The sequence below is a fragment of the Bacillus sp. AFS073361 genome, from assembly GCF_002567005.1.
Classification (GTDB): domain Bacteria; phylum Bacillota; class Bacilli; order Bacillales; family Cytobacillaceae; genus Neobacillus.
In genome coordinates this window covers 1-57,671 of sequence record NZ_NUZU01000030.1, presented here as the reverse complement: position 1 = coordinate 57,671, position 57,671 = coordinate 1, and the positions used below count along the sequence as shown (strand labels likewise).

52 protein-coding genes, 2 pseudogenes, 1 riboswitch and 1 other annotated feature (1 of these 56 running past the window's edge) are annotated in these 57,671 nt (G+C 39.4%); of the genes and pseudogenes, 47 read left to right on the top strand and 7 right to left on the bottom strand.

What is annotated here, in order from left to right; translation table 11 throughout:
• From COJ96_RS14115 to COJ96_RS14090, 6 genes are all read left to right on the top strand, one after another.
• Window positions 1-273: the 3' portion of an enoyl-CoA hydratase gene (locus COJ96_RS14115; protein WP_098574302.1), read on the top strand. The gene continues 501 nt to the left of window position 1, outside the view; only the last 273 of its 774 coding nucleotides appear in the window; its start codon lies beyond the left edge, outside the window; it ends in the stop codon at window positions 271-273.
• 106 nt (window positions 274-379) lie between these two features.
• Entirely contained in the window at window positions 380-1,153 is a 774-nt protein-coding gene (locus COJ96_RS14110) for an electron transfer flavoprotein subunit beta/FixA family protein (RefSeq protein WP_098574300.1), read from the top strand.
• 39 nt (window positions 1,154-1,192) lie between these two features.
• Window positions 1,193-2,170 carry an electron transfer flavoprotein subunit alpha/FixB family protein gene (locus COJ96_RS14105; RefSeq protein ID WP_098574298.1) on the top strand — a complete coding sequence of 326 codons (978 nt, stop codon included), beginning with the start codon at window positions 1,193-1,195 and terminating at the stop codon, window positions 2,168-2,170.
• A 146-nt stretch (window positions 2,171-2,316) separates the two neighbouring features.
• On the top strand, window positions 2,317-2,631 hold the full coding sequence (gene trxA, locus COJ96_RS14100; protein WP_098574296.1) for a thioredoxin: 315 nt from the start codon (window positions 2,317-2,319) through the stop codon (window positions 2,629-2,631).
• A 141-nt stretch (window positions 2,632-2,772) separates the two neighbouring features.
• On the top strand, window positions 2,773-4,545 hold the full coding sequence (gene uvrC, locus COJ96_RS14095; RefSeq protein WP_098574294.1) for an excinuclease ABC subunit UvrC: 1,773 nt from the start codon (window positions 2,773-2,775) through the stop codon (window positions 4,543-4,545).
• Window positions 4,546-4,615: 70 nt separating this feature from the next.
• Window positions 4,616-4,793, top strand: a riboswitch (Lysine riboswitch).
• Window positions 4,794-4,905: 112 nt separating this feature from the next.
• On the top strand, window positions 4,906-6,123 hold the full coding sequence (locus COJ96_RS14090; RefSeq protein ID WP_098574292.1) for an aspartate kinase: 1,218 nt from the start codon (window positions 4,906-4,908) through the stop codon (window positions 6,121-6,123).
• Window positions 6,124-6,169: 46 nt separating this feature from the next.
• On the opposite strand, the gene COJ96_RS14085 is transcribed toward COJ96_RS14090, so the two are convergent.
• The gene (locus COJ96_RS14085) at window positions 6,170-6,613 is read right to left on the bottom strand and encodes a YslB family protein (RefSeq protein WP_251460311.1); all 444 of its coding nucleotides are present in this window, start codon (window positions 6,611-6,613) and stop codon (window positions 6,170-6,172) included.
• 443 nt (window positions 6,614-7,056) lie between these two features.
• Between COJ96_RS14085 and COJ96_RS14080 the strand changes: the two genes are divergently transcribed.
• From COJ96_RS14080 to gerE, 4 genes are all read left to right on the top strand, one after another.
• Window positions 7,057-7,665 (top strand): succinate dehydrogenase cytochrome b558 subunit, encoded by a 609-nt coding sequence (locus COJ96_RS14080; RefSeq protein ID WP_098574290.1) that lies wholly within the window; start codon window positions 7,057-7,059, stop codon window positions 7,663-7,665.
• 57 nt (window positions 7,666-7,722) lie between these two features.
• Window positions 7,723-9,471, top strand: a complete 1,749-nt coding sequence (sdhA, locus tag COJ96_RS14075; RefSeq protein ID WP_098574288.1) for a succinate dehydrogenase flavoprotein subunit — start codon at window positions 7,723-7,725, stop codon at window positions 9,469-9,471.
• A 15-nt stretch (window positions 9,472-9,486) separates the two neighbouring features.
• The gene (sdhB, locus tag COJ96_RS14070) at window positions 9,487-10,248 is read left to right on the top strand and encodes a succinate dehydrogenase iron-sulfur subunit (RefSeq protein ID WP_026563390.1); all 762 of its coding nucleotides are present in this window, start codon (window positions 9,487-9,489) and stop codon (window positions 10,246-10,248) included.
• A gap of 220 nt (window positions 10,249-10,468) precedes the next feature.
• Window positions 10,469-10,693, top strand: coding sequence for a spore germination transcription factor GerE (gene gerE, locus COJ96_RS14065; RefSeq protein WP_026563391.1), 225 nt, complete (start codon window positions 10,469-10,471; stop codon window positions 10,691-10,693).
• Window positions 10,694-11,115: 422 nt separating this feature from the next.
• Here gerE and COJ96_RS14060 read toward each other — a convergent pair whose 3' ends face one another.
• Window positions 11,116-11,418: a HesB/YadR/YfhF family protein gene (locus COJ96_RS14060; RefSeq protein WP_098574286.1), complete on the bottom strand. Its 303-nt coding sequence runs from the start codon at window positions 11,416-11,418 to the stop codon at window positions 11,116-11,118.
• A gap of 207 nt (window positions 11,419-11,625) precedes the next feature.
• Here COJ96_RS14060 and COJ96_RS14055 point away from each other — a divergent pair, with 207 nt between their 5' ends.
• The 13 genes and pseudogenes from COJ96_RS14055 (at window position 11,626) to yihA (ending at window position 26,547) form a co-directional block, all read left to right on the top strand.
• Window positions 11,626-12,075 carry a MarR family winged helix-turn-helix transcriptional regulator gene (locus COJ96_RS14055; RefSeq protein WP_098574284.1) on the top strand — a complete coding sequence of 150 codons (450 nt, stop codon included), beginning with the start codon at window positions 11,626-11,628 and terminating at the stop codon, window positions 12,073-12,075.
• A 15-nt stretch (window positions 12,076-12,090) separates the two neighbouring features.
• Window positions 12,091-12,885, top strand: coding sequence for a glutamate racemase (gene racE / locus COJ96_RS14050; protein WP_098574282.1), 795 nt, complete (start codon window positions 12,091-12,093; stop codon window positions 12,883-12,885).
• 149 nt (window positions 12,886-13,034) lie between these two features.
• Window positions 13,035-14,093: a GerMN domain-containing protein gene (locus tag COJ96_RS14045; protein ID WP_098574280.1), complete on the top strand. Its 1,059-nt coding sequence runs from the start codon at window positions 13,035-13,037 to the stop codon at window positions 14,091-14,093.
• A 123-nt stretch (window positions 14,094-14,216) separates the two neighbouring features.
• A complete protein-coding gene (rph, locus tag COJ96_RS14040) occupies window positions 14,217-14,972 on the top strand; it encodes a ribonuclease PH (RefSeq protein WP_098574602.1) in 756 nt (251 codons plus the stop codon).
• A 368-nt stretch (window positions 14,973-15,340) separates the two neighbouring features.
• Window positions 15,341-15,949 carry an XTP/dITP diphosphatase gene (locus COJ96_RS14030; protein WP_098574275.1) on the top strand — a complete coding sequence of 203 codons (609 nt, stop codon included), beginning with the start codon at window positions 15,341-15,343 and terminating at the stop codon, window positions 15,947-15,949.
• The gene (locus COJ96_RS14025) at window positions 15,949-16,464 is read left to right on the top strand and encodes a metallophosphoesterase family protein (RefSeq protein WP_098574271.1); all 516 of its coding nucleotides are present in this window, start codon (window positions 15,949-15,951) and stop codon (window positions 16,462-16,464) included. Before COJ96_RS14030 ends, COJ96_RS14025 begins: the two co-directional genes overlap by 1 nt.
• 560 nt (window positions 16,465-17,024) lie before the next feature.
• Window positions 17,025-17,129: pseudogene (locus COJ96_RS30115) on the top strand (group I intron-associated PD-(D/E)XK endonuclease); the annotation flags it as partial.
• 156 nt (window positions 17,130-17,285) lie between these two features.
• Window positions 17,286-18,311, top strand: a complete 1,026-nt coding sequence (locus COJ96_RS14020) for a tetratricopeptide repeat protein (RefSeq protein WP_098574269.1) — start codon at window positions 17,286-17,288, stop codon at window positions 18,309-18,311.
• 168 nt (window positions 18,312-18,479) lie between these two features.
• Window positions 18,480-19,757, top strand: coding sequence for a trigger factor (tig, locus tag COJ96_RS14015; protein ID WP_098574267.1), 1,278 nt, complete (start codon window positions 18,480-18,482; stop codon window positions 19,755-19,757).
• 454 nt (window positions 19,758-20,211) lie between these two features.
• Complete coding sequence (clpX, locus tag COJ96_RS14010) at window positions 20,212-21,471, top strand: ATP-dependent protease ATP-binding subunit ClpX (RefSeq protein WP_026563401.1); 1,260 nt, start codon at window positions 20,212-20,214, stop codon at window positions 21,469-21,471.
• A 269-nt stretch (window positions 21,472-21,740) separates the two neighbouring features.
• Window positions 21,741-23,408, top strand: coding sequence for an ATP-dependent protease LonB (gene lonB / locus COJ96_RS14005; protein ID WP_098574265.1), 1,668 nt, complete (start codon window positions 21,741-21,743; stop codon window positions 23,406-23,408).
• 233 nt (window positions 23,409-23,641) lie between these two features.
• The gene (gene lon / locus COJ96_RS14000) at window positions 23,642-25,966 is read left to right on the top strand and encodes an endopeptidase La (RefSeq protein WP_098574264.1); all 2,325 of its coding nucleotides are present in this window, start codon (window positions 23,642-23,644) and stop codon (window positions 25,964-25,966) included.
• Window positions 25,966-26,547, top strand: a complete 582-nt coding sequence (gene yihA / locus COJ96_RS13995) for a ribosome biogenesis GTP-binding protein YihA/YsxC (protein ID WP_098574262.1) — start codon at window positions 25,966-25,968, stop codon at window positions 26,545-26,547. The genes lon and yihA overlap by 1 nt, the downstream gene beginning before the upstream one ends.
• A gap of 30 nt (window positions 26,548-26,577) precedes the next feature.
• Here the strand turns inward: yihA and COJ96_RS13990 are convergent, their stop codons facing one another.
• Window positions 26,578-27,066, bottom strand: a complete 489-nt coding sequence (locus COJ96_RS13990) for a LiaF transmembrane domain-containing protein (RefSeq protein WP_098574260.1) — start codon at window positions 27,064-27,066, stop codon at window positions 26,578-26,580.
• Between the two features lie 275 nt (window positions 27,067-27,341).
• Between COJ96_RS13990 and hemA the strand changes: the two genes are divergently transcribed.
• The 8 genes from hemA (at window position 27,342) to ysxE (ending at window position 36,092) form a co-directional block, all read left to right on the top strand.
• Window positions 27,342-28,685 carry a glutamyl-tRNA reductase gene (gene hemA, locus COJ96_RS13985; protein WP_098574258.1) on the top strand — a complete coding sequence of 448 codons (1,344 nt, stop codon included), beginning with the start codon at window positions 27,342-27,344 and terminating at the stop codon, window positions 28,683-28,685.
• Window positions 28,686-28,697: 12 nt separating this feature from the next.
• Window positions 28,698-29,531 (top strand): cytochrome C assembly family protein, encoded by an 834-nt coding sequence (locus COJ96_RS13980; protein ID WP_098574256.1) that lies wholly within the window; start codon window positions 28,698-28,700, stop codon window positions 29,529-29,531.
• A gap of 27 nt (window positions 29,532-29,558) precedes the next feature.
• The gene (hemC, locus tag COJ96_RS13975) at window positions 29,559-30,494 is read left to right on the top strand and encodes a hydroxymethylbilane synthase (RefSeq protein WP_098574254.1); all 936 of its coding nucleotides are present in this window, start codon (window positions 29,559-29,561) and stop codon (window positions 30,492-30,494) included.
• Window positions 30,491-31,273: a uroporphyrinogen-III synthase gene (locus tag COJ96_RS13970; RefSeq protein ID WP_098574252.1), complete on the top strand. Its 783-nt coding sequence runs from the start codon at window positions 30,491-30,493 to the stop codon at window positions 31,271-31,273. The genes hemC and COJ96_RS13970 overlap by 4 nt, the downstream gene beginning before the upstream one ends.
• A gap of 3 nt (window positions 31,274-31,276) precedes the next feature.
• The gene (gene hemB, locus COJ96_RS13965) at window positions 31,277-32,257 is read left to right on the top strand and encodes a porphobilinogen synthase (RefSeq protein WP_098574250.1); all 981 of its coding nucleotides are present in this window, start codon (window positions 31,277-31,279) and stop codon (window positions 32,255-32,257) included.
• Between the two features lie 19 nt (window positions 32,258-32,276).
• Window positions 32,277-33,563, top strand: a complete 1,287-nt coding sequence (gene hemL, locus COJ96_RS13960; RefSeq protein ID WP_098574248.1) for a glutamate-1-semialdehyde 2,1-aminomutase — start codon at window positions 32,277-32,279, stop codon at window positions 33,561-33,563.
• Between the two features lie 103 nt (window positions 33,564-33,666).
• Window positions 33,667-34,944 carry a stage VI sporulation protein D gene (spoVID, locus tag COJ96_RS13955; RefSeq protein ID WP_257148523.1) on the top strand — a complete coding sequence of 426 codons (1,278 nt, stop codon included), beginning with the start codon at window positions 33,667-33,669 and terminating at the stop codon, window positions 34,942-34,944.
• Between the two features lie 113 nt (window positions 34,945-35,057).
• On the top strand, window positions 35,058-36,092 hold the full coding sequence (gene ysxE / locus COJ96_RS13950) for a spore coat protein YsxE (protein WP_098574601.1): 1,035 nt from the start codon (window positions 35,058-35,060) through the stop codon (window positions 36,090-36,092).
• Window positions 36,093-36,110: 18 nt separating this feature from the next.
• On the opposite strand, the gene COJ96_RS13945 is transcribed toward ysxE, so the two are convergent.
• Complete coding sequence (locus tag COJ96_RS13945) at window positions 36,111-36,302, bottom strand: hypothetical protein (protein WP_098574244.1); 192 nt, start codon at window positions 36,300-36,302, stop codon at window positions 36,111-36,113.
• Between the two features lie 152 nt (window positions 36,303-36,454).
• Window positions 36,455-36,692: a binding site (T-box leader), on the top strand.
• A gap of 50 nt (window positions 36,693-36,742) precedes the next feature.
• Here COJ96_RS13945 and COJ96_RS13940 point away from each other — a divergent pair.
• The 3 genes from COJ96_RS13940 to COJ96_RS13930 all read left to right on the top strand — a co-directional run bounded on the left by COJ96_RS13940 (window position 36,743) and on the right by COJ96_RS13930 (window position 42,565).
• Window positions 36,743-39,385: a valine--tRNA ligase gene (locus COJ96_RS13940; protein WP_098574600.1), complete on the top strand. Its 2,643-nt coding sequence runs from the start codon at window positions 36,743-36,745 to the stop codon at window positions 39,383-39,385.
• 75 nt (window positions 39,386-39,460) lie between these two features.
• Window positions 39,461-40,783 (top strand): bifunctional folylpolyglutamate synthase/dihydrofolate synthase, encoded by a 1,323-nt coding sequence (locus COJ96_RS13935; protein WP_098574242.1) that lies wholly within the window; start codon window positions 39,461-39,463, stop codon window positions 40,781-40,783.
• 63 nt (window positions 40,784-40,846) lie between these two features.
• On the top strand, window positions 40,847-42,565 hold the full coding sequence (locus tag COJ96_RS13930; RefSeq protein WP_098574240.1) for a sensor domain-containing diguanylate cyclase: 1,719 nt from the start codon (window positions 40,847-40,849) through the stop codon (window positions 42,563-42,565).
• Between the two features lie 53 nt (window positions 42,566-42,618).
• Here the strand turns inward: COJ96_RS13930 and COJ96_RS13925 are convergent, their stop codons facing one another.
• Genes COJ96_RS13925 through COJ96_RS13915 form a run of 3 tightly spaced genes read right to left on the bottom strand, consistent with a single transcriptional unit; the run spans window position 42,619 to window position 44,780 of the window.
• Window positions 42,619-43,833, bottom strand: coding sequence for a type II secretion system protein (locus COJ96_RS13925; RefSeq protein WP_098574238.1), 1,215 nt, complete (start codon window positions 43,831-43,833; stop codon window positions 42,619-42,621).
• Window positions 43,830-44,312, bottom strand: coding sequence for a prepilin-type N-terminal cleavage/methylation domain-containing protein (locus COJ96_RS13920; protein ID WP_180230118.1), 483 nt, complete (start codon window positions 44,310-44,312; stop codon window positions 43,830-43,832). Before COJ96_RS13920 ends, COJ96_RS13925 begins: the two co-directional genes overlap by 4 nt.
• A 12-nt stretch (window positions 44,313-44,324) precedes the next feature.
• Complete coding sequence (locus COJ96_RS13915) at window positions 44,325-44,780, bottom strand: type IV pilus modification PilV family protein (RefSeq protein ID WP_180230117.1); 456 nt, start codon at window positions 44,778-44,780, stop codon at window positions 44,325-44,327.
• A 232-nt stretch (window positions 44,781-45,012) separates the two neighbouring features.
• Between COJ96_RS13915 and COJ96_RS13910 the strand changes: the two genes are divergently transcribed.
• The 13 genes and pseudogenes from COJ96_RS13910 to COJ96_RS13850 all read left to right on the top strand — a co-directional run.
• On the top strand, window positions 45,013-45,648 hold the full coding sequence (locus COJ96_RS13910; RefSeq protein WP_098574231.1) for a hypothetical protein: 636 nt from the start codon (window positions 45,013-45,015) through the stop codon (window positions 45,646-45,648).
• A gap of 68 nt (window positions 45,649-45,716) precedes the next feature.
• Window positions 45,717-47,042 (top strand): G5 domain-containing protein, encoded by a 1,326-nt coding sequence (locus COJ96_RS13905; protein ID WP_098574229.1) that lies wholly within the window; start codon window positions 45,717-45,719, stop codon window positions 47,040-47,042.
• A gap of 15 nt (window positions 47,043-47,057) precedes the next feature.
• Window positions 47,058-48,719, top strand: coding sequence for a GspE/PulE family protein (locus COJ96_RS13900; protein ID WP_098574227.1), 1,662 nt, complete (start codon window positions 47,058-47,060; stop codon window positions 48,717-48,719).
• Between the two features lie 12 nt (window positions 48,720-48,731).
• A complete protein-coding gene (locus COJ96_RS13895) occupies window positions 48,732-49,781 on the top strand; it encodes a type IV pilus twitching motility protein PilT (RefSeq protein WP_098574225.1) in 1,050 nt (349 codons plus the stop codon).
• A complete protein-coding gene (locus COJ96_RS13890; RefSeq protein ID WP_098574223.1) occupies window positions 49,774-50,991 on the top strand; it encodes a type II secretion system F family protein in 1,218 nt (405 codons plus the stop codon). The genes COJ96_RS13895 and COJ96_RS13890 overlap by 8 nt, the downstream gene beginning before the upstream one ends.
• A 135-nt stretch (window positions 50,992-51,126) precedes the next feature.
• The gene (locus COJ96_RS29485) at window positions 51,127-51,642 is read left to right on the top strand and encodes a prepilin-type N-terminal cleavage/methylation domain-containing protein (RefSeq protein ID WP_373561698.1); all 516 of its coding nucleotides are present in this window, start codon (window positions 51,127-51,129) and stop codon (window positions 51,640-51,642) included.
• 2 nt (window positions 51,643-51,644) lie between these two features.
• Window positions 51,645-52,400 carry a prepilin peptidase gene (locus COJ96_RS13880; protein WP_098574221.1) on the top strand — a complete coding sequence of 252 codons (756 nt, stop codon included), beginning with the start codon at window positions 51,645-51,647 and terminating at the stop codon, window positions 52,398-52,400.
• 16 nt (window positions 52,401-52,416) lie between these two features.
• Window positions 52,417-53,412, top strand: coding sequence for a type IV pilus biogenesis protein PilM (gene pilM, locus COJ96_RS13875; protein ID WP_098574219.1), 996 nt, complete (start codon window positions 52,417-52,419; stop codon window positions 53,410-53,412).
• On the top strand, window positions 53,412-54,284 hold the full coding sequence (locus COJ96_RS13870) for a PilN domain-containing protein (RefSeq protein ID WP_098574217.1): 873 nt from the start codon (window positions 53,412-53,414) through the stop codon (window positions 54,282-54,284). Before pilM ends, COJ96_RS13870 begins: the two co-directional genes overlap by 1 nt.
• Window positions 54,281-55,057: a pilus assembly protein PilO gene (locus COJ96_RS13865; RefSeq protein ID WP_098574214.1), complete on the top strand. Its 777-nt coding sequence runs from the start codon at window positions 54,281-54,283 to the stop codon at window positions 55,055-55,057. The genes COJ96_RS13870 and COJ96_RS13865 overlap by 4 nt, the downstream gene beginning before the upstream one ends.
• 102 nt (window positions 55,058-55,159) lie before the next feature.
• On the top strand, window positions 55,160-56,281 hold the full coding sequence (locus tag COJ96_RS13860; protein WP_142333005.1) for a hypothetical protein: 1,122 nt from the start codon (window positions 55,160-55,162) through the stop codon (window positions 56,279-56,281).
• A gap of 268 nt (window positions 56,282-56,549) precedes the next feature.
• Entirely contained in the window at window positions 56,550-57,122 is a 573-nt protein-coding gene (locus COJ96_RS13855) for a Maf family protein (RefSeq protein ID WP_098574210.1), read from the top strand.
• Between the two features lie 61 nt (window positions 57,123-57,183).
• Window positions 57,184-57,657 (top strand): annotated as a pseudogene (locus COJ96_RS13850) (JAB domain-containing protein); the annotation flags it as partial.
• Between the last annotated feature and the right edge of the window lie 14 nt (window positions 57,658-57,671).

Sequence of the window (57,671 nt, the reverse complement as noted above, 5' to 3'; positions counted from 1 at the left end):
ATAGAAGCAGTCCAATTTGGTTTAGCAAATCGTGCTTTTCCCGACACAGAAGTAGTCCCGCAGGCACTTAAACTAGCAGCGAAAATTGCGAAAAAAAGCCCAGGGTCCATCAGTGCGGCAATTGAACTGCTAAATTATGCAAAAACAGACGAGTTCTACGAAGGTTCCAAAAGAGAATCTGAGTTATTTGGTCAAGTGTTTGTTTCTAACGATGGGAAAGAAGGCATCCAAGCCTTTATTGAAAAAAGAGAACCAAATTTTAAGGGTGAATAAACTTATCTTTGCAGGTATAATTGTAAAGGAAGCCCTTTTTTTTATAAAAAATTTTCTCAATCTTTCAAACTGAGCGAATGCTCGAAATTTTATTAGGAGGGAAATCATGAATATTTATGTATTAATGAAAAGAACCTTTGATACCGAGGAAAAAATTTCGATTGCTGCTGGAAAAATTAATGAGGATGGCGCTGAATTTATCATCAATCCTTATGATGAATATGCTATTGAAGAAGCAATCCAGGTTCGCGATGCTAAAGGTGGAGAAGTAACCGTTATTTCTGTTGGAACAGAAGAAGCAGAAAAGCAATTACGTACTGCACTGGCAATGGGTGCAGATAAAGCAGTCCTTATCAATACCGAGGATGATGTAGAAGGCGGAGATCAATTTACGACAGCAAAAATCCTTGCTGAATATTTAAAGGATAAAGATGCTGATTTAATTATTGGCGGAAATGTAGCGATTGACGGTGGAACAGGCCAAGTGGGCCCACGTGTTGCGGAATTGTTAAACATCCCTTATGTAACAACTATTACTAAATTAGAAATTGACGGAAAAAATGTAACCGTTACCAGAGACGTTGAAGGTGATTCTGAAATCATCGAAACTAGCCTTCCACTATTAGTTACAGCCCAACAAGGTCTAAACGAACCGCGCTACCCATCCTTACCTGGGATTATGAAAGCAAAGAAGAAGCCGCTTGAAGAATTAGAGTTAGATGACCTAGATCTTGAAGAAGACGATGTGGAAGCAAAAACAAAAACGATTGAAATTTATTTGCCGCCTAAGAAGGAAGCAGGCCGCGTTCTAGCTGGCGATTTGAATGATCAAGTAAAAGAACTTGTTCAGCTTCTTCATACCGAAGCAAAAGTAGTCTAACGGGTTTAATACAAATTTTGTTCTCAGGAGGTATATGGAATGTCAAGAAAAGTGGTAGTTTTAGGAGAAGTTCGTGACGGTTCATTACGTAATGTGTCATTCGAAGCAATTGCAGCAGCAAAAACAGTTGCTGAAGGCGGAGAAGTAGTTGGTGTTTTAGTGGGCGATTCTGTAAGTGCTCTATCGACTGAGTTAATCCAATTTGGTGCGGACCGTGTGGTTGTGGTTGAAGATGAGAAATTAAAACTTTATACATCAGATGGTTACGCTCAAGCTCTTTTAGCGGTGCTTGACCAAGAAAAACCAGAAGGGCTGATTTTGGGACATACCTCATTAGGTAAAGACCTTTCCCCAAGAATTGCCGGAAAATTAGCATCAGGTTTAATCTCAGACGCCACTGCTATTGAAGTAGCGGGTGGAAATGTCGTGTTCACAAGACCGATTTATTCCGGTAAAGCATTTGAAAAGAAAATTGTGACAGAGGGCTTGATTTTCGCAACGGTACGACCAAATAATATCGCCCCACTTGAGAAAGACGAAGGCAGAAGCGGAGATGTATCAGCCCTTTCTGTAGAAATCAAGGATCTTCGTGCAATCATTAAAGAGGTCGTTAGAAAAGCGAGTGAGGGTGTTGATTTAAGCGAGGCGAAAGTAGTTATTTCAGGAGGCCGCGGTGTAAAAAGTGCGGATGGGTTCCAACCGCTTAAAGAGTTAGCCACAGTCCTTGGCGGTGCAGTAGGTGCTTCTCGTGGTGCTTGTGATGCTGATTATTGTGATTACTCGCTGCAAATTGGCCAAACGGGCAAGGTTGTTACACCAGATCTTTATATTGCTTGCGGCATTTCCGGAGCTATTCAGCATTTAGCCGGGATGTCTAACTCAAAAGTAATCGTTGCTATTAACAAGGACCCAGAAGCAAACATTTTTAAAGTAGCTGATTACGGAATTGTCGGTGACTTGTTTGAAGTAGTTCCATTACTAACTGAGGAGTTTAAAAAGCTCAAAGTACACTCATAATAATAAGGGCGAGCGGAATGCTTCCGCTCGTTTTGTATTTTGTTTATTTTGGGGATAATAATTGATGAAGCAATTTATTAGCTTGATTTTTTAAACGATGTTATACTTTCGGTAGTAACTCAGTAATCATTAGGAGGGCAATATAAATGGCAATTTCACATTTAACTGATCAAAACTTTTCGGCTGAAACTGGTTCAGGCCTTGTTCTTGTAGATTTTTGGGCACCATGGTGCGGACCTTGTAAAATGATCGCTCCAGTTCTTGAAGAACTTGACTTAGAAATGGGCGATAAGGTAAAAATCACTAAACTTGATGTGGATGATAACCCGCAAACTGCAGCAAACTTTGGTGTAATGAGCATCCCAACTTTATTAGTGATGAAAAATGGAGAAGTCGTTGATAAAGTTGTCGGCTTCCAACCAAAAGATGCACTAGCAGGTGTTTTAGAAAAACACGTGTAAATAAAATGAAAATGCCTTAGCTTGGAAATAACCCAGCTAAGGTTTTTTTATTTTTCCAAGAGACTACTACTTTTAATTATGCGCCGTTTCCTTTAATATTTTAACAGTAGATTATATATAAGACGGGAGAGAGTGGCCGGAATGAATGAAACAATTAAGCAAAAACTGACGCTGCTGCCGGATCAACCTGGCTGCTACTTAATGAAAGACCGTCAGGGAACGATTATTTATGTGGGAAAAGCTAAGGTACTAAAGAATCGTGTCCGTTCCTATTTTACGGGGTCGCACGATGGGAAGACACTAAGACTTGTCAATGAAATTGAGGACTTTGAATATATCGTAACCTCTTCGAATATTGAAGCACTTTTGCTGGAACTGAATCTTATTAAAAAGTACGATCCAAAATACAATATCATGCTGAAGGATGATAAAACCTATCCGTTTATCAAGTTAACAGCGGAAAAGCATCCCAAACTTATTATCACAAGAAAAGTAAAAAAGGATAAAGGCAAATACTTTGGTCCGTATCCCAATGTGACAGCAGCAAATGAAACCAAAAAGCTTCTTGACCGAATCTACCCGCTCCGCAAATGCTCAACCCTGCCGGACCGAGTCTGTTTATACTATCATTTAGGACAGTGCCTGGCACCATGTGTGAATGAAGTTCAGGAAGAACAGTATAAACAGATGACGGATGAAATCACCCGCTTTTTAAATGGCGGGTATAAGGAAATAAAAAAAGAGCTGAAGGAGAAAATGGCTGCTGCCTCCGAAGAATTGGACTTTGAACGTGCAAAAGAATACCGTGACAAAATCATCCATATTGAAACGATTATGGAAAAACAAAAAATTACGATGACCGATTTTACCGACCGTGATGTTTTTGGCTATGCTGTCGATAAAGGCTGGATGTGTGTGCAAGTCTTTTTTGTCCGCCAAGGCAAACTAATTGAGCGGGACGTTTCTATGTTCCCCGTCTATAATGAGCCAGAGGAAGAGATCTTAACGTTCCTCGGTCAGTTTTATTCGAAAGCCAATCACTTTAAGCCGAAAGAAATTCTCATTCAAGATGATGTCGAGTTGAGTTTAGCAGAACAACTGTTGGAAGTTAAAGTGCTTCAGCCGCAACGAGGACAGAAAAAGGATCTTGTGCAATTAGCGATTAAAAATGCAAAAATTGCTTTAAACGAAAAATTTTCACTGATTGAAAAGGATGAAAATCGAACCATTAAGGCAGTGGAGAACCTGGGAGAATTACTGGGAATCTACACGCCGCACCGGATTGAAGCCTTTGATAATTCTAACATTCAAGGGACAGACCCTGTATCAGCAATGGTAGTGTTCATTGATGGCAAGGCGAACCATCGTGAATACCGTAAATACAAAATCAAAACGGTTCAAGGGCCGGATGATTATGAATCGATGCGAGAAGTAACGAGAAGAAGGTACTCACGCGCGCTAAAAGAGGAACTCCCTCTTCCTGATTTAATCATCATTGATGGGGGTAAAGGGCATGTTGAAGCCGTACGAGACGTATTGGAAAATGAATTAGGCTTAGATATTCCGCTCTCGGGGCTTGTAAAAGACGAAAAACACCGGACATCCCAATTGCTGTATGGCAATCCATTAGGAATTGTTCCGCTCGGGCGAAACAGCCAGGAGTTTTATTTACTGCAAAGGATTCAAGATGAAGTCCATCGTTTTGCGATCACCTTCCATCGCCAACTGCGCGGAAAAACTGCGTTTCAATCCTTGCTTGATGATATTCCGGGAATTGGGGAGAAACGGAAAAAGTTATTGTTAAAACAGTTCGGCTCGGTGAAAAAAATGAAAGAAGCAAGTAAAGAGGAATTCATAAATATCGGAATTCCCATGAATGTAGCCGAAGAATTAATCAAAAAACTTCAGTCTTAGTGATTGTCAGAAAAAAAGGAACATGCTATAATAAGTGAAAATTTAATTTACTATCACTTTTACGTATTAAAGTGAAGGTAGAGGTGCGAGCTTCAATAGTAGTGGTTCTGAGAAGGATGAGCTTCTGAGAAGAATCATGAAAGGGGATGTTCGCCGAAGAAAAGAAAGTCTCATAACTTTCTTTTCTGGTCCCGTATTGAATAAATGCTGGATTGTCAAGACTAATGTCTTGGAGAGCTATCTTACATTGTAGGTGCGAGAATTTTTTTCGTGTTTTAAGCAATGAGATGCCCTCTCATTGCTTTTTTGTGTTTATTTGGGGAAAAATATGAATTACATCTGGAGAAGGGGAAAACAAACATGGGGATTATTGTACAAAAGTTCGGAGGCACCTCCGTTGCAAATGTAGAAAGAATTTTAAATGTCGCATCATGTGTAAAAGGTGAGGTTGACCGCGGAAATAATGTGGTTGTTGTTGTTTCTGCAATGGGTAAATCTACGGATACACTCGTCGGTTTAGCAAAGGAGATTTCAACGCAGCCAAATAAACGGGAAATGGACATGCTGTTATCGACCGGGGAACAAGTAACGATTTCGTTACTGTCTATGGCTCTCAACCAGCAAGGTCTTGATGCTGTGTCCTTTACTGGGTGGCAGGCTGGTATTATGACCGAACCAGTCCATGGAAATGCCCGGATTTCTAATATTAAAACAGCAGCGATTGAATCACAGCTTGAATCCGGCAAGGTGGTTATTGTTGCGGGATTCCAAGGAATCACCGAAGAGGGTGAAATTACTACACTTGGCCGTGGCGGTTCCGATACCACAGCCGTTGCACTCGCAGCAGCCTTAAAGGCAGATAAATGCGACATATATACGGATGTAACGGGAGTTTTCACAACGGATCCAAGATATGTGAAGAGTGCTCGCAAGCTATTATCGGTATCGTACGATGAAATGCTGGAGTTAGCTAATTTAGGTGCAGGAGTACTTCATCCGCGAGCAGTGGAATTTGCTAAAAACTATCAAGTACGTCTCGAAGTTCGTTCGAGCATGGAGAAAATAGAAGGAACAGTTATTGAGGGGGAAGCAGCAATGGAACAAAACTTAGTTGTCCGCGGAGTTGCATTTGAGGACGAAATTACAAAAGTAACAGTATTAGGGTTGGCTAATTCATTAACAAGCCTATCAACCATTTTTACCACACTTGCTGAAAATCATCTGAATGTGGATATTATTATCCAAAGCACAACTGAGGGTGGATCTGCGAATTTGTCCTTCTCTATTCATACAAATGATCTATTAGAAACATTAAAGGTCCTAGAAGACAATAAAGCTGTTTTGAATTATGAGCAAATTGATGCTGAAAACAAATTAGCGAAGGTGTCGATTGTCGGATCAGGGATGATTTCCAATCCCGGTGTAGCAGCAAAGATGTTTGAGGTACTCGCTGCAAACAACATCCAAATCAAAATGGTCAGCACATCAGAAATAAAAGTGTCAGCCGTTGTAGAAGAAAAAAATATGTTAAAAGCAGTAGAAGCTTTACACGAAGCATTCGGACTTGCAGTTCAATAAAAAAGAATGGTGTCAGGCACTATTCGGTGCCTGACACCATTTTCAATTAGTTTTTTTCCCATTTCACTGTGAAAACAACTTTATTGGATTTTTTTATTGGATGTTCGAAGGTTTCGGCGTTGGCTTCTTTTTGCAATTCAATTTGTTGGGCAAGGAATCCTGCTTCAAGTTGGAAAAAATGTTCAGCCTTTGACTTAACTCGTGAAATAATGAGCGGACTAATTAATTCAAATTGGAACTCAGTTTTATTTTCTTTCACAAGTTCTAACTGGCCCCATGAGGCCTTGGCGAAGAAATCAATAATCTGTTCTAAATCCATTAATGGATATTTTCGTGCAAGTCGTTTTCCAGCCCAATATAAAATTTCAGGTGTGTCTTTCCCTAAAATCTCAGGCAAGAGAACTTCTCTGATTAGTTCATATCCGAAGATGGAAATAGTTCTAGGTTCATCAATATCGATCGTTTCATTCATAACTGTACTATTATTCACAAGCTTCCCCTCTTTCTATCATTCTATTATATACATTTTTGGTTAATTTTTAGTACAGTTTTTCTAGTTATAATGAATCAAATTTAGCTTATTTTTTTGTTATTTTGCAATATCTTACCTTGTTTTCCATGATAATTATCATTCCCGATAAAGAAATAATAACAACCGTTTTTTCTTGGTAATTAATTGAAGGAATTCAAGAAATGTTGAGAAAAGACCCATTTTTTTAGCGAGTATATATTAATTATTATAATATCAATATATTTAAAAAATTTTAGTTTTACCCGAGTAATGTGTATCCGTTTTCTTGACGCTCTTAGATGATGGGAGTAAAATGAACTTGTCACATTATTGTCACAGTGATGCGAAGTTTCGACAAAAGTGGATTTAATTTGATAGAAACTGAACATCATTTTTTTTAAACATTATAGGGGGGTAAATTTATGGCGGGTAATCGAGAGTTTGTTTATCGGAGATTGCATTCGTTGCTAGGTGTTATTCCAATCGGGATCTTTGTCATGCAGCATCTAATTGTGAATCACTATGCAACAGAAGGGGTAGAATCCTTCAACAAAGCAGCGAACTTTATGGGGAATCTTCCATTTCGCTATGTTTTAGAAACTGTAATTATTTATTTACCGATTTTATTCCATGCAATCTACGGGCTGTATATCGCTTTTACAGCTAAAAACAATGCAAGTCAATATGGTTTTTTTAGAAACTGGATGTTTATGCTACAACGTGTGTCTGGTGTAATTACACTAATTTTCATCACATGGCATGTGTGGGAAACTCGTATAGCTGCTGCTTTTGGAAATGAAGTTAACTTCCAAATGATGCAAGATATCCTATCATCCCCATTCATGTTTGGATTTTATGTTGTTGGTATCATTTCAGCAATTTTCCACTTTGCAAATGGCTTGTGGTCATTCTTGGTAAGCTGGGGCATCACAGTATCGCCTCGTTCTCAAGTGATTACTACATACGTGACAATCGTTATTTTCTTGGCTCTATCTTATGTTGGTGTAACGACATTACTAGCTTTTGTATAAAAAATGAACGATTGCTCGGAAAAATATTGGATTTTGGATTAAGGGAGTGAGTCACGAATGAGTAAAGGTAAGGTTATTGTAGTCGGCGGTGGTTTAGCTGGCTTAATGGCAACGATTAAGGTTGCAGAAACAGGAACACCAGTAGAATTATTTTCTTTAGTGCCTGTTAAACGCTCTCACTCTGTTTGTGCCCAGGGTGGTATTAATGGAGCAGTAAATACAAAAGGTGAAGGGGATTCCACATGGATTCACTTTGATGACACTGTATATGGCGGAGATTTCTTAGCTAACCAGCCGCCAGTAAAAGCAATGTGTGACGCAGCACCTGGAATTATTCACTTAATGGACCGTATGGGAGTTATGTTTAACCGTACTCCTGAAGGATTACTTGATTTCCGGCGCTTTGGTGGAACACAGCATCACCGTACTGCATTTGCTGGAGCAACCACTGGTCAACAGCTGCTTTATGCATTGGATGAACAAGTTCGCCGCGAGGAAGTAGCAGGCCTTGTAACGAAATATGAAGGCTGGGAATTCCTTGGTGCAGTTGTTGATGACGATGGTGTGTGCCGCGGGATTGTTGCTCAAAACTTAAAAACAATGGAAATTAAATCTTTCTCTGGCGATGCCGTTATTATGGCTACTGGAGGCCCTGGTATTATTTTTGGGAAATCAACTAACTCTGTTATTAATACAGGTTCTGCTGCATCAATCGTTTACCAGCAGGGCGCTTATTATGCGAATGGAGAAATGATTCAAATCCACCCGACTGCCATTCCTGGTGATGATAAACTTCGCTTAATGAGTGAATCAGCACGTGGTGAAGGCGGACGTGTTTGGACATATAAAGATGGAAAGCCTTGGTACTTCTTAGAGGAAAAATATCCTGCCTATGGAAATCTTGTACCACGTGATATTGCAACACGTGAGATTTTCGATGTATGTGTAAATCAAAAACTCGGAATCAATGGCGAGAACATGGTATACCTTGATCTTTCTCATAAAGATCCACATGAATTGGATGTTAAACTCGGCGGTATTATCGAGATTTATGAAAAGTTTATGGGTGATGACCCTCGTAAAGTTCCAATGAAAATCTTCCCGGCTGTTCACTATTCAATGGGTGGCCTTTGGGTTGATTATGATCAAATGACAAGCATTCCAGGGCTATTTGCAGCTGGTGAATGTGATTACTCACAACATGGTGCGAACCGCTTAGGTGCCAATTCCTTGCTTTCTGCCATTTACGGTGGAATGGTCGTTGGTCCAAATGCAGTGAAATATATCAAAGGTCTTGAAAAAAGTTCTGATGCTGTATCTTCTACCGTTTTTGACCGTCATGTCAAAGAACAAGAAGAAAAATGGAATGCTGTTATGTCCTTAAATGGAAATGAAAATGCATATATCCTTCATAAAGAGCTTGGCGAATGGATGACGGATAATGTAACCGTTGTTCGCCACAATGACAGACTATTAAAAACTGACGAGAAAATTCAAGAACTATTAGAACGTTACCAAAAAATTAACATTAATGATACATCTAAATGGAGCAACCAAGGGGCAGCCTTTACTCGTCAATTACAAAACATGCTTCAATTGGCTCGTGTTATTACGATTGGTGCATACAACCGGAATGAGAGCCGCGGTGCTCATTATAAGCCTGACTTCCCTACTCGTAATGATGAGGAATTCTTAAAAACAACAATGGCGAAATTTGTTGACAGTTCTTCCGCACCGGCCTTCCATTATGAAGATGTTGATGTCTCATTAATCAAGCCACGCGAACGCAATTACGCAAAAAGTTAAGGGGGAGTAGGAATAATGTCTGATACTAAAATGGTGAAATTTATTATTTCACGTCAAGATAGCGAAAATACTGCTCCTTATGAGGAGGAATTTGAGGTTCCCTATCGTCCGAATATGAATGTCATTTCGGCGTTAATGGAAATCCGTAAAAACCCTGTCAATGCAAAAGGACAAGCATCTACCCCAATTACTTGGGATATGAACTGTTTAGAGGAAGTCTGTGGTGCTTGTTCGATGGTCATCAACGGCAAACCGCGTCAATCTTGTTCAGCACTGATCGATCAATTGGAGCAGCCAATTCGATTAGCGCCGATGAAGACATTCCCGGTAGTGCGAGACCTTCAAGTTGATAGAAGCAGAATGTTTGACGCTTTAAAGAAAGTAAAAGCGTGGATCCCAATCGATGGTACCTATGATTTAGGACCAGGACCTCGTATGCCTGAGACAAAGCGTCAATGGGCGTATGAACTTTCTAAATGTATGACATGTGGTGTTTGCCTTGAGGCATGTCCAAATGTAAACAGTAAATCAAACTTCATTGGTGCACAGCCGCTTTCACAGGTTCGTCTTTTCAACGCACATCCAACGGGTGCTATGAATAAGGCAGAACGACTTGAAGCGATTATGGGCGATGGCGGACTTGCAAACTGTGGTAATTCACAAAACTGTGTGCAATCTTGTCCAAAAGGTATTCCATTGACAACCTCTATTGCTGCATTGAACCGTGATACAACTATTCAAGCGTTTAGAAGCTTCTTTGGAAGTGACCACGCGTAATTGAGCGAAACCTTCTTTTCTCATGGGGAAAAGAAGGTTTTTTGTCGTTTATTTACGCCGCAAACAAAATTTCATAGGTATGAGGTGCTTTTTTTGATAAAAATCATTCTTCTGTCAGTAAATATAGTCACTACATTTGTATCGTTCACATAAGATATGTTGACTAAATATATACCCACCCCGTGTTCATAACTGGCGAAGGCAAGGAGGGTTACAGTACTTGAAGGAGAATGTTTATAATCATAAACCGTTACTCACCAAACGTGAAAGAGAAGTATTCGAGTTATTAGTACAAGACAAAACAACGAAAGAAATCGCTGGTGAATTATTTATAAGCGAAAAAACGGTTCGGAATCACATTTCAAATGCCATGCAAAAGCTTGGTGTCAAGGGGCGTTCACAAGCAGTTGTAGAGCTCCTTCGAATGGGAGAACTAGAACTTTAACATTGACCGGCATCCTTCTTGGAGGCCGGTTTAATTTTGAATAGATTAAACATAAAAAAGGTAAGCATATTCGAATCGAAATGCTTACCTTTTTTGCCGAAAGGAATGTAAAACCTTCCTATCAGGCATGAGTGAAATTACGCCTCAGTCTTCAATGCGGATTAATGGTACTTAAACAAACTTCTCTGCTTAATTAAAAGCAGGTATTCTTACCATCCTTTGAAACCAAGAGGATAGATTACTTAATACGAATACCGCTCTAAAACCCAGTATAAGTAAGGTTGAGAATAAGCCGTAAATTATATTCAAAGTAACCCCTCCACACTGAAATTTAGTGTTAATAAGTAACACTAGGATTATTGTTAATCTGGAGACTAATTTTATTCGGTGAACTGTATTTTACCATGAACTTTTCCCTGAATTTACGACTTCGACTTGGTGTAACTATATTCTACTTCATCTTTTTCTTCATTATAGTCGACATGTAAATCATGTTGATTGAAAAACCACAAATCCCTTTCTTCAATATAAAATAACAAACCTTCTGCCTCAAATTTCACAATGATATCAAAAGGATCATTATCCACAGTGAAACCAAGTGAAAACCCTTCTTGGACGGGACTGTTTCCATATACCTTCGGATAAAACTTTACTTTATCCCCTTTTTTTAATTCGACTTCTTCCTTAAACCAGTTTAGTGCTGCCGTGCTAATTAAAATTTCCATTCTTTTCTCACCTTTGGCTTTCTATTCATTTTCCTACTTTATTATACTCCAAAGTGTGGCAAACTAATATTTTTCTAATAGTTTCAACTTGAATTTTTAGCAAAAAAGGTAGAAAATAAGAAGAAGCATAAAGTCTGACAACGAGAAACATTACTTTTAAATAGATGAATGTTTTGGAGTAGAGAAGCTTTTATAGGAGTGTATGAGATGAAACTCGAGAATTCACAAACGGCAAATGGGGACATTGTTGCAAATATTGAGAAGGATTTACGTTACATTTCTGGCATCATTAAGCAAAAGGGACGAGAAATGTTAAGCAATTATACGATTACACCTCCACAATTTATCGCCCTGCAATGGCTCTTTGAAGATGGTGATATGACAATTGGGGAACTTTCTACGAAAATGTACTTGGCATGCAGTACAACGACAGATCTTGTTGACCGGATGGAAAAAAATCTTCTCGTAGAACGGGTGAAAAATCCAAACGACCGTCGTGTGGTGAGAATACATTTGCTTGAAGAAGGCAAAAGGATTATTGATGAAGTAATTAAAAAGCGTCAAGTTTACTTAGAAGAAGTGTTAGTGGATTTCACCCCGGAAGAAATTCATGTTCTTCAAAAAAGCTTAACGAAATTGCATCAGGAAATGCGTTAAAAGAGGCGATACGTTTTGAAACAAGCTATTGGTGTGATGGATTCTGGCGTCGGCGGATTAACCGTTGCCAAAGAGGTGATGCGTCAGCTTCCAAATGAGAAAATCATTTATTTGGGAGATACGGCACGATGCCCATATGGTCCGAGAACAACAAAGGAAGTTAAGAGGTTCACATGGGAGATGACCTCTTTTTTATTAGAGAAGAAAGTTAAAATGCTCGTCATTGCGTGTAATACCGCTACAGCTGCGGCGTTAGACGAGATTCGCAAGGAATTGCCGATTCCAGTCTTAGGGGTAATTAATCCTGGAGCACGTGCGGCCATTAAGAAGACCAAGAATTATCGGGTCGGGATTATTGGCACTGAGGGTACTGTAAAAAGCGGGGCATACGAAAGAGCATTAAAATCATTAAATAGTCGGCTTTTTGTTAAAGCGCATGCCTGTCCTAAATTCGTTCCGCTTGTTGAGAGTAACGAGTTTGGAGGTCCGATTGCTGAAAAAATTGTCAACGAAGCCCTCAAACCGATGCTCAATGAAAAATTGGATACACTGATTTTAGGCTGTACCCATTATCCGTTGTTAGAGCCCGTGATAAAACATGTCATGGGTGAGTCTGTCAGCGTTATTAGTTCGGGTGACGAGACAGCACATGAAATAAGTGCAATTCTTCAGTACAATGGGTTATTAGATACATGCGAGGATGATCCAGTACATGAATTTTACACCACTGGTTCAAGAAGAATATTCTCAAAAATCGCCTCACAATGGCTGGGATATCCAATTATCGACGTCAAAAAAATTAAACTATAAAACAAAGGTGTCAGGCACCACTCGTGGACAAATGTCCACGAGCGGTGCCTGACACCTTTTAATTTTGTTCTATTTTTTTCCGTAAGTCGGTCTAATTTATTAGAAGGCTCGTATACATAGTAGTACAAACTGTCTTAGGGGGAATAGTTATGTCTAAAAATAAAGCAAAGATCCTTGTGTCGACTGTGCTTACATCATCAGTTCTACTCTCAGGTTGTGGTTTATTTGGGATAGAAACAGAAAAGAAAATCGATCCGCCGAAGAGTGTGACGATCAAGGATGATACAACAAGTAAGAAAACGACAACTAAAGAGACAAGTAAAGAAGCGCAGGCAAACACCGTCAAAACTGAACTATATCTAGTAGATAAAGACGGCTATGTCGTTCCGCAAACATTGGATCTGCCGAAAACCAGTTCGGTTGCTAAACAGGCACTTGAATATTTAGTGACGAATGGACCAGTAACTGATAAACTCCCAAATGATTTCCGGGCTGTTCTCCCAGAGGATACGGAGCTTTCTGTAAATATTGATAAAGAGGGCGTTGCAACGGTTAACTTTTCAAAAGAGTTTAAAAATTATCAAGCGGAAGATGAGATGAAAATACTCCAATCTGTCACTTGGACACTGACACAGTTTGATAATGTGAAAACTGTCAAGCTAAAAATGAATGGTCACGATTTAACTGAAATGCCTGTGAACGGAACACCCATTAGCGAAAATCTCTCCAGAGCAACCGGTATCAACCTGGATACTTCGAATGTGACGGATATTACTAATACCAAACCTATTACGGTTTACTATATTGGCGGTGAAGAAGGCTCTTATTATTATGTACCCGTCACACGCCGGGTCAGCAATAGCGAAAAAGATAACTATGTAGCGGTTGTTAATGAATTAATCAAAGGTCCAAGTGAAAAATCACCTCTAGTTTCTGAGTTTATGTCAGATGTTGAGCTCCTTGAGGCTCCGAAATATGAAGATGGAAAAGTCACTTTGAACTTTAATGAAAATATTTTTGGAAGCTTTAAGGAAAAAGAAGTTTCACAGCATTTATTAGATGCATTAGTGCTTTCCCTTACTGAACAAGAGGGCGTAGAAAAAGTAGCTATTCAAGTTAAGGGTAAGGCAGATCTTAAAAATGATAGCGGGAAGAAATTAACTGAACCTGTAACTCGACCAGAAAAAGTCAATACAGGTAGTTTTTAAAAAAAAATATTTGTTATACTATATAGGGACAATGAAAGAGGTTGGCTTAGATGCCGCCTCTTCTTTATTTGGTATTTAATGAATATGAATGTACCAATTCAAAAATAAAAGGAGGTAGTAATGGTGCGCGTTGATGGTAGAGAACCGTTACAACTAAGACCCATACATATTGAACCCAATTATTTAATGCACCCAGAGGGATCTGTCTTAATCTCTGTAGGGAATACGAAAGTGATCTGTGCAGCGAGCATCGAGGACAGAGTGCCTCACTTTATGAGAGGGGAAGGCAAAGGCTGGATAACGGCGGAGTATTCCATGCTGCCACGAGCAACAGAAACAAGGAACATTCGCGAATCTTCCAAAGGAAAGGTTTCCGGTCGAACGATGGAAATTCAGCGGCTAATCGGCCGCGCACTTAGAGCAATAGTCGATTTAAGTGCACTAGGTGAGAAAACAGTTTGGATTGATTGTGATGTCATCCAGGCAGATGGCGGAACCCGAACAGCCTCAATCACGGGGGCTTTTGTCGCAATGGCACTCGCATTAAATGCATTTTCTGAGAAAAAGTCCTTTGCAAAATTCCCGATTACAGATTATTTAGCGGCGACAAGTGTCGGAATCCTGCAAAATAATCAAACCGTCCTTGATTTAAACTATGCTGAGGATTCTAAGGCCCAGGTGGATATGAATGTAGTTATGACGGGCAATGGAGAATTTGTTGAACTGCAGGGGACAGGAGAGGAAGCGACATTCTCCTACGAACAGCTCCAAGGCCTGCTTAGTGCAGCCCAAGAAGGACTAATGGAACTATTTGAACATCAAAAATCAGTACTGGGTGAAGAAATTACCAAAAAGATTGAAAGTAGAAGGCAGAAATAAGTGATCTATGTTTCAGGGAGGTAAGAAGGAGGACGCGCTACTCTCGTATATGAGTGAAATACTCTCGGATAGGGTGGAGTTACTCTCGGATATGAGTGAAATACTCTCGGATAAGGTGGAGTTACTCTCGGATATGAGTGAAATACTCTCTGATAAGAATGATATACTCCCGTTTATCTATAATAATCTGATAAAACTTAATTTTTTTTGGCCGTGTTAAAGGTTAATGTTGANNAGGGGAGACCCCGCAGGAGTGCAGCGACGAGAAGGCTCCCTGGACCCGCCCGCGGAAAACGAAGTGCCTGGAGAGGAAATCAACAGACTAGTTTAACACAGCCTATTTATTAAAAAAATAAGAGGCGATTGAAATGAAGGAAGTTATTATTGCAACTAAAAATCCAGGAAAAGCGAGGGAATTTGAACATATCTTTTCGTCAAGAGGGATTACAGTTCGCACCTTGCTAGATTATCCTGATATTCCTGAAGTGGAGGAAACTGGCACAACCTTTGAAGAAAATGCGACTTTGAAGGCGGTTGCGGTCTCCAAAGCACTTGGACAAATGGTCATTGGCGACGATTCAGGCTTAATCGTGGACGCCCTAGAAGGGAGACCAGGGATTTATTCAGCACGATATGCGGGCGAACCGAAAAATGACCAGAACAATACCGATAAAGTATTGTCTGAATTAGAAGGTATTCCCGAGGAGAAGCGGACGGCAAGGTTCTACTGTGCCTTGGCAGTCGCAGTTCCAGGGCAAGAAACAGAAACGGTGTCAGGCACCTGTGAAGGACGAATTCTTGAAGCGAGAAGAGGTACAAATGGGTTTGGCTATGATCCGGTTTTTTATGTGCCTGAGAAGGGCTTATCGATGGCCGAGCTATCATCGGAAGAAAAAAACAAGATCAGCCATCGTGCGAATGCCTTGAAAAAGCTAGATGTGGTCTTGGATGAAATTTTAGAAAGAGCGGAGCAGTAATGAGTAAGGTTTTAATTGTTAGTGATAGCCATGGATTAACCAAGGAACTCCGTGTAATAAGAGAAAGACATTTAGATGAGGTCGATTTAATGATTCACTGCGGTGATTCGGAATTATCTCCAGATGACGCAGCAATTTCCGGCTATCTAACGGTAATGGGAAATTGTGATTTTGGTGGAGGATTCCCACTTGAGACAACTTCTGAAGTGGCGGGGCGCAAGTTTTTTATTACCCACGGCCACCGTTATTCCGTTAAGACCTCTTTGATGAATATAAAATATAAAGCACAGGAAGTAAATGCGAATATCGCCTGTTTCGGACACTCACATGTCCTTGGTGCGGAAGTGATTGATGGGATCTTATTTTTAAATCCAGGCAGCATCCGTCTGCCGAGGGAACGTTTTGAAAAGACTTATATCATTCTGGATTTGGAGAATGAAAAGATTAAAATGTCGGTTTTTGAAGTAAGTGGCCAGGAGGTTACGGAACTAGCCCGTGAGTTTGTCCTGTCATAATTAAGTGGGAGAATTCCTCTCCCTTTTTCTTTTTTTAAAAAAATAGTAGAAAGTGTGTTGACTTTTTGATCTTATGATAATATAATAAATCTTGTCTTAAACAACTTATATGTCCCAGTAGCTCAGCTGGATAGAGCAACGCCCTTCAAGAAAATAGGAGCCTTTATAGGGAAACAAGAACCTATAAAGTGGACGACACTATATCGGTGAAGCCTTAACAGATTATGCTGATGGTAATACCGAGGAAACTTACGCCTTGCATAAGGAAGAGAAATCTTGAATGACTGATATATCAGTGGTAGAGATTTTAAGAAATAATCATTTTGATTATCGTGAGGTTCCGTAGAGACTACACGTGTCGCACCTGAAATGGTGAAGATATAGTCCAGACCACAAACAGCTTTGTTTGGTGACGAAAGTCATAGTGGTAAGCTAAGGCGTGGGTCGGGAGTTCGAATCTCTCCTGGGACGCTATACTACATACTAGAGGAAAAAACTCACTTTTTATAAGTGGGTTTTTTTCTGTTTTATTATGCAAATTGTTGAAGGGTGGAAATAAAATGAAACATCATACTAAAAGTAAAGGAGACCTAGGTGTTCTAAAGGCTCAGGTTGATCTTTATGAAAAGGGCTATATGATTTTACTCCCCCATACAGAGCATGCACATGCTAAATGTAAAATTTGCAAAAAATTATCGAGAAGTTCCTTAACAAGAAATTAGTAACTGAACAATTGATACTTCTGAGCCGAATCATTATTTTTTTTTACCCTTTATTTATGCTAAACTAATTCCCATGACAATCCTAAGGACGGTTTTTTTATGAAAAAAAGGGAACGTGTGAAACGAATAGATAATATAGTCTTTTTTCCCGGCCTTGAAAAAAGATTAACCGACAAAGGTCTCGAAAACCTTGAGAAGAAAAAATTTAAAGAAGCGATCAATCTATTGGAAGAAGCAAGAGAATATGACCCTGACAATGACGAAATTTTGATTGGACTGGTTCTTGCTTATTTTGAAGCTTCTTCTTTTCAAAAAGCGAAAGCACTCGCCAAGGAAATGCTCCATAAGGGGATTGGTGATTACCTTCAGATGGTCGACCTCTATTTGACAGTATTGATCCAACTCCATGAATATCATGAAATTGTGTCAACCGTCGAAGCGCTTTTAGAAGAAAAAGAGATTCCGCCGGAAAAACATGATCATTTTCTAACGATCCTTCAGTTCAGCCGAAGGATGGCAGAGAACAGTCAACTAGATCTTGAAGAGAACGAGCCAGAGGAAACAACGGTCCAAGAGTTAAACCTATTTGCGAATGAGAATCTAAACGAACAAATGCTCCTCATCTCAAGCTTAGCCGAGAAAAATATTCGCCCCTACCTCCATGAAATTGCTGATTATTTAGAAGCGGAAGCAGGTCATCCATTTTTAAAAACGATTCTCTTAACTCTTTTAAAAGAGCAGGAAATTGATAGAGAACTTTTGATCAGGAAATTTGGCGTGGATAAGAAAGTTATTCCAACACAACTTCCTGAGGTTAGAGAAGAACCAAGAATGCGTGAGATAAAAGCTTTTCTAGAATCTCATCTGGAAAGCGAAAACCCTGGTCTTTTTGAAAATACGAGCGGAATGGTTGAGCGTAATTTTTTTATAAGCTATCCGTTCGAATTAGAGCCCGAAAGTACTCATGCGTGGGCCGCCGCCTTTCACTACTTGGCACAAGATTATATGGGGATAAATACAAGTATGGATGATCTTTCCAAGAAATACGGTGTATCTGTTCGGGAAATCGAAGAAGCTATCTCAAAAATTGAGGAAATTGAGAAAATTTCTTATCCTAATATATAGGCTCGCTGTTGAAAGAAATCAATCCTATGTTATAATGTAGTGGTTGCATTGTGTAAAAAACTATATTTTACATTTAAAAAAAGGAAATTAGCTTTGATAGAAAGTGATTTCCAAACTACTCAAATTCGTTACGAATGATATGAGAATAGATTGTTGGAGGGAAAATGTATGTCAGCAAAATGGGAAAAGTTAGAAGGAAACCGTGGCGTTCTTACTGTTGAAGTAAGTGCGGACAAAGTAAACGAAGGTTTAAACGCGGCATTCCAAAAGGTTGTAAAGCAAGTTAACGTTCCAGGTTTCCGTAAAGGAAAAATGCCACGTCAAATGTTCGAAAAGCGTTTTGGTGTAGAATCTCTATATCAAGATGCATTAGATATTCTTCTTCCTGAAGCATATGGAAGCGCAATTGACGAAACTGGAATCGAGCCAATCGACCGTCCAGACATCGACATCGAGCAAATGGAAAAAGGCAAAGAACTTATCTTCAAAGCTACTGTTCAAGTTAAGCCTGAAGTAACATTAGGCGAATACAAAGGTTTAGAAGTAGAAGCATTAGACACAAACGTGACTGATGAAGATGTTGCTAACGAATTAAAAACTCTTCAAGAGCGCCAAGCTGAACTTGTTGTTAAAGAAGAAGGTACAGTAGAAAACGGCGATACAGTTGTTCTAGATTTCGAAGGATTCGTTGATGGCGTTGCTTTCGAGGGCGGAAAAGCTGAAAATCATTCACTTGAAATCGGATCTGGATCATTCATCCCAGGTTTTGAAGAGCAATTAGTAGGACTAGCTGCTGGTGAATCTAAAGACGTGGAAGTAACATTCCCTGAAGAATATCATGCAGCTGAACTTGCTGGTAAGCCTGCAGTTTTCAAAGTAACTATTCATGAAATTAAAGGAAAAGAACTTCCTGAATTAGATGACGAGTTTGCTAAAGATGTGGATGATGAAGTTGAAACATTAGATGCGCTTAAAGAGAAAATCAAAACTCGTTTAGAAAACAGCAAGAAGCACGAAGCTGAGCACCATTTACGTGATACTGTTGTTGAAAAAGCTGCTGCAAATGCAGAAGTTGAAATTCCAGAAGTGATGGTTACTAACGAAGTAAACCGTATGCTTCAAGAATTCGAACAACGTTTACAAATGCAAGGTATGAACCTTGAATTATACTTCCAATTCTCAGGTCAAGATGAAAATGCTTTACGTGAGCAAATGAAAGAAGAAGCTGTAAACCGCGTACGTGTGAACTTAACACTAGAAGCGATTGCTAAGGCTGAAAACCTAGAAGTAACTGACGAAGAAGTTAATGCTGAACTTGAAAACATGGCTGGCATGTACAACATGACTGTTGATAGCATTAAACAAGCTCTAGGTGGACTTGAAGGTATCCAATCAGACCTTAAACTTAAAAAAGCAGTAGACTTTCTTGTTGAAAACAAGAAGTAATTAGAAAAGCTCCAGTGACCGTTTTGCGAAGTACACTAGTCGCAGGTCACTGGAGCTAGACAATTAACTTGTATAATGCAAGGCACGATATATATCGTGCCTTGTTTTATACATTTCTACAAATACATATTATAATAAGAAGTGGGAACATTTTTAACAATGGGCAGGAAATCATCTCGACCAAGGCGAATTAAAATATAAAATAATTTCCAGACAGCTTTAAGATTTATTTTTATCGTAATGGTTAAGATTAAAGAATACATAAGTGTTTTAAAATGAATTACACAAACAAACGGAAAACTATTTACCTTAAGCTTTTTATTTCCAGTCCATTGGCATTCTGTGTTACAATGCAACATACATACTATTTAATAATTAGAGAGAGACATGACTTTTGTTTGTGTAATTCGCTGCTTTGCATATGATACTAACATGTTTTAAGGGGTGAAAGGATTTGTTTAAATTTAATGATGAAAAAGGTCAATTAAAGTGTTCCTTCTGTGGTAAAACACAGGACCAAGTTCGTAAATTGGTTGCCGGGCCTGGAGTTTACATATGTGACGAATGTATTGAACTTTGTACCGAAATCGTTGAGGAAGAGCTTGGAACAGAAGAAGAAGTAGAATTTAAAGATGTACCAAAGCCGAAGGAAATTTGTGAAATTCTTGATGAATATGTTATTGGTCAAGATCAAGCAAAAAAATCACTTTCAGTGGCAGTATACAATCACTACAAGCGTATCAATTCGAATAGCAAAATTGATGATGTTGAACTTGCTAAGAGTAACATCTGTATGATTGGACCAACAGGAAGTGGTAAAACATTACTTGCCCAAACATTGGCTCGTATTTTGAATGTACCATTTGCTATTGCTGATGCTACTTCACTAACGGAAGCTGGATATGTTGGGGAAGATGTTGAGAACATTTTATTAAAATTAATCCAATCTGCTGATTATGATGTAGAAAAGGCAGAAAAAGGGATTATTTATATTGATGAGATTGATAAAATTGCCCGTAAATCAGAAAATCCATCGATTACAAGAGATGTTTCTGGTGAAGGCGTTCAACAAGCTTTATTAAAAATTCTTGAAGGTACGGTTGCAAGTGTTCCTCCACAAGGTGGAAGAAAACACCCGCATCAAGAATTTATCCAAATCGATACAACAAATATCCTCTTTATTTGCGGTGGAGCATTTGATGGCATTGAACCAATTATTAAACGCCGTTTAGGTCAAAAAGTAATTGGATTTGGATCCGATATTAAACAGCAGGAAGTTTCACAGAAAGAACTTCTATCAAAAGTACTACCAGAAGACTTACTTCGATTTGGATTAATTCCAGAATTTATCGGACGTCTTCCAGTAATTGCGAGCCTCGAGCAGTTAGATGAAGCAGCATTAATTGAAATTTTAACGAAGCCGAAAAATGCGCTTGTTAAACAATATCAAAAAATGCTTGAAATCGACGATGTTGAGCTTCAATTTGAAGAGGGTGCTTTGACTGAAATTGCCAAAAAGGCAATTGAGCGCAAAACTGGTGCACGTGGTCTACGTTCCATCATTGAAGGAATTATGTTGGATGTCATGTTCGACCTTCCTTCACGTGATGACATTACCAAGTGTGTCATTACCAAAGAAACAGTCATTAACAATGGTGTTCCAAAACTCTTATTAGAAGATGGAACCGTCGTTGCTGAAGAGAAATCTGCATAATTCAGCAAAAGGCCTGGCATTAGCCAGGTCTTTTTTTTTGCTTTTTATTGGTAATGAGCGAATTTTCAGGATGAATGGGCGAATTTTCTCTATTGATGAGCGAATCTCATAGTCCAATGAGCGAATTTCATCCTTCAATGAGCGAATCCAATTTCTCCGCCCTATCTCCCGAAACAGTTTCTTACGAATATGTGGTTTATTCCAACCCACTGCAGGAAATACTTATTAATATATATTTAGTAAAAAGTTGAAGTGCAGGAGGGAAATGTATGAGTTGGACGGGGATTGCCTTATTTATACAGCTATTCTTCGGAATCATTATTGGGCTGTATTTTTGGAATTTGCTTAGGAATCAGCGGACACAAAAAGTATCCATTGATCGGGAATCCCGAAAGGAAATGGAGCAGCTTCGCAAAATGAGATCTATTTCACTTTCAGAACCATTAGCTGAAAAAGTACGGCCTTCAAGCTTTCAAGATATTGTCGGCCAAGAAGATGGAATTAAATCATTAAAAGCAGCACTATGTGGACCAAATCCCCAGCATGTGATCATTTATGGACCGCCTGGAATTGGAAAAACAGCAGCTGCACGCCTTGTATTAGAAGAAGCGAAAAAAAATCGTAAATCACCTTTTAAACCTGAATCTGTATTTATTGAACTAGATGCAACGACCGCACGATTTGATGAAAGAGGAATTGCTGACCCGTTAATCGGTTCAGTCCATGATCCCATCTATCAAGGAGCAGGGGCCATGGGACAAGCCGGAATCCCGCAGCCAAAGCAAGGGGCAGTGACCAATGCACATGGCGGGGTCCTTTTTATCGATGAAATCGGAGAATTGCATCCGATTCAAATGAATAAGCTCTTAAAGGTATTAGAGGATCGGAAGGTTTTCCTTGAAAGTGCGTATTATCATGAGGAAAATAATCAAATTCCAACCCATATCCATGATATTTTTAAAAATGGCCTGCCAGCTGACTTTCGGTTAATTGGGGCAACGACAAGGACACCAAGTGAAATTCCCCCTGCGATACGGTCGCGATGTATGGAGGTATTCTTCCGGGATTTAACCCAGGAAGAAATTGTGGAAATTGCGAATAAGGCTGCCCAAAAAGTGAACCTGCAAATCAACGAAACAGGCGTCAATACACTATCGAACTATGCAAGGAATGGGCGCGAAACAGTGAATTTAATCCAAATTGCGGCAGGACTTGCAATCACGGAAGAAAGAAATTATATCAAGGATGAAGATATTGAGTGGGTCATCCATGCGAGCCAAATGTCCCCAAGAATGGAACGTAAAATTAATGATTTATCCCATGTAGGTCTTGTGAATGGCTTGGCCGTTTATGGGCCGAACTCCGGTGCACTATTAGAAATTGAAGTGACCGTCATTCCTGCAAAAGATAAGGGGACCATCAATATCACAGGGATTGTTGATGAAGAAAGTATCGGCGGACAAGGCAAATCGATTCGCCGAAAGAGTATGGCGCGCGGTTCCATTGAAAACGTAATTACCGTGTTACGATCAATGGGTGTCCCAGCAAATGACTTTGATATCCATGTGAATTTCCCGGGCGGTGTTCCAATCGACGGCCCATCGGCAGGAATTGCTATGGCAACGGGGATTTATTCAGCGATTTATAAAATTCCAATCGACAACACGGTTGCCATGACGGGAGAAATTAGTATCCATGGAAATGTCAAACCGATTGGCGGGGTGTATCCAAAGGTAAAAGCCGCGAAAAAAGCAGGCGCAAAAACAGTGATCATTCCAGAAGAAAATATGCAAACTATCTTAAATGAGATTGATGGAATAAAAATTGTTCCGGTTTCCCACCTACATGAAGTATTCGAGATTGCTCTAGTCAATGATTATCAAAGAATGGATGCGATCCCTGCATCGATTGAACTATCTAAAAAAGAGAGTATTTAATGAAAAACTTCGGTTTGTGGCCCATCAGACAAACCGAAGTTTTTTTTGTCAAAAGATTTCTCCCATCATTATAGAAAGAATTCGGAATGATTGGGGAAAATAAACGTATGCTGAAAAGAGAAAATCACCTGCATTCTCTAAAAATAGACACTTAAAAATAAATAGGATAGAATTGTACAAAGACCATTCTGATTTTGCAGTGAAAAATTGTTTGCATGTGGAGGTGCAGTAATTTGACGAAAAAGAACGAATTGATCGTCCCCCTCCTGCCGCTTCGAGGATTGCTCGTCTATCCAACCATGGTCCTGCATTTAGATGTTGGACGTGAAAGATCAGTACAAGCACTTGAAAAAGCAATGGTAGATGACCATTTAATTTTCTTAACCACTCAGAAGGAAGTTTCCATTGATGACCCTTCTGAAGAGGATTTATACACGATAGGTACATTAACAAAAGTAAAACAAATGCTTAAACTGCCAAACGGCACGATAAGAGTATTGGTAGAAGGTTTAAACCGTGGGGAAATCACTTCCTTTCATGATGAAGAAGACTACTATGCGGTGACAATCATTACCTATGATGACCCAGTGACAAAGGATGTCGAAGATCAAGCCCTAATGAGAACCATGCTTGACTATTTCGAACAATACATAAAATTATCGAAGAAAATTTCTGCAGAGACCTATGCATCTGTTGCAGATATTGAAGAGCCTGGCAGAATGGCAGATATCATTTCCTCCCACTTACCAATTAAGTTGAAGGAAAAGCAGGAAATCCTGGAAACGACAGATATCAAAGAAAGAGTAAACAAAGTAATTGATATCATTCATAATGAGAAAGAAGTCTTAAATTTAGAGAAAAAGATTGGTCAGCGTGTCAAGCGTTCGATGGAACGGACACAAAAAGAGTATTATTTACGTGAGCAAATGAAAGCGATACAAAAGGAATTGGGCGATAAAGAGGGCAAAACCGGTGAAATTGCCGAGCTTACGAAAAAAATTGAACAAGCAGGCATGCCTGAACATGTGCTAAAAGCTGCACAAAAGGAACTAGATCGATATGAGAAGGTTCCGTCTAGTTCAGCAGAAAGTGCCGTAATTCGAAATTACATCGATTGGCTGATTAGTCTCCCTTGGTCGAATAAAACGGAGGATGACATTGACATTAACCGTGCTGAAAAAATCTTAAATCAGGACCATTATGGTCTTGAAAAGGTAAAGGAACGTGTCCTCGAATATTTGGCTGTTCAAAAGCTGACCAACTCGTTAAAAGGACCAATCCTTTGTCTAGCAGGGCCTCCAGGGGTTGGTAAAACAAGCCTGGCTCGTTCGATTGCGTCGTCGCTCAATCGTCATTTTGTTCGTGTATCACTTGGCGGAGTACGTGATGAATCCGAGATCCGCGGCCATCGCAGGACTTATGTCGGGGCGATGCCAGGGCGAATCATCCAAGGAATGAAAAAAGCAGGTACCATTAACCCTGTCTTTTTACTCGATGAAATTGATAAAATGTCCAGTGATTTCCGCGGGGACCCTTCGAGTGCCATGCTGGAAGTTCTAGATCCTGAACAAAATAGTAATTTTAGCGATCATTATATAGAAGAAACCTATGATCTTTCAAAGGTCATGTTTATCGCGACAGCCAACAACCTATCAACCATTCCTGGACCATTATTAGACAGAATGGAAATTATCACAATTGCCGGCTACACAGAACTTGAAAAGGTTCATATTTGTAGAGATCATTTGCTTCCAAAACAAATGAAGGAAAATGGTCTTTCCAAGGGAGTTCTCCAAGTCCGCGATGATGCGATTCTAAAAGTCGTTCGTTACTATACACGGGAAGCAGGCGTTCGAAGTTTAGAACGTCAGATGGCGACTCTTTGCCGGAAGACTGCAAAAATTATTGTTTCCGGTGAAAAGAAGCGCGTCATCATTACTGACAAGAATATTGAAGAGTTTTTAGGAAAAACAAGATTCCATTATGGAATGGCAGAAAGTGAAGATCAGGTCGGAGTAGCAACGGGGTTAGCTTATACAACCGTAGGCGGAGACACACTTCAGATTGAAGTATCTTTAGCTCCTGGTAAAGGGAAACTCGTATTAACTGGGAAGCTTGGCGATGTTATGAAGGAATCCGCGCAAGCTGCGTTTAGTTATATCCGTTCAAAAGCGGAAGAACTAGGGATTGAAGAAGACTTCCATGAAAAATATGATATCCATATACATGTGCCTGAAGGTGCTGTTCCAAAGGATGGACCATCAGCAGGGATCACCATGGCAACAGCACTGGTATCCGCATTGTCCGGCAGACCTATCCGCCGTGAAGTAGGGATGACAGGAGAGATTACATTAAGAGGAAGAGTCCTTCCGATTGGCGGTTTGAAAGAAAAGACCCTTAGTGCCCATCGAGCCGGATTGACGAAGATTATTCTTCCAAAAGATAATGAAAAGGATATTGATGATATCCCAGAAAGCGTAAGGAATGAACTAGATTTTGTCCTTGTTTCCCATGTGGATGAAGTCTTGAGGCATGCCCTTTTAGAAGGTGAAGTATAATGAAAGTAGTTAGTTCAGAAATTGTCATCAGTGCTGTAAAGCCAGAACAATACCCAGAAACAGATTTACCTGAATTTGCACTTGCTGGCCGATCCAATGTTGGTAAATCTTCTTTTATCAATAAAATGCTTAATCGAAAAGGTCTGGCAAGAATTTCCTCCAAGCCAGGAAAAACACAAACGCTTAATTTCTACTTAATAAATGAAATGCTTCATTTTGTGGATGTTCCAGGTTACGGCTACGCGAAAGTGTCTAAATCAGAGCGTGCTGCCTGGGGGAAAATGATCGAAACCTATTTTACATCACGCGAGCAACTAAGAGCAGCTGTGCAAATTGTTGACCTTAGACATCCACCATCAAAGGATGATGTGATGATGTATGATTTTTTAAAGCATTATGAGATCCCTTGTATTATCATCGCAACAAAGGCGGATAAGATTCCAAAGGGAAAATGGCAAAAGCATTTAAAAGTTGTCCGAGAGACATTAGACCTTGATAAAAATGACCAAATGATTCTTTTCTCCTCTGAAACTGGACTTGGAAAAGATGAAGCATGGTCAGCACTAAAGAGCTATATGTAAAAAAGAAACGCCTGGCATTTGCGCCAGGCGTCATTTTTTTCTCTTCAGTAAAAAATAAATACCCATAACAATAAGCAGGGCAGGCCAAAACTTCCACACTAAACTCATTCCGTTTTGGAGTAAATCAAAATATGCTGTAATTTTATCATAAAATAAGAGAAGAACAGCTAAAATAAGAAAAAGGAATGCTTGAAATAGACCAGTATTCGTCTTTTGAAAGCGCAGGAAAAAGCCTACAGAAATAATTAATATTAGCACTCCAATCGTGTTACTTGGCCAAAAGGACATCTTACCGACCAGATGAAAATGGAGTCCAAAGCCAGCCATAATGACTCCTGGAAGAATTGCCTCATAGTCATGTGCAGAATACCCCTGACCTAGAAAAGCAATTCCGACAATAATCAGTAGTGTCGGCCATGTGAAAAATTGTTGAAAAATAGTTATGCCGGTTTGCTGCAACAGAAAGTAAGCACCAAAGCCGATGAGAATGATCCCAGGAAAAATTCGTTGATTCTTCATTAAAAACACCACACTTCCAGTAAGGTTCTCTTGAATCTTGTCCATTTTTTTGATACTGTACATAAGGAAGTATATTAAAAAAATATTTATCATGATTAAGCAAATAAAGGAAACGCTGCTAAACTGTTCCAGGTGGATTGTTAATCAGCGGCTTTACTTAAATATATTAACATATAGTTTCGTTTTCTGTTCACATTTTACGAGCAAAAGTCGAAATTGTTCATGATATAATCATACTAGCTAAGTTGTAATATCTATTGGGGGTGTCCTTACAAATGCATACATTAGTGATCGGTATAAACTATAAAACTGCCCCTGTTGAAATACGCGAGCGGTTGTCATTTGATGAAGCCGACCTTGCAAATGCCATAAAAAAGCTCAATACAAAAAAAAGCATCCTAGAAAATATCATCTTGTCTACATGTAATCGTACGGAAATTTATGCGGTGGTAGACCAATTACATACTGGCCGCTATTATATTAAAGAATTTCTGTCCGAATGGTTCGGATTAGAACAAAAAGAATTTTCTCCGTTCTTATTTGTGTATGAAGATGATGGGGCGATTGATCATTTATTTAACGTGACTTGCGGACTTAATTCCATGGTTTTAGGAGAAACACAAATCCTTGGACAGGTTCGTACGAGTTTTATGTTGGCGCAGCAAGAAGCAACGACAGGTACTGTATTTAACCATTTGTTTAAACAAGCGATTACCCTTGCCAAACGTGCTCATTCAGAAACTGATATTGGTGCCAATGCCGTTTCTGTCAGCTATGCAGCCGTTGAATTGGCCAAGAAAATTTTTGGATCACTTGCTAATAAACATGTGTTAATTTTCGGAGCAGGAAAAATGGGAGAATTAGCTGCTCAAAACCTTCACGGTAATGGCGTGAAGCAAGTTACGGTAATTAACCGAACCTATGAAAAGGCAATTGATTTAGCGAATCGTTTCAGCGGTAAAGCGAGAAAAATGGCTGAATTAGAGAAATTATTGGTGGAAGCTGACATCCTGATCAGTTCAACTGGTGCGAAGGACTTTGTTATTTCAAAAGAAATGATGGCCGGCATTGAGAAAAAACGCAAAGGGAAGCCGTTATTTATGGTGGACATTGCTGTACCACGCGACTTAGATCCTAGAATTGGTGACCTTGAAAATGTCTTTTTATACGATATCGATGATTTAGAAGGAATTGTCGAGGCCAACTTGCAAGAGCGTAAGAAAGCAGCAGAACGAATCATGCTCATGATTGAAAAGGAAATCGTGGATTTCAAGCATTGGCTTGGAACGCTTGGAGTAGTACCAGTCATCTCAGCACTGAGAGAAAAAGCCCATGCGATTCAATCTGAAACGATGGTAAGTTTGGAAAGGAAATTGCCAAATTTAACAGAACGTGACTTAAAAGTTTTAAATAAGCATACCAAAAGTATCATCAATCAGCTCTTAAAGGATCCGATCTTACAAGCAAAAGAATTGGCTGCGCGACCTGACGCAAATCAGGCAATGGAATTATTCATGAAAATTTTTAATATTGAAGAGCTTGTCCAAGAACAACATTCGAAAGCAGCCGAAACCAATCAAATACCGGTTACAACACCGCGGGCTTCCTTTCAGTCATAAGGGGTACCTTCTATGTTTAATGTCTTTATGACAAGGCTTCACGAATTAACCGTTGTTCTTTACGCCTTTAGTGTGTTGTTATATTTTTTCGATTTCCTACATCATAACCGGAAGGCAAACCGTATTGCTTTCTGGTTACTTGCGTTTGTATGGATTTTGCAAACCGTCTTTCTCGGAATCTATATGTATAAAACAGGCAGATTCCCGGTATTAACGATTTTTGAGGGACTTTATTTTTATGCGTGGATATTGGTTACATTATCCATTGTGATTAATCATTTATTACGGGTTGATTTTATCGTTTTTTTCACGAATATCCTTGGCTTTACGGTGATGGCGATTCATACATTTGCCCCAATGCAATATAGTTCGCATATCATGGCGAAGCAGCTTGTTTCCGAACTGTTGTTAATTCATATTACGATGGCTATTCTTTCATATGGTGCATTTTCCCTATCCTTTGTTTTCTCATCATTATATTTGCTTCAATATGATTTATTAAAAAGGAAAAAATGGGGCACAAGGCTCATCCGGCTTGCCGACTTAGATAAACTCGAAAAATCATCCTACATATTGGCTGTGATCGGTGTGCCAATGCTGCTGCTAAGTTTGATTTTAGGACTGCAGTGGGCCTTTCTTAAGGTTCCCGGGATGCCTTGGTACGATATGAAAATCGTTGGATCATTTCTGTTATTAATAGCTTATAGTATCCTTTTATATTTGCATATTATGAAAAATTTATCTGGCAGAAAACTGGCCATTTGGAATACTGCGGCATTTTTAATTGTCCTAATTAATTTTTTCTTATTTGGTAGATTATCATCTTTTCATTTATGGTATGCGTAGGGCATAACCACCTCAGGAGGCACATTCATGAGAAAAATCATTGTAGGTTCTAGACGAAGCAAACTGGCTTTAACACAAACAAATTGGGTGATGGACCAATTGAAGAAGTTGGACCCACGTTTCGAATTTGAAGTGAAAGAAATCGTCACGAAAGGGGATCAAATTCTAAATGTTACCCTTTCAAAAGTTGGCGGTAAAGGATTATTTGTAAAAGAAATCGAGCAGGCTATGCTTGATAAAGAGATTGATATGGCCGTGCATAGTATGAAAGACATGCCGGCTGTTTTACCAGAAGGACTAACAATTGGCTGTATCCCATTCCGTGAGGATCACCGTGATGCGCTCATCTCCAGAGGACATGTAAAGCTAAAAGATTTAAAACCCGGTGCGATTATCGGGACAAGCAGCCTGCGCCGCAGTGCTCAGTTATTAGTGGCACGTCCAGATTTAGAGATTAAATGGATCCGTGGTAACGTAGATACAAGATTAGCAAAATTAGAAACGGAAGAATACGATGCGATTATTCTAGCAGCTGCAGGCCTATCACGCCTTGGCTGGGCTTCAGACGTAGTTACTGAATTTTTGGATGCGGACCTTTGTATTCCAGCTGTGGGTCAAGGGGCTTTATCGATTGAATGCCGTGAAGATGATAAAGAACTTCTAGAACTTTTCGAAAAATTCACTTGTAAGAAAACAGAAAGAGCGGTTCGTGCCGAGCGGGCCTTCCTTCAAAAAATGGAGGGCGGGTGTCAGGTACCAATTGCCGGCTTCGCCTATGTGGCAGACAATGATGAAATCGTCCTAAATGTGTTAGTGGCTTCCCCGGAAGGACATGAAATCATTAAAGAAGAGGTAAGAGGTCATCACCCAGAAGAACTTGGTATTCAGGCAGCCGACCTGTTAATTCAAAAAGGTGGTAAGGACCTGATTGAGAAGGTAAAACGGGAGCTCGAGGGTCTATGACCCAAACGTTACCTTTGCTTGATAAAACCGTTCTTGTTCCAAGAGGAGAAAATCAAGCAAAATCCTTTTCACAGCTGGTTGAAAGGTTCGGAGGGATTCCAATCGAAATCCCTCTTATTGCTTTTCGTCCAATTGAAAAAAATCAACGCCTTTACCATTCATTATTGGCACTTGATACATATGACTGGATTATTTTTACTAGCAATGTCACAGTAGAAACCTTCTTTTCTTTTTTTAATAAAAGAGAGATAGGCGGGTCGTTTCCAAGAATCGCTGTGATTGGAAAAAAGACAGCAGAGGTTTTGGAAGCTATGGGATTCTCACCTGAGTTTGTTCCGTCCGCTTATGTGGCAGAAACGTTCGTGGAAGAATTTCGTCCATTATTGGATAGGGATGCACGGGTGCTTCTTCCGAAAGGAAATCTTGCCCGAGAGTATATCGCCAGGACCTTAACTGAACGTGGTGCACGTGTGGATGAGGTTGTCATTTACGAAACATACCTGCCCGATGAAAGCCGCGATAAGCTGGCACGGATGCTAGCGGATCACAAACTCGATATCCTTACCTTTACAAGCCCATCAACAGTTGACCATTTAATGGCTGTTGTGAAGCAGTATGGACTGAATGAGCAGTTAGGTAACTGTCTTATTGGCTGTATTGGGCCTGTTACAGAGAAAAAATTACGCGACTATGGACTAACCGTCCATGCGTCACCCAAAGAGTTCACCGTAAAAGAAATGATTAATAGCATTATTGCTTATTTAGAGACGGAGGAATAATAAATGGAACTTCAATTTAAACGTCATCGCCGCTTACGCTCAAGTGCGAGCATGCGTTCACTAGTTCGTGAAAATCATCTGAAAGCAGAGGACTTCATTTATCCACTTTTTATTTATGAAGGTGAAAATATCCGCAATGAAGTGTCATCCATGCCGGGTGTTTACCAAGTTTCGATGGACCATTTAGAAGCAGAAATGGAAGATATCGTCGCACATGGAATTAAGTCGGTCCTGCTTTTCGGGATTCCAAAAACGAAAGATGCATGCGGTGAGCAGGCCTATCATGACCATGGAATCGTTCAGGTAGCTACTCGTTTTATCAAAGAAAAATTCCCTGAAATTATTGTCGTTGCAGATACTTGTCTTTGCGAATATACAAGCCACGGTCATTGTGGAGTGGTAGAAGGGGAGAAGATTCTTAACGATCAATCCCTTGAATTGCTTGTAAAAACAGCTATTGCGCAGGCAGAAGCAGGGGCAGACATTATTGCCCCATCTAACATGATGGACGGCTTTGTTGCAGCTATCCGTGCAGGATTGGATGAAGCAGGCTTTACGGAGATTCCAATTATGTCTTATGCCGTGAAATACGCATCCGCTTTCTACGGTCCTTTCCGTGAAGCAGCTGAGGGTGCACCGCAATTTGGTGATCGGAAGACTTATCAAATGGATCCTGCGAACCGGTTGGAGGCATTTAGAGAAGCAGAATCTGATGTCGCTGAAGGGGCAGACTTTTTAATCGTGAAACCAGGGATGCCATACCTTGATATCGTCCGTGATATGAAAAATACCTTTAATTTACCGATTGTTATTTATAATGTAAGCGGAGAATATGCAATGGTTAAAGCGGCAGCACAAAACGGCTGGATTGATGAAAAAAACACCGTGCTTGAAATGTTAATGGGCATGAAACGTGCGGGTGCAGACTTGATCATTACTTATGCTGCAAAAGATGCGGTTCGCTGGTTACGAGAAGACCAATAATTTGAAAAGAGGGAACGGTATGCGTTCGTATACAAAGTCGATAGAAGCATTTAAAGAAGCCCAAGCTATTATGCCAGGTGGTGTAAATAGTCCGGTACGTGCGTTTAAATCAGTAAATATGGACCCGATTTTTATGGAACGAGGCAAAGGGTCAAAAATTTATGATATTGATGGCAATGAATACATTGACTACGTCCTTTCATGGGGACCACTCATCCTCGGTCATACGAATGACCGCGTCGTAGAAAGCTTGAAAAAGGTTGCTGAACTTGGAACAAGTTTCGGTGCACCAACATTAATGGAGAATAAACTAGCTAATCTTGTGATTGAACGTGTCCCATCCATCGAAGTGATTCGGATGGTATCATCAGGAACAGAAGCAACAATGAGTGCACTTCGCTTAGCAAGAGGGTATACAGGACGTAATAAGATTTTGAAATTTGAAGGCTGTTACCATGGGCACGGGGATTCCCTGTTGATTAAGGCTGGTTCGGGCGTGGCTACTCTAGGCTTACCTGACAGCCCAGGCGTACCCGAAGGGGTAGCCTCAAATACTATCACAGTCGCTTACAATGACCTTGAAGGCGTAAAATATGCGTTTGAACAATATGGTGAGGATATTGCCTGTATCATTGTTGAGCCTGTTGCTGGGAACATGGGGCTGGTGCCGCCGCTTCCTGGATTCTTAGAAGGACTCCGTGAGATTACGTCAGCGAACGGCTCATTGCTTATTTTTGATGAAGTTATGACTGGCTTCCGTGTGGGTTATAACTGTGCCCAAGGCTATTTTAATATCACTCCTGATATTACTTGTCTTGGTAAAGTAATCGGCGGTGGACTTCCGGTTGGAGCGTACGGCGGGAAAGCAGAAATCATGAAGCAGATTGCCCCAAGCGGTCCAATTTATCAAGCGGGTACCCTTTCTGGTAACCCACTTGCAATGACAGCAGGTTATGAAACTCTATGCCAATTAACTCCAGAGCATTATGCGGAATTTATCCGTAAGGGTGATTTATTGGAAAAAGGTTTCAAGGCTGCAGCTGAAAAATATGATGTTCCCATCACATTTAACCGTGCAGGTTCAATGATCGGCTTCTTCTTTACGAATGAAGCAGTCATTAATTATGATGTAGCAAAATCATCTAATTTGGAATTCTTCGCTGCATATTATCGTGAGATGGCACTACAAGGAATTTTCTTACCGCCATCCCAGTTTGAAGGCTTGTTCTTATCTACAGAGCATTCAGATGCGGATATTGAAAAAACCATCCGTGCGGCTGAAATTGCATTTTCTAAGCTTAAATAACATTGTTTTCGGCACCCACCTTTATAGGTGGGTGTTTTTGTATGTTTTTTTATCATAAAAAAAGCCCTTGGGTCATAGAGTGTAAGTGACATAGTGATTATGCGTGAAGGAAACGAAAGGAGGAGTCGCTTTGTCCCAAGAGAACCAATCGTGCCTACGCTTTTCCTTGGAGGAGTCTTTGTGGTTTAGAAAAGGACAGGAAGTCGAAGAGCTTATTTCCATCTCTTTAGACCCGGACATTACCATCCAGGAAAACGACCAGTACGTAACCATAAGAGGTTCGCTCGAACTTACAGGCGAATATAAAAGTTACGAAACTAACAGTGAAAACGAAGAAGAAGGTGTAACATCACAAAAGTTTGTGGAAAGGGTCGATACCCGCGAGGAAGGAACCTGTGAATTTACCCACCGATTCCCTGTCGACATCACCATCCCAAATAATCGGATTCAGAGTATTTACGATATTGATGTTCTCGTTGAATCGTTTGACTATTCGATTCCTGAACGCAGCTGCCTGAAGCTGGCAGCAGAACTAACGATTAGCGGCTTATATTCGACCGAACAACAACCACCGCAGGAAGAGGCCGCTGAAATTGAGGTTGTCCATCGTGCTGAACCTGAATATGAAGATGTGGAAGAAGTAGAAGTTGAATTGGAAACAGTCCAAAGCAGCTACCAGGATAACTTCTTATTTGAAGCTGAGGCTAGGAAGCAGCAAGAGGAAGAAGAGAGTGTAGAAGTTTTACCTAAATTTCCGACCTTCAATTACCAGCCGCAGGAAGAAATTGAAGAAGAGGAACACGAACCTACATGGGAGTTACAGGAAGCAAGAAATGTAGAGAGCCAGCCATCATGGGAGTTTCAAGAGGCCAGTAATCAAGAAAACGAACCCGCAGTAGATTTACAAGAAGTTAGAAATGAAGGGTACCATTCATCCTGGGATATAGAAGAAGTAAAAAGTGAAGAGAGCCAGCCAGCATGGTATTTCCAGGAAGCAAGAAGTGAGCCCAGCCAGCCAGTGCAAGAGCAAGCGGGCGGTGTGGAAGCAGAGCAACACCCAACAGGTCAGGTTGAAGAGGAAGTAAGTCAGGTAGAAGAGAGCTCTTCCTCCCCAGAGGAACCACCAAAAAATGTAAAAAAGAAAAAAGCAGCCAAAAAGAAAAGTATGACGTTAACCGAGTTCTTTGCTCGGAAGGATGAACATGCGGAGCAAGCTAGAGTTAAGATTTGCATCGTCCAAAAGGGCGATACCGTGAGCAGCGTAGCAGATCGATATGATGTATCCGTACAAAACCTCCTTCGCGTTAACAATCTTGAAATCAATCAAGATGTATACGAGGGCCAAGTATTATATATTCCTAGCAGCTTTGCAAAAAAATAACTAAAAGAGATGAGCGGGTTCTTTTGACCTGCTCACCTTCTTTTCATAATCGTAATATCGTCCATCAAGCGGGCGGTTACGCTTTTCCAATGGAAAGAGAGTTGAAAGATCACATGAATAACTCCAATCATCTAGCCGCAATAGCCCCAATCTTAAAACATTATCTTGTTGAACCTCAGTTTGTAGAGGATTTTGGCAGCGTCCTCAAGGTTTATTCCAATAAAGGAACCTTTGCATTAAAAAAAATTGACCCGACGACCGGCACCGATTTCATACGACATGTCCATCTTCTCTACCAAAAAGGATTTAACCGTATCGTTCCAATTTATCCTACCATGGACGGCAGGTATGCAATTTTACATGAAAATGACCTCTATTACTTAATGCCATGGATGTCAAATGAACAAAAAGAAGACCGTGAGCACAGAAATCAACAGCTGTTTCGTGAACTAGCCCGCCTTCATACACTATCCGCCAAGGAAATTACCTTGGACAAAGAAGAAAGAACAGAGCACTATGAAAAGACTCTTCAACAGCATGAAAAACATCAGGAATTCCTCGATGGCTTCATTGATGAATGTGAAAAAAAGACCTACATGTCGCCTTTCGAATTGTTATTCTGTCTCTATTACAATGAAATCAGCCAAGCGCTGAAATTCTCGAAAACCAAATTTGAAGAATGGTATGAAAAAACGAAAGACAATGAAAAGGCCCGCATGGTGATTACTCATGGAAAATTGTCACCCGAGCATTTTTTATATGATGATAAAGGGTATGGTTATTTTATTAACTTTGAGAATGCTCGCTATGGTTCACCGATCCATGACCTCCTGCCCTATTTATCACGAGCTTTAAATACCAATCCAAAACGAAGCGATACAGCCATCGATTGGGTCTATCATTATTTTAAATACTTTCCGTTTAAAGCGGATGAAAAATTATTATTCTTCAGCTACTTGGCGCTTCCGATTCCAATTATCCAGGTAGCAGAAAGCTACTATCGGAAAGAGCGTCCCAAAAACGAGTTAAAATATGTACGCCAGCTGCAGCACCGCTACTGGCATTTGAAAAACTCCGAGTATGTTGTCATGAGAATGACCGAGATTGATGCGCAATCAGCAGCAAAAGAAGGAGCCCAGCAGCAGTAAACTTGCTACAAGGGCTCCTTATACGATTTCAAAATAGATCGACACAGCAATCGCCACAAATAACGTTAATAACACGATATCAAAGAATGTAGGAATAATCAGTGTTCGAATAAATTGGAAGACCACAAATGGAATAACTAATTGCGCTGCCACCCTCCGACAAGTACGAAACCAGGGTTGGTATTTAAATTTATTGAAATTCCTCTTCACCAAAAACCCCCCCTTTTTTATTTTCTTTATGTATATTCCACATGAGCGGAGAATTCTCCAAAAAAGAAGCATATAGTATAAAAAATAAAAAAAGTGGTTATCATTATTGACGTCAAACCCTTTTTTTCGGTAGTATAACAATATAATTTAATTAATAAGCTACGACAGGGAAGAGTACGATGCCAATCTGCTTTATAGAGAGGGAAATTATGAGCTGGAAGATTTCCTAAGCAGACAGTCGGAAGGTCGCCCACGAGCTTCTTCTGCGAACGGATTATAAGAATCCTATTAGTTGGAGACGGACAAAATCCGTTATCTACATAAGTGCCAATCAGTTTTTTTGATTGGAAAAAAGGTGGTACCGCGAAGCAAACTCCATTCGTCCTTTTATGACGATTGGGGTTTTTTATGTGGAAAAGGAATCAAAGGAGGATTTTACAATGGAAACAAAGGAACTAACAATGCCTACTAAATATGACCCGCAAACGATTGAAAAAGGTCGATATGAATGGTGGCTGCAAGGGAAGTTTTTCGAAGCAAAAGATGATGAAAGTAAGCAGCCATACACGGTTGTTATTCCACCGCCAAACGTAACAGGGAAACTTCATTTAGGTCATGCCTGGGATACAACGCTGCAAGATATCGTGACCCGTATGAAGCGGATGCAGGGCTATGATGTGCTTTGGTTACCGGGGATGGACCATGCGGGGATTGCTACCCAAGCAAAGGTAGAAGAAAAACTTCGCAGTGAAGGCAAAAGCCGCTACGATTTAGGCAGAGAAAAATTCGTTGAGGAAACATGGAAGTGGAAGGAAGAGTATGCTTCTCATATCCGTCAGCAATGGTCGAAACTAGGATTAGGCTTAGATTACAGCCGCGAGCGCTTTACGCTTGATGAAGGCTTATCAGATGCTGTTAAAGAGGTGTTTGTTACCCTTTATAAAAAAGGCCTCATTTACCGCGGCGAATATATTATTAACTGGGATCCGTCCACCAAAACAGCACTATCAGATATCGAAGTAATTTATAAAGATGTTCAAGGTGCCTTTTATCATATGAGCTATCCGCTTGCCGATGGTTCAGGACATATTGAGGTGGCGACAACCCGTCCCGAAACAATGCTAGGCGATACGGCTGTTGCTGTTCATCCGGAAGATGACCGCTATAAGCACCTCATTGGTAAAAACGTCATTCTGCCAATCGTTGGCCGCGAAATTCCAATTGTGGCTGATGATTATGTCGATATGGAATTTGGATCTGGAGCGGTTAAAATTACACCTGCCCATGACCCGAACGACTTTGAACTTGGTAATCGTCATAACTTAGAACGGATTCTTGTTATGAACGAAGATGGCTCGATGAATGATAAAGCCGGCAAATATAAAGGTTTAGACCGTTTCGAATGCCGCAAGCAAATCGTGAAAGATTTGCAGGAACAAGGTGTTCTTTTCAAAATTGAAGAGCATCCACATTCCGTAGGTCACTCTGAGCGAAGCGGTGCAGTGGTTGAACCGTATCTTTCCACCCAATGGTTTGTTAAAATGCAGCCGCTCGCAGATGAAGCGATTGCCCTGCAAGATAAAGAAGCGAAAGTAAACTTTGTTCCAGACCGCTTTGAAAAAACGTACCTGCGCTGGATGGAAAATATCCGCGACTGGTGTATTTCAAGACAGCTTTGGTGGGGTCACCGGATCCCGGCTTGGTACCACAAGCAAACAGGTGAGGTATATGTGGGAACAGAAGCACCTGCAGATGCGGAGAACTGGGAACAGGATAAAGATGTTTTAGATACTTGGTTCAGTTCGGCATTATGGCCGTTCTCAACGATGGGCTGGCCAAATACAGAAGCAGCTGATTTCAAGCGTTACTTCCCAACCGACGTGTTAGTAACTGGCTATGATATTATCTTCTTCTGGGTATCCCGTATGATTTTCCAAAGCATCGAGTTTACCGGCGAGCGTCCATTTAAAGATGTCCTCATCCATGGTCTCGTTCGGGATGAGCAAGGCCGTAAAATGAGTAAATCCCTTGGAAACGGCGTAGACCCGATGGATGTTATCGAAAAATACGGTGCTGATGCGTTAAGATATTTCCTTTCAACTGGAAGTTCTCCGGGTCAAGACTTACGTTTCAGTTTTGAAAAAGTAGAGTCCACATGGAACTTTGCCAATAAAATTTGGAATGCGTCCCGCTTTGCGTTAATGAATATGGACGGCATGACCTATGATGAAATTGATTTCAGCGGCGAAAAATCAGTTGCCGACAAATGGATTTTAACACGCTTAAATGAAACGATTGAACATGTGACACGACTTTCTGACCGCTATGAATTCGGTGAAGTAGGCCGTGCATTGTACAACTTTATCTGGGATGACTTCTGTGACTGGTATATTGAAATGGCGAAACTTCCGTTATATGGCGAAGATGAAGCAGCTAAGAAAACCACTCGTTCCATTCTAGCTCATGTATTGGATCAAACGATGCGATTGTTACATCCATTCATGCCATTTATCACCGAGGAAATTTGGCAAAACCTTCCACACCAAGGTGATTCCATTACGACAGCGAAGTGGCCGGAAGTAGATCCAGCTCTTTCTGATGACCAAGCAGCCCAAGAAATGAAATTACTCATGGAAATGATTCGTTCTGTACGAAATATTCGTGCGGAAGTAAACACTCCAATGAGCAAGAAAATCAAAATGCTCGTCAAAGCGAAGGATGAAACAGTTCTTACATCGCTTGAGAATAACCGCAGCTATATTGAACGTTTCTGTAATCCTGAAGAATTGCAAATGGGTGTGGAACTTGAAACGCCTGAAAAAGCCATGACAGCCGTTATAACTGGCGTTGAAATCATCCTGCCGCTTGCGGGCTTGATTAACATCGACGAAGAAATTGCTCGTCTACAAAAAGAATTCGACCGCTTAAATAAAGAAGTGGAACGAGTTCAGAAGAAATTGAGTAATGAAGGCTTCATGAAAAAAGCCCCTGAGAATGTTGTAGCTGAAGAGCGGGCAAAAGAAAGTGATTATCGTGAGAAGAGAGCGATCGTAGAAGCTCGAATTAAAGAATTAAGAGGGTAAACTAAATGATGAGGCGAGTCCAGCAATGGAGTCGTCTCATCTTATTACACATACAAAAAAGATGGGGTGTCACGGATGTTTACTACATATAAAGAAGCCCTAGAATGGATCCATGCTCGGTTAAGACTAGGGATCAAGCCAGGTTTAAAGCGGATGGAATGGATGATGGAAAGACTCGGCCATCCCGAAACAAAAATGAAGACCGTTCATATTGGCGGGACCAATGGTAAAGGGTCTACAGTTACCTATCTTCGTTCCATTCTTGAAGCAGGGGGGTATACGGTCGGAACCTTTACCTCCCCTTATATTGAACAGTTTAACGAACGAATTAGTGTCAATGGCAAAGCAATTAGCGATGAGGAACTGCTTCAGATAACAAATATCATTCGCCCATTAGCAGATGAATTAGAAGAAACGGACCTAGGCGGCCCAACGGAGTTTGAAGTGATTACCGCCATGGCGTTTCATTATTTCGCAAGTTTGAACAAGGTTGACATCGTTATTTTTGAAGTAGGATTAGGCGGTCGCTTTGATTCAACCAACATTATCCAACCGTTAGCTTCCATCATTACGAATATCGGTCTTGATCACACCAATATCCTCGGAGATACATATGAGGAAATTGCTTTTGAAAAAGCAGGGATTATTAAAAAGAGTACCGCCCTTTTCACAGCTGTTAAACATCTAGGTGCGCTCAAGGTCATCGAGGAACAAGCTCAAAAGAAAGAGGCACCCGTATATCGCTTAGATCAGGAAATTTTGATAAGCGGTCATAATTCCTTAGGTAAGGGCGAAGTGTTTAACGTTTCCACTCCATTTCATACACTCGACCAGCTGGAAATCAGCATGATGGGCAAGCATCAAACGGAAAATGCCGCTCTTGCTGTAATAGCAGCCCAATTTTTACATCAAAAGGGCGAGTTTATCTTAACTGAACAAGCGATTCGAGCAGGACTAAAGAAGGCATATTGGCCAGGTAGATTTGAAATGCTGTCGGAAAGTCCACTGGTCATCATTGACGGGGCCCATAATGAGGAAGGGATTACAGCTCTTACACATGAACTATCCACTCGATATCCCAATCGCCATATCCAGATTGTCTTTGCTGCATTAACGGATAAAAAGCTGGACGAGATGATTGGGAAACTCGATAGAATTGCTTCCCAAATTACTTTTGTTAGCTTTGATTTTCCCCGCGCAGCGAAAGCAGAGGAATTACTGAAAATCAGTCGGTCAGCCAACAAACTCGCCGTGGATGACTGGGGTTCGTATCTTGCAGAAGAAATAAAAACACTGGATAACGACAACATATTAGTTATAACAGGGTCACTTTATTTTATTTCAGAAGTAAAACCATTTTTATACCAGTTTTTGAAAAATAAGAAAATTTCTTTATGACAAGATATTTTTTCGATGGTAAAATAATTTTATCTCGATAAAAATCGAAAGCGGAGGATAAGCATGAAGGTAAATCCATACATCAAGAATTCGATTTTTCTACTTTGGATTTTAATGGTTCCAGCTGGAACTTGGTTCACCTATAAGACTTATCCTCCACAAATCTCCGGGCAGTGGATGGATATCCTTGCCTTTTTGCTGTTAACCTGTGTGGTGGCAACCATGCCGATTGTCATAAATAATAGGTTTATTTTCTTAATTCAATGGGTTGCGCTTGCTGCCTTTTTAAGATTCGGTTTATTTGTGGAAATCATTTTTGCACAAATAGCCGTTCTTGTTTTACTACTCAAGTTACGGATCCTTCGCAAAGGGGAATTATTCCGATTACCGCTTAACTTGAATATGTTTTTCCTCGTTTCCTTGACCAGCGGACTGGTCTACCTCGGGCTTGGTGGAGAGGTAGGTCAAAATTTTACAGAAAACTCTAATTACTTATGGCTAGCGATGTTATATGCAGTGGTTAGTTATGCGATGAATCAAATCATTGTCTCCATCAATCTATATTTTATTTATAAAAGCAAAGAATCCTATTTCGGAAAGGATTTTATTGTTGAGACGATAACCACTTTCATCACCTTTCCGATTGGGTTTGTACTGTATATCCTTTATAATCAAGTCGGCGGTTTAGCCCTGTTGTTTGTGGGGATTCCTTTTGTCAGTCTATCTATGATTTTCAGACTTTATTATTCTAGTGAAAAGATCAACGGTTATTTACAAAAGGCTGCCGAAATCGGACATCAAATGGCCGAGCGCTTAAATGTCGTTGATGTTGTTGAGTTATTGATTCAAAAAGTCAGTGAAATGCTTCCAGTGGATTATGCCTATATCCTTGAAGTAACGAAGAATGATGAACTTCAAGTCATTCGGAAACTGGAAGATGGCATGCCTAATAGTTTACCACCTGTAGAGAAATATGAAGGAATTATCGGGATGGTTTGGGGCGAGCAAAAGACGTTCTTATACACAGCAAAGAAAGAGTGGCAGAAATATTCAAACGGCCATTTACCTGATGATGCAGAAAGTATCCTGGGTGTACCCATACTTCGAAGCAAAAAAGTCATTGGCGTGTTATTACTAGCTTCCAAACGAAAGCGGGCATTTGAGAAGTTCCAATTGATGATTATCGATATCCTTTGTTCTCATTTTGCTGTTGCCATTGAAAATGCCAAGCATTATGAAATGACAAAAATTCAAAGTGAACGCTGCTCATTAACCAAACTATATAATTATCGTTATTTTGAAAATCTACTAACTGAGGAATTTGAAAAATTAACCCGATTTGAACGTCGAACACTATCGTTAATTATTCTGGATATCGACCATTTTAAACAAGTCAATGATACGTATGGTCACCAAAGCGGCAATGAAATTCTGTTTGAGCTTGCCTGCCGACTAAGTAAGTTGGTAGGTGGCCGTGGTACGGTGGCAAGATATGGCGGGGAAGAATTCGTTGTACTTCTGCCTGATACACCCAAAGAAGAGGCATACGAAATGGCTGAACAAATTAGGCAAATGATTTCCAATTGGCCATTTACCATCAAACAATCTTTTGATTTAGAAAAAACACAGCAGAAAGTCATGATTACCGCATCAATTGGGGTAGCGACAGCACCTGAGAATGCCGAAGATGCGTTGGCTTTGATCCGGCATGCGGATCGGGCACTTTATGTGGGCGCAAAGAGGGCTGGGAGGAATCGGGTGGCGGAGTATTCTTCGTGTTAAAAAAGGTGTGACTGTAGTTGTCTTTACAACTACGGTCACACCTTTTTATCGTGTTAATTATAATCAACGCTATTTATGATGGTATTTACATTGTCTCCCCATTTAATATTAAATTCAGGCGGTATAAGACTTCCACATTCCCTAGTAAAAGTATTAAGATCAACGGTATATTCAGTTTTTATTGAACCTTTTTCCCACACTTTACCTAACACATATAATTTACTAGTTGAGTCGACATCAACCTTTTTAGCTGCTAAATTTCCATTTACACACATCTTTGAGGAAGATAGAATGTTTAAATTATTATCAATCGTTGCGCTCTTATAGTTCGCATCAGTTGTTGGAGCATCTGCACCTCCAACAAAAACAAAAGAATGATCCGCAAGTTCTAAATGTTGATTAACATACAATGTTTTATTCACTAGAATTTTTGATGTTCCACTTATCTTTACATTCTGCATAAATTTAGCGCTGTCTTTTGTTTCTATAATTACATTTGAAGCGCTATTCATGTTTTTGTTATTTATAAATGCACCATCAGAGTGGATTTTTACATTTGTTATATTATTTTCGTTGCCATTTCCATCAAAAGTGAGTGCACCTGTAGTGTAAATTGTTTGGTTATCTCTAATGTTATTATTACCAGTAAAATTACCATTACCGTTTATATAAACATTGTCACAATCTAACGTTGTACAATCTGATGTTGATGTTGGTTTAACCGTATCAAATTTTGGCATTGCGTATGTGTTACTGGTATCAATTGTTCTTTGATCAATGATTGAAGCAAAGTCTATAGTCATTTTTGTAAAAAGAGTGGTTTCTTTTGAGTTATCATTTCCGATAACATTAAAACTAATAATTACTTTACTCGAGCTCGGGTCAGGATCTGAAGTAACAATATAATTACTCATACGATATGGAGAATTCGTAGGAGTTGAAATGATTTTGCCTTGTAGCACTTCTGCCATTTTTTTAGCAGCTTCGTTTTTAAATTTATTTTCATCCTGAAGCAAAGGTCTATCCCTTATATAATCACTTACAGTTTGTTGTTGAGATTCAAATGTTTTTTGAATTTCCACCTGGTAATTCGAAATCCCCGCTTCAGCTGCAGCAACCGAACGAGATTTTTTCTCAACCACCTGATTTTGTTTCACACTGCTAAATGCCTGCCCCATGAAGGAGAGGAATACAACCATAAAAACGGTAATGATCAATAATACGGTTACAAGGGCATATCCTTGTTCATTCTTCATTAAATTCTTCATTGATAATCCGCACCCTTCATTCGATAAAGAAATGTATCTTGAGTTATACTGTTTTGTGGATTATTTTTATCACTTGCATTAATTTTTAAAGAAACGTCATTTAAAGAGCCATCATTTAATTTATTATTGGGTTTTACTGTTTTTGGCCCAGAGCCTGACACAGTATTGATTTCAAGAATTTTAAAACAAATCGTAGGATGATTAAATATTTGCGTTTGCTTAGGATTAGTTTTTAGGTTTGTAACTTTAATTTCACAGTTTTCACTTTTTATTTCGTATTCGATCAGTGTTTGATGTACTTTTTTTAAATTTGTAATTAATAGATTGGTTTCTTGAATCATCGCGTTTTTAGAAATTGCCTTTTGCGAAAAATTATAGCCTTGAAAAAAAACACTCCAGGCAATAATACCTACAAAGGAAAGAATGGATAGGGTAACAAGTACTTCAATTAATGTGAAACCATTTTCAGTTCTCTTCATATATCTCATTTCCTATCTTTTAACATATCCGAATGTTTCAGTAATGACATGTCTATTCTTTTTATCTATCAATTGAACAACAATCGAATGGATACTTGATAATCTTGAACTTGTTTCAGGAAATCTCTTAATTTTAATATTCACGTCATATGGATCTTTAGTCGTTTCAAAATAATAATAGGTTGGATCAGAGTAGAACCTATTATATGTCACTTTTGAATCAGTCGGGGTAAAACCCACTGCTTGATCAGTCTTAACTAAAAACCATTTCACATCACTTGATTCTTGCCAATTAATAAGAACTTCTTTAGCAAGGTTTATAGCTTTTGCCTTATCTTGATTTTGATTATTCATAAGTCCCATTTGTGGGAAAAATCTCATAACGGATAAAAAGATAATTGAAAGAAGCACAATGGATACAAGAACCTCGATTAAAGTGACTCCTCTTTCATTGCGAATTAATTTCATTCTAATCATTCCTTAATGATAGCAAAATTAGTACAAATAGACGGAAAAATAATTAGGATTATCTACCTATAAAATTATTTTCCATCATCTTTTAAACAACTTAAAAGTATTATACAATATTTATTAGGCGAATTTTGTCTAATATTTGAAGAATTCTACAAAAAAATTAAATCATTTGAAGGAAAATGTAGTTTAATAGTATAAAATGACTAATTAAAAGGAGAGTGAAAGAATGCAATCAATTTTATGGGCCTTTAGTTCGGTGGTTATACTCACGTTAATAATATACTTGCTGCCATTAGGTTACACCTTAAAAGGGAAACTCCTTTTAGTATTAATTAGTTTTATTTTATCTCTTGGAGGACTGGCAGCCGTTTCAATCATTCCGTTGTGGGAGACGGCATTAATACTTTTAGCGCTCAGTTTTTTTGCAGCTTTCTTTATGAATAACCGGATGGGAACAGTTTTATTACCAAAAAATCCTCTATTAGAAGAACCAATGGATGTTGAATTTGAAGGCCGCAATTCTGATTACGAAATTGAAAATTTAAAAGATATTAATTTGGTGGAAATTAGCAATGAATTACCATTAGCTAATTCGTCCCATCTTAAAGTAGAAAAAGATCCTCAAGAATTGTCTGAAATTGTAGATGTACCTGTTAGTGAGCAGGAGCCAATTGATATGGATATCTCCTTTTTACTAGATAGAGATAATGAAGTAGTAGATGTAAAAACGCAAATTAATGATCAAGACATGGAAAATGACTATTTATCAGAAATTGAAAGTTTATTAGAGCTTGAATTAAGAACAGAGCAAGTGGATTCACATGTAATTGAATCGAAAGAAAAGGTAGTTCTACAAAAGTAACTAACAATAATTTCTATCTTAGTTTAATAGATGAAGTATATGTGGGTGTTTGAAGGGAGACAGAACTTTTGGGCAAAAATCAGCAAATGATCAAATTGTTTGTTGTTTTACTATTTAGTACAGCATTTATTTTTAGTTTTTCTCATTTTGGGGCAAAAGCATTTGAAAAAATGACAAATGCAGATGGAAAATTCTCTGATGGTACCACGGTCGGTGCTTTAGATGTTTCAGGAAAGACAGAAATGGAAGCTAAAGGTCTGTTAGAGGAAAAATACGTTGAATGGGTGAAACAGACAAAGATCCAACTTCAATATGGAGAAAAAACCGCTTCATTTGATTTAAACCAATTTCACCTAGATTCCGGAAAAACAATCAATTCAATTAAGGATGGGCAGAAAAATCCTGCCTATATTACGGTAGATAAATTAAAGGTTAAAGAGCAATTAGAACTATTATTTTCTCCAATTAAAACAAGTGATTTTGATATCAATAAGCTCACAGCGAGCTTAAATAAGACAGCTTCCTTATTCGAATCCGGTTTACAGACTTTGGACCTTCATAATGATTTCTTACTTGCAGGAAAAATTAAAAAGGATGCTGTCCTAAATTCTGTGATGATCTCAATGACAGATGTGCCGTTTGCTTTGAGAACGATCATTGATAAAAACCCAGAAATTGAAATTTCAGAAGGTGCGAGTTTTTCACTGTTAGATTTTGCGAATAAGCAAAAAATTGATGACCTAGACTCTTTAAACGTAATTGCCACAGGTATTTATCAAGCAATCTTACCTTCAAATTTCAAAATTCTAGAAAGAAACATTGGCAGCACGTTACCTGCATATTCGAAGTTAGGATATGAAGCGATGGTCAATCTACCTAAAAAGACCGATTTGATGATAGAAAATCCTAATAAATCAAAGTATAAACTAAAACTCCTCTTAGAAAATAAAGAATTGAAGGTTTCTTTGACGGGACAAGAATTTGTATATAAATATGAAATCAATACGAAAGAAAAACAAGATTTAGCATACAAGACAATCATTCAATATAGTCCGCTCCTGCTCCCAGGAAAATCAAAGGTCCAAACGGAGGGAAAAACAGGAGAAATTATTAAGGTTTTTCGGGATGTTTATCATGGTAACGAACTTCTTAAAAGTGAACTGATTTCAGAAGATTATTATCCTCCTTCATACCAGATTGAAGTCTACGGGCTAGCTGGCAGTGTACAAGCAGGTACTCCAACGACTGATACAACTGGGAATTCAGATAGCAGCGGTGACCAGACTACCGATTCATCAAATATGAATGGAAATCAAACATCAACAACAGATAATACCGAACAAAATTCTAACGATAATGACTTATGGGGCAAGCCAAATGAACAACCAAAATAAAAGCAGGGATGTAAAATGAGGCAATCACGAAAACGACTAGGAGATTTGTTAATTGAAGAAGGTTTAATTACTCCTGAGCAACTTCAAGCTACATTAGATGAAAAAAATGATTCTCAAAAACTTGGAGATGCCCTGTTACAAAAAGGATATTTAACAGAACAGCAATTAGTTGAGGTGCTTGAATATCAACTTGGTATTCCTCATGTCAGTTTGTTTCAATATCCATTTGATACCAATCTCTTTTCACTAATCACCAAAGAAACAGCCAAGAGAAATTTAATCATCCCTTTGAAAAGGGATGGAAATAAGCTTTTCGTGGCAATGGCGAATCCAATGGATTTTATCGTGATTGATGATTTGCGGTTGTCGACCGGATTTCATATTGAACCGGCCATTTCTACGAAGGATGATATTCTCCGGACTATAAATAAATATTATGATGTCGATGATGGACTCGATGAATTACTTGATGAACTTCCATTAAATGATCGAGACAGAAATGAAGACGTAACAGATCAGAATTCTCCGATTGTTCGATTAGTGAATCAGATATTGACCAATGCAGTGATTCATCGGGCCAGTGACATTCATATCGATCCACAAGAGACAAAGGTGGTAGTCCGTTATCGAATTGATGGTGTTCTTAGGAATGAACGAATTCTCCCGCGTAATATGCAAAGTGTATTAACGGCAAGAATAAAAATCATGTCTAATCTTGATATTACTGAGCATAGGGTACCGCAGGATGGTCGAATCAAGCTGAATCTCGACTTTCATCCGGTTGATCTACGTGTCTCAACATTGCCAACTGTTTATGGTGAGAAGATTGTTATGCGGATTTTGGATATGGGATCCACACTAAATGATTTGAACAAGCTTGGTTTCAATTCCTTAAATCTGAAGAGATTCAATGAGATGATTGAAAAACCAACGGGGATTGTCCTTATAACAGGGCCAACAGGATCAGGGAAGTCCTCAACCCTTTATGCTGCACTTAATAAGCTTAACAGTGAAGCAGTTAACATCATTACCGTCGAGGACCCGGTTGAATATCAATTGGAAGGGATTAATCAAATTCAGGTTAACCCGAATGTAGGGATGACCTTTGCGGCGGGACTTCGGTCGATTTTACGTCAAGACCCAAATATTATTATGGTTGGGGAAATCCGTGATAAAGAAACGGCTGAAGTGGCAATTCGAGCTTCATTAACGGGACACTTGGTTTTAAGTACTCTCCATACGAATGATTCAATTGGGACAGTTACCCGTCTGATTGATATGGGCGTCGAACCATTTTTACTCGCTTCATCACTTAGCGGGATTGTTGCCCAGCGGCTAGTCCGAAAAGTGTGTCGTGATTGTGCGGAGGTTCAAGAGCCATCGAAGCGTGAAATCGAGATTTTTGCCAAGCGCGGAATGAAGATTGACAAAATTACTAGAGGAAAAGGTTGTTCCTCATGCAGCATGACGGGCTATAAAGGCAGGCTTGCACTTCATGAAGTGCTGGTTATAAATGACGAAATGAGCCGGGCAATGATGAACGGTGAATCGTTTCAAAAGATGAAGGAATTGGCAAATAAGAATAAAACGATCTTTTTATTGGATGATGGATTATTAAAAATAAAACAAGGTTTAACGACAACCGAAGAAGTTTTAAAAGTAGCTATTCTGGAGTAGGAGAGCATGAAGATGAAAGAAAAAATTGACGCTATATTACGAGCTGCCATTGAATATAAAGCCTCAGATGTTCATTTAACGGTCGGTGTTCCCCCTGTGATGCGTATAAATGGTGACTTAAGAAGATATGGAACCGATAAAATCATGCCAGATGACACCGAAGGTATGGCTAAAGCGATTATTCCTGAAGGATTGTGGGATCTATTTAAGGAAAAAGGAGAATTGGATTTCTCCTATGGTGTTCCTGGTGTATCCAGATTTCGTGTCAATGCCTATCATCAGCGGAAAAGTGTTTCAATTGCCTTAAGGACAGTCGCATCCAAAACACCAACAATTGAAGAACTAGATTTACCAGATATCATTTCTAAGCTGGTTGAGAAGCCACAGGGCTTAATTCTCGTAACGGGACCAACAGGAAGCGGGAAGTCAACGACTCTAGCATCGATGATTGATTATATGAATCGAACGATGCGAAAGCACATCATTACCTTAGAAGACCCGATCGAATATCTACATCGCCATGGGAGTTCGATTATTGATCAGCGGGAAGTTGGTTTCGATACCAATAACTACGCAAGTGGCTTAAAGGCGGCACTCCGTCAAGATCCAGATGTGATTCTAGTTGGGGAGATGCGTGACATCGAGACAATGTCAATCGCGATAACAGCGGCTGAAACAGGTCACCTAGTTTTAGGGACACTTCATACATCAAGTGCACCGACCACCATTAACCGAATCATTGATGTATTCCCGCCGGCACAGCAGCCACAAATACGTGTACAGTTAGCTTCTGTATTAGTTGGGGTTATTTCTCAGCGGTTATTTCCGACTACTGATAAAAAAGGCCGGAAAGCGGCAACTGAAATATTAGTAAATAACGCTGCCATCGCCAACCTAATTAGAAATGAAAAAATCCATCAAATCCAAAGTACAATGCAAACGTCCCGCGCCCAAGGAATGCATACGCTTGAAATGAGTATCAGAGACCTATTGGATCGAAACGTAATCCAAAGGGATGCTGCTTCTCAATACTTGCATGAAAAGATGATGATGAATGGCTAGATTTAAATACAGCGGGCGGGATCGTAAAGGAAAACGGCAAGGCACTCTTAACGCAGGTTCTAAGCGGGAAGCGATGGAAAAGTTGAAAGAAGAGGGTATTAGGGTAATTGAAATGACTCAAGTACCTGAGACCCTTATGACTAAAGACCTAACGCTTGGAACTCCAGTGAAACTGCAGGATTTTGTCATTTATTTAAGACAATTTTCGACTTTAATTAAAGCTGGGGTCACGGTTGTCGAAGCAACCTCGATTTTAGCCCATCAAACTGAGAGCAAAGCATTAAAGAAAGCCCTGCTGGATGTGGAACAGGAGATGAGGGAAGGGAATCCTCTTTCTGAAGCTGTGTCTAAGCACAAGAAAATCTTTAATCAAATGTTTATTAACCTTGTTAAAGCAGGGGAAGTCAGCGGTAATTTAGATGAGACGCTTGATCGTTTGGCTGAGCATTTTGAAAAGCAACATTATACACGTCAAAAGATTGTTTCTGCGCTTTCTTATCCGATAGCGGTTGGAATTATTGCAATTATAGTAGTTATTTTCTTATTAGTGGCCGTAGTCCCTACATTTGTTTCTATGTTTGATGATATGGGCGGCGAACTGCCTGCAATCACCAAGTTTGTCCTGTCAGCAAGTAGTTTTATGCAGTCTTTTTGGTGGATTGTTATATTGTTCATTTTTGCTGTTGTCTTTTTAATTACCTATATTAAGAAAAGTAATCAAACTAAATATTATTTTGATTATTTTTTGTTAAAGATGCCGATATTCGGTAATTTGCTTCAAAAAGCGGCACTGGCAAGGATGATGCGAACTCTCAGCTCATTGTTCTCAAGTTCAGTTCCCATTCTACAAGCGATGTCGATTGTAGAAAAAGTCGTTGAAAACGAAGTACTAGCAAAGGTCATTCGAGAGTCACGGGATTCATTAGAGAAAGGGCGTTCCATGACAGAACCAATGGAAAGACACTGGGCGTTTCCCCCGTTAGTAACACAAATGATTGCCATCGGTGAAGAAACTGGGGCTTTGGACGCAATGCTATCAAAAATTGCTGAATTCTATGAGAAAGAAGTAGAGAATGGCACAGATCGGTTAAAATCGTTAATTGAGCCATTAATGATAGTCTTTTTGGCAGGGTTAGTAGGAACTATAGTCACCTCCATCATGGTACCAATGTTTAGCATGTTCGACCAATTTCAACAAATGAATCAATAATAGACAAGAAAACCAAAATTCTGAGAAAATAGGACAAAGTACCTTAAAATTCTCTTTTCATTTCTATGTCTATTAATGTATACTACAAGAGACAATATTACTAGGTTAATAGAACCATATAGGGAGATGAAATTAATGCGTCAAATGTTAAAAAATAGGCTAAAAGATCAAAAAGGATTTACATTAATTGAATTACTTGCAGTTATCGTTATTTTAGGGATTATTGCAGCGATTGCAATACCATCTGTTTTAGGATTAATTGATAATTCTAAAAAAGATGCACATGCTGCAAATGCTGACCAATTAGTTTCTTCTGCAAAACTTGCAGTTGCAAATGATGCTTCATTACAAACTGATACAAAATATATAACATTGGGGTATTTGGAGCAAACCAAATATATTGAAGAAATCAAGGACCCCGACAGTAATGCTGCTTATGTTACTACCCCAGAATCTAAACCAACTTTACCTGCAACTGAAGCTGCTGCTGTAGCAGAGAAAGGTTTTGTAACAGTAGTTAATGGAAAAGTGACAGCTGTATTTCTTATGGGAAGTAAAAGAGGTGTAGGTGCCACTGGTGAAACCCCTGTAAATTTAACTACTACGAAAGAAATTACAAGAGATAACGTTAAAGATAAACCAGCTAGCTAAAGATGATTTATATCCTATTAGTCTTGTATGGTATTACATTTGGCTCTTTTTATAATGTAGTTGGTCTCAGGGTTCCTTTAAAGCAATCAATTGTTTCACCGCGTTCATCTTGTCCAACATGCGGGCATCAATTAAAACCCTATGAACTTATTCCAGTAATTTCATATTTGCTTCAAGGAGGAAAATGCCGCGGCTGCAAGTCGCGGATTTCTCCTATCTATCCAATTTTTGAATTGCTTACTGGTTTACTATTTATGACAGCTCCTTTAGTTATCGGGTGGTCAGGAGAATTAGGAGTTGCTCTAACGCTAATCTCAATGTTTATGATTATCGTAGTTTCAGATATTCACTATATGCTCATCCCTGATAAAATTCTAATCTGGTTTGCAGGGATTTTTTTATTGGAACGGATTCTTTGGCCGTTAAACCCATGGTGGGACAGCCTTTTGGGTGCCGTAACGGGATTTATACTTCTCCTTCTCATCGCTGTTGTCAGCAAAGGTGGAATGGGAGGCGGGGATGTTAAGCTGTATGCCGTACTTGGATTGGTATTAGGGTTTAAACTAGTCCTTTTATCCTTCTTTCTTTCGACATTGTTTGGCGCTGTTATTGGCGGATTGGCATTGCTTCTTAAAATTGTGAACAGGCGTCAGCCAATTCCATTCGGACCGTTTATTGCAGCTGGAACCTTAACCGCCTATTATTGGGGAACGGATTTAATTAATTTGTATAAACATTTCCTTAACCAAGGATTTTAAATAAGGGGTTTTTTACATGGCTTTTTCCCTTTTTACACCTAAAAACCGAATAATCAATCTGGTTTTGAATGATCATTCTATTCGCTTGCTAGAGTTAAAACAGGCAAATCCACCTTCTGCTCAGAGATGGAACGAGCGTTTTCTTCCCCCAGGTATTATCAGTGATGGGAAAATTACCGATATAGATTCCTTATCAAACATCCTGGAGGAGTGTATTGATGAATGGAAAATTCAAAGACGGCAAATTCGCTTTCTAGTACCTGATCCCCTTGTAATCATCCGGAAAGTTTCAATTCCATCTGAAATTCAAGATGATGAAATTCAGGGATATTTGTATCTAGAACTAGGGTCAAGTATTCACTTACCGTTTGAAGAACCCGTCTTTGACTTTTACCCATTAGAAAGTGATGGAAAAACTCGGGATTTACTTTTATTTGTAGCACCGGAACAGCAGGTAATGGAGTATGCAAACTTACTTTCTAAGCTGAAGCTTAACCCGATTGCCGCAGATATTTCTCCACTTGCACTGTACCGATTGTATCATCAACTTGATAATACCAGTGCTAATGAGGTAATATTCTCTGTCCAATTTGATTTGACCAGTGTTAACCTTTGTATTTTTGAAAAAAATGTGCCGCTTGTTATGCGTCAATTTCCTTTACCGTTTAATGTAGATATTTGGGATGTCAAGAAAGACTTGACAGGCAAATTGGTATTTAAGTATACCGGTGAGGCGGAAGAGTTAGTGATTCAGTTTGAGGATATATTTAGAGAGATTAGTAAATTAAGCGACTTCTACCGATATACACTTAACAATGAAAAAAGTGATATTACAAAGTTTTTACTGAACGGTGATCATCCGATGCTTCAAGCAATTTATGATGAAATGATTGAGAGATTGGATGTCCCTGTGGATAAGATTTCTCTTGAATCTGATTCTAAAGGAAAAAAAGAAAAACTACCTCCTAGTCAATTACTGTCTTTAGGACTGGCATTAAAAGGGGTGCAATAATGTTAGTAGAAATTAACCTGCTTCCCCAAAAGGAACCGAAAAAGATCGGCTTTATCATTACTTTATCTAGTTTAGTGGTATTGCTGATACTTGTTGGTGCATTTTACCTCTGGCAAACTAATGCTGTCAAAAATGAAATGGCATCATTAGATAGACAAATTACGATGACAGAGAGGATTACTAATAATGAAAATAAAAGTACAGAAACAGCTTCTGCTACTAGCTCTGTTAGTCAATTAAAGAGTGCGATTGAATGGGCTAATGAATATCCAATTCAGACGCTTCCTGTCATGCGTCATCTGACATCATTGTTACCTGAGCGTGGCTTTATTCAGAACTTTGCCTACACGGAGGCTGGGACTATATCATTAACAGTTCAATTTGATAGTGCAAGAGAAGCTGCGTACTTTTTAGATAATCTTAATGAATCAAAATGGATTGAAGAATCGAGTTTGAGTTCGTTAACAGCTGCAGCGACTGAACAATCGACAAGCGACAGTACAGCTGCATCAACGAGTCAAACGAATCCATCGAATTCTTCAACAGATTCAACAACCCAAACAACGGCACAAACAAATCAATCAGACACGAAACAAACGGGGACCAATTCGAATTCAATTACCAATTCTAGCGGTCAAACAAATTCAACATCTGGAACAACTGGTGAGCAAACAACTGCCACTACTTCGACACCAAATACAAATTCGACCAATACCTCTAAGACTGCAGCCAGCAGTACAACGGGTAAGAAAGAAAAGGATAATATCCTTCCGCGCTATACCGGTCAATTTGAATTAAAGTTGAATAAAGAAGTGGTAAAGAAAAATACGCAAAAGAGCAAGAACAATGAGGAAGGAGTGACTAAATCATGAAACTCCGTTTCTCAAAAAAACAAGTCCTAATAATTGGTGCGGTCGCTCTTATACTGATATTATTCATTGTTTATGCTCAATTCTTTAAACTAGCTCCTTTAAAAACAGACTTAGATCTCAAGCAGCAGTCACTTGAGTCTGAACAAAAACTTTTAGAAATCGTTAGTCAAAAAAATGCAGAAGAAAATCAAAAAACTTCTGAAGGTACGAAGGAGTTACAGAAAAAGCTGCCTGTAAAGCCGTTGCAGGAACAGCTAATTTTAGACTTAGAGAAAGCAGAAACCATTTCAGATAGTAAGATTAGTTCGATGAGTTTTTCAAAAGACGTGGATGTGAGCACTGCTACTGCTGACCAATCAAATGCTGAAAATGCCAATGGTCAACAAACTACAACTGACACTTCACAAGCTGGAGCAACCCGGGACACAACGGCACAACAAGCAGCTTCTACCCAAACTGCGGGCATGAAAAAAATGACCATCTCATTGAGTGTTGAATCACCAAACTACAAGAAATTTGAAAAGTTTATTGAAACACTCGAATCATTGAAACGGATCATCGTGGTTGAATCAATCAGTTATTCAGGCGGCCAAGAGATCACAAGTTTAGATCAAGAAGATCAGCCGTTAACCTACAGTCTGACAATTTCTGCATTTTACATGCCAACTTTAGATGACTTAGCAGGAGAATTACCAAAAATCGATGCACCCAAACCAGCTGGCAAAGACAACCCACTAAGCCAATTCTCTGCCACAACTGACACACAGCCATAATTATCACCATGCCAAACTAATAAATAATTTGGCGAAAGTCTACGATAACAAGACGACAAAAGTCTTGTTATTTTTTTTTGTCTTTATGATAGGATGAAGCCAATGACTCATCGGAAGAGAGAGGAGTACGATTTCGTGGACAAGCCTAATAATGGCAATACAATTAAGATCAAATTAAATGGAGAAAACCCGCCCATTCAAGAAGTTCCTCCAAAAAATGAGGTTGAAACTAACAGTGATCCAATTCCAAGAGTAATAAAAATAAATTCCGAGCATACAGAATCAGAATCTGATGTTAATAGTGAGACGGCGGCATCCCAAGAATCGGTTGACGAAAGCTTTGATTGGATTATTCCTGAGTCCTCCGACAAAGACATTGGGGAGCTCAAAATTATACCGAGTCCAACGAGCAAAAAAACGTCCCTGCCGAAAATAACATCATTCACATCGAATATCAAAAAGAAAAATGGCCGTCCGTTAGGCTCCATCTTAATTTCTGCAGCATTCGCTATATTAATTGGAACAACAATTGGTGTTGTGATGCTGAAGTTAGTTATCACATCACCAACTGAAAAGACGGTGACAACAGTACCAACTGAGGTCACAGACAAGCCTGCCAGCAGCAATAAAACGAAAACAGCAGAAGCCAAAAATACTTCATCTGCCTCCATCTCCCAGTTAACGACCTATGTCATTCAAGGCGGTGTTTTTTCTTCAGATTCTGGAGCAAAAGCCACTTCAGATAATTTATCTTCGAAAAATGTTCCATCTCAAACAGTCGAAATGGATGGCAAGTATTTTTTATTTCTAGGGGTTGCAGATTCGATTGAAGGAGCAAAAGCCTTAGGAGCGCAGTATAAAGAAGACGGGATTGAAGATGTATTTGCAAAGCCATTGTTATTAGACGAAAAAAAGTTCTCTGGTATCACGGATAAAGAAAAGACTTTTTTAAAAGCAGTACCGACTATTTATAGAACGATCTCACTTACCACTTCAAATGCGCTTGTGACCAAGGAACTTTCCGAAGACGCAAGTAAAGTCCTTTCAGACATAGAAGCACCGTTAAAAACCGTTGTGAAAAACGAAAAGATAAAAGATCTAAAAGCAGAATTAGTTAGTGCAAATGAAAAAGTAAAGGCGTTTCAAGAATCAAAAGACATAAAAAATCTTAGTGACGCACAGCAGCATTTACTAAAATTCATGTCAGTATATTTTTCTAAGTAATCACTATCGACATTCCTCGATATTTTCCGGGAAATCAGAAAAGCGGAAGCGACCCGTTTAGCGAAGTACACTAGCCGCTGGAGCTAGATAGTAAATATGGCCTATCAAATTTTTGATAGGCTTTTTGCCTTCCAAAAAAATGAAAAACCACTGCATAATTTTACAAATTCCATCAAAATTTAATGATATAAAAATTGTTTGAGACTACAATTTCTGATAGGATTGAATTGTATCTCCCTAATACGTACCATAAAGGTAAGGTGATCGAATGCAGAACCTCATTTTAGCCTCTTCTTCTCCACGGCGAAAAGAACTTCTAGAAACTCTCCGTTTAACATTCGCGATCTCAAGTAGTGAAGTTGATGAAAGTTTTGACCCAGCTCTCGCTCCAAAAGATGTAGTAATGGAGTTAGCCGACCGGAAGGCACAGACTGTTTTTAAAGAAAACCAGGATGCCTTTGTGATTGGCTCGGACACCATTGTTGTTGCGAATAATCAAATCTTAGGAAAGCCCGCAGATGAAGCAGAAGCGTTTACCATGTTAAAAAGCTTGTCAGGTCGTCAGCATGAAGTTTTTACAGGTGTTTCAATTGTGTCAAAAACAGGGACAACAAAGTTTTATGAAAGAACAGAAGTTTGGTTTTGGGAGTTAACAGACGACTTAATACGGGCGTATGTAAAAAGTGGTGAACCGCTTGATAAAGCAGGTGCATATGGCATTCAGCAGCTCGGAAGTATGCTTGTCAAAAAAATAAATGGAGACTATTTTGCGGTTGTCGGACTGCCTGTTTCACGATTGGTAAGAGAATTGAAAAAGGCAGGCTACCAGTTGCCGTATTAAACTTTTTTGTTCATTAACTCCCTAAATAAGGGGAGGAAAAAAAGTGTCCACTAATACATTAATGATCCGTGATTTCCCTCAAGATGAAAGACCCAGGGAGCGGTTTGTTCAACATGGCCCACAAAGCTTATCCAATCATGAACTAATAGCTATTTTGCTGCGAACCGGAACAAAAGACGAATCGGTCCTGCAATTATCGAACCGGCTGTTAACTCATTTTGAAGGGTTACGTCTTTTAAAAGCAGCTACTTTAGAAGAAATGACCGAGATTAAAGGGATTGGTTCTGCCAAGGCCATCCAAATCCTCGCCGCCGTCGAAATTGGCAGAAGGATTTCAAACCTCGACTATAAGGACCGCTATGTCATCCGCTCCCCTGAAGACGGAGCAAAGTATGTCATGAATGATATGCGCTTTCTTTCACAAGAGCATTTTGTGTGTTTGTACTTAAACACAAAGAACCAGGTCATTCATAAACAAACTATTTTCATTGGCAGCTTAAATGCCTCAATCGTGCACCCAAGGGAGGTGGTGCGCCCATAAGGGCATTT

Bases quoted from the DNA above. Each gene is read 5' to 3' on its own strand.
- COJ96_RS13880 (WP_098574221.1), top strand. From the start codon at position 51,645: ATGATTTATATCCTATTAGTCTTGTATGGTATTACATTTGGCTCTTTT.
- COJ96_RS13990 (WP_098574260.1), bottom strand. From the start codon at position 27,066: ATGAAGAATCAACGAATTTTTCCTGGGATCATTCTCATCGGCTTTGGT.
- COJ96_RS13890 (WP_098574223.1), top strand. From the start codon at position 49,774: ATGGCTAGATTTAAATACAGCGGGCGGGATCGTAAAGGAAAACGGCAA.
- COJ96_RS13865 (WP_098574214.1), top strand. From the start codon at position 54,281: ATGAAACTCCGTTTCTCAAAAAAACAAGTCCTAATAATTGGTGCGGTC.
- COJ96_RS14080 (WP_098574290.1), top strand. From the start codon at position 7,057: ATGGCGGGTAATCGAGAGTTTGTTTATCGGAGATTGCATTCGTTGCTA.
- pilM (WP_098574219.1), top strand. From the start codon at position 52,417: ATGGCTTTTTCCCTTTTTACACCTAAAAACCGAATAATCAATCTGGTT.
- COJ96_RS13915 (WP_180230117.1), bottom strand. From the start codon at position 44,780: ATGAAATTAATTCGCAATGAAAGAGGAGTCACTTTAATCGAGGTTCTT.
- tig (WP_098574267.1), top strand. From the start codon at position 18,480: ATGTCAGCAAAATGGGAAAAGTTAGAAGGAAACCGTGGCGTTCTTACT.
- COJ96_RS29485 (WP_373561698.1), top strand. From the start codon at position 51,127: ATGCGTCAAATGTTAAAAAATAGGCTAAAAGATCAAAAAGGATTTACA.
- COJ96_RS13855 (WP_098574210.1), top strand. From the start codon at position 56,550: ATGCAGAACCTCATTTTAGCCTCTTCTTCTCCACGGCGAAAAGAACTT.
- COJ96_RS14105 (WP_098574298.1), top strand. From the start codon at position 1,193: ATGTCAAGAAAAGTGGTAGTTTTAGGAGAAGTTCGTGACGGTTCATTA.
- COJ96_RS13895 (WP_098574225.1), top strand. From the start codon at position 48,732: ATGAAAGAAAAAATTGACGCTATATTACGAGCTGCCATTGAATATAAA.
- sdhB (WP_026563390.1), top strand. From the start codon at position 9,487: ATGTCTGATACTAAAATGGTGAAATTTATTATTTCACGTCAAGATAGC.
- uvrC (WP_098574294.1), top strand. From the start codon at position 2,773: ATGAATGAAACAATTAAGCAAAAACTGACGCTGCTGCCGGATCAACCT.
- COJ96_RS14060 (WP_098574286.1), bottom strand. From the start codon at position 11,418: ATGGAAATTTTAATTAGCACGGCAGCACTAAACTGGTTTAAGGAAGAA.
- COJ96_RS13940 (WP_098574600.1), top strand. From the start codon at position 36,743: ATGGAAACAAAGGAACTAACAATGCCTACTAAATATGACCCGCAAACG.
- COJ96_RS13930 (WP_098574240.1), top strand. From the start codon at position 40,847: ATGAAGGTAAATCCATACATCAAGAATTCGATTTTTCTACTTTGGATT.
- COJ96_RS14045 (WP_098574280.1), top strand. From the start codon at position 13,035: ATGTCTAAAAATAAAGCAAAGATCCTTGTGTCGACTGTGCTTACATCA.
- hemB (WP_098574250.1), top strand. From the start codon at position 31,277: ATGGAACTTCAATTTAAACGTCATCGCCGCTTACGCTCAAGTGCGAGC.
- trxA (WP_098574296.1), top strand. From the start codon at position 2,317: ATGGCAATTTCACATTTAACTGATCAAAACTTTTCGGCTGAAACTGGT.
- COJ96_RS13860 (WP_142333005.1), top strand. From the start codon at position 55,160: ATGACTCATCGGAAGAGAGAGGAGTACGATTTCGTGGACAAGCCTAAT.
- COJ96_RS13980 (WP_098574256.1), top strand. From the start codon at position 28,698: ATGTTTAATGTCTTTATGACAAGGCTTCACGAATTAACCGTTGTTCTT.
- COJ96_RS14055 (WP_098574284.1), top strand. From the start codon at position 11,626: ATGAAACTCGAGAATTCACAAACGGCAAATGGGGACATTGTTGCAAAT.
- COJ96_RS14110 (WP_098574300.1), top strand. From the start codon at position 380: ATGAATATTTATGTATTAATGAAAAGAACCTTTGATACCGAGGAAAAA.
- COJ96_RS13925 (WP_098574238.1), bottom strand. From the start codon at position 43,833: ATGAAGAATTTAATGAAGAATGAACAAGGATATGCCCTTGTAACCGTA.
- COJ96_RS14025 (WP_098574271.1), top strand. From the start codon at position 15,949: ATGAGTAAGGTTTTAATTGTTAGTGATAGCCATGGATTAACCAAGGAA.
- COJ96_RS13920 (WP_180230118.1), bottom strand. From the start codon at position 44,312: ATGAAGAGAACTGAAAATGGTTTCACATTAATTGAAGTACTTGTTACC.
- yihA (WP_098574262.1), top strand. From the start codon at position 25,966: ATGAAAGTAGTTAGTTCAGAAATTGTCATCAGTGCTGTAAAGCCAGAA.
- COJ96_RS14030 (WP_098574275.1), top strand. From the start codon at position 15,341: ATGAAGGAAGTTATTATTGCAACTAAAAATCCAGGAAAAGCGAGGGAA.
- COJ96_RS13910 (WP_098574231.1), top strand. From the start codon at position 45,013: ATGCAATCAATTTTATGGGCCTTTAGTTCGGTGGTTATACTCACGTTA.
- hemA (WP_098574258.1), top strand. From the start codon at position 27,342: ATGCATACATTAGTGATCGGTATAAACTATAAAACTGCCCCTGTTGAA.
- COJ96_RS13870 (WP_098574217.1), top strand. From the start codon at position 53,412: ATGTTAGTAGAAATTAACCTGCTTCCCCAAAAGGAACCGAAAAAGATC.
- lonB (WP_098574265.1), top strand. From the start codon at position 21,741: ATGAGTTGGACGGGGATTGCCTTATTTATACAGCTATTCTTCGGAATC.
- hemL (WP_098574248.1), top strand. From the start codon at position 32,277: ATGCGTTCGTATACAAAGTCGATAGAAGCATTTAAAGAAGCCCAAGCT.
- sdhA (WP_098574288.1), top strand. From the start codon at position 7,723: ATGAGTAAAGGTAAGGTTATTGTAGTCGGCGGTGGTTTAGCTGGCTTA.
- ysxE (WP_098574601.1), top strand. From the start codon at position 35,058: ATGAATAACTCCAATCATCTAGCCGCAATAGCCCCAATCTTAAAACAT.
- COJ96_RS14090 (WP_098574292.1), top strand. From the start codon at position 4,906: ATGGGGATTATTGTACAAAAGTTCGGAGGCACCTCCGTTGCAAATGTA.
- COJ96_RS13970 (WP_098574252.1), top strand. From the start codon at position 30,491: ATGACCCAAACGTTACCTTTGCTTGATAAAACCGTTCTTGTTCCAAGA.
- hemC (WP_098574254.1), top strand. From the start codon at position 29,559: ATGAGAAAAATCATTGTAGGTTCTAGACGAAGCAAACTGGCTTTAACA.
- COJ96_RS13900 (WP_098574227.1), top strand. From the start codon at position 47,058: ATGAGGCAATCACGAAAACGACTAGGAGATTTGTTAATTGAAGAAGGT.
- COJ96_RS14020 (WP_098574269.1), top strand. From the start codon at position 17,286: ATGAAAAAAAGGGAACGTGTGAAACGAATAGATAATATAGTCTTTTTT.
- COJ96_RS13935 (WP_098574242.1), top strand. From the start codon at position 39,461: ATGTTTACTACATATAAAGAAGCCCTAGAATGGATCCATGCTCGGTTA.